This is a genomic window from Posidoniimonas polymericola, from assembly GCF_007859935.1.
GTDB classification, from domain to species: Bacteria; Planctomycetota; Planctomycetia; order Pirellulales; family Lacipirellulaceae; genus Posidoniimonas; species Posidoniimonas polymericola.
This window is the reverse complement of sequence record NZ_SJPO01000003.1, coordinates 1-57,671: the sequence shown is the minus strand read 5'-3', so window position 1 is coordinate 57,671 and position 57,671 is coordinate 1. Positions and strand designations below refer to the sequence as shown.

Genomic DNA, 57,671 nt, shown 5'->3' with positions numbered 1-57,671 from the left:
CTACGGCATCCTGGGACTGGGCGTGTTCGTCCGCGCGGTGTCCCTGCAAGCGCCGGGCGGCGAGTTCCTGGTCGGGTTGTCGCTGGGGCGTGTGATATTGTCCGGCGCGCTGACGCTCAGCCTGGTGGTGCTGCCGATCGTGATCCTCGCCTCGCAGGAGGCGCTGCGGGCCGTGCCCAAATCGATCCGCCAGGCGAGCTACGCCCTGGGCGCCACGAAGTGGCAAACCACTTGGCGGCAGGTATTGCCGGCCGCCCTGCCCGGCATGATGACCGGCGTGATCCTGGCGATCTCTCGGGCCCTCGGCGAGGCCGCCCCCCTGGTGGCGGTCGGAGCGGTCGGATTCATTAGCTACACGCCCAAGTCGGCGTACTCAGAATTCACGGCGCTGCCGCTGCAGATCTACAACTGGGCCTCGCGGCCGCAGGCCGAGTTCCACGCCCTCGCCTCGGCGGCAATCCTGGTGCTGCTGGCGGTGCTAATCATGATGAACGCGGTAGCGGTCTGGGTCCGCTACTACTACGGTCAGAGGATCCGATGGTGACCCCCGCCACTCCCCCTCTCTATCCCCGCGCAACGTCAACGCCAAACCGCAACATGAGCGTCAACGCCTTGCCTGCCGAACCGAACCGCACCGGACTCAAGCCGCCCCGGATGGCCCACGCCCGCACGTCCCGCTCCGCGGACGAGCTGGCCGCGTCGGCGCCGAAGATCTCTGTCAGCTCGCTGAACTTCTTCTACGGCGCCAGTCAGGCGCTGTTCGACATCAACCTGAAGATCCCGGAGCACTGCGTCACCGCGTTCATCGGCCCGTCGGGCTGCGGCAAGAGCACCTTCCTGCGGTGCATGAACCGCATGAACGACATGATCGAGGGGACCCGCCTGGAGGGCGACATCCTGCTCGACGACCACGACATCAACGCGCCGCGGGTGGACGTGGTCTCGCTCCGCAAGCGGGTCGGCATGGTGTTTCAGAAGTCCAACCCGTTCCCGAAGTCGATCCTGGAGAACGTGATCTACGGCCCCAAGGTCGCCGGCCTGCGGAACAAGGGGCGGCTGATGGAGATTGCCGAGCAGTGCCTGGAACGCGCCGCCTTGTGGAACGAGGTCAAGGACCGCCTGAACGACTCCGCCCTGGCGCTATCCGGCGGCCAGCAGCAGCGGCTCTGCATCGCCCGGGCGCTGGCGACCAACCCCGAGGTGCTGCTGATGGACGAGCCCGCTTCGGCGCTCGACCCGGCTTCGACCGCGCGGATCGAGGACCTGATCTTCGAGCTTAAGGACCGCTACACCATCGTCATCGTGACGCACAACATGCAGCAGGCGGCCCGGGTCTCGGACCAGACGGCGTTCTTCTTCCAGGGCGAACTGGTCGAGGCCGGCCGCACCAACGAGCTCTTCACCAACCCAACCAGGAAGCAGACCGAGGACTACATCACCGGCCGCTTTGGCTAGCGACGCCGCGTCCGCCCCGTCGCCGAAGCCCAACTGTCCCCCTACCTGCCCGCTGCATGTCCAAACACCTCGAACGCGACCTCGAACTCCTCGAACGCGACGTCCTTGCGCAGTCGTCGATTGTCGAGGACATGATCCGCACCGCGACCCGCTGCCTGCGTGACCAGTCGACCGAGGCGCTCAGCGACCTCGCCGCGCTGGAGCCGAAGGTCAACGCCCGCGAGGTGCGGATTGAAGAAGAGTGCCTGAAGATCCTGGCGCTGCATCAGCCGGTCGCGACCGACCTGCGGCGGGTGGCGACCATCCTGAAGATCAACGCCGACCTCGAGCGCATCGGCGACCTGGCGGTCAATATCGGCGAGCGGGTCCGCTCCATGGCCGAGCTGCCGGTGGTGCCGGCCCCCGCCGGCCTGGACGAAATGACCAGCGTCACGATCGAGATGGTCCGCGACGCCCTGGACGCCTTCGTGGAGCTCGACGCCGACGCCGCCCGCGCGGTCGGCAAACGCGACGACATCGTCGACGACCTCAACCATGACGTGATCAACGAGCTGCACGCGGTGATGCAGGCCCAGCCGAGCCTGGTCGAGCCCGCCGTGCACCTGTTCTCCGCCACGCGGCACCTCGAGCGGATCGCCGACCACGCCACGAACATCGCCGAGGACGTCATGTACCTTGTGGAGGGCGAGATCGCCCGACACCGTCACCGCCAGGCAGGCGCCGAGTTCTAGTTACCCACCGCGTCCATGAGCAAGAACCGCATCCTGATTGTCGAAGACGACCGCTCGCTGGCGGACGTGCTCGACTACAACCTCCGCCAGGATGGCTACGAGACCGTGGTCGCCCTTAACGGGCAGGACGGCCTCAACCAGGCCAAGCTCAAGACCCCCGACCTGGTCGTGCTCGACCTGATGCTGCCAGTCGTCGACGGGCTGGAGATCTGCCGCCGGCTCCGCGCCGACCCGGTCACCCGGCAGATGCTGGTGCTGATGCTGACCGCCAAGGCCGAAGAGACCGACCAGGTGGCCGGCTTCTCGGTCGGCGCCGACGACTACGTCACCAAGCCGTTCAGCGTGAAGGTGCTGCTCGAGCGGATCCGCGCCCTCCTCCGCCGCCGCCAGGGAGAATCCCAGCACGACGAGGTGATCGTCAGCCAGGGCATCCTCATCGACCGCGAGCGGCACCGCTGTACGGCCGGCGACCAGCCGCTCGACCTGACCCCCAGCGAGTTCGGACTGCTCGAGACCCTGCTCCGCCAGCCGGGCCGCGTGTTCTCCCGCTCGGAGTTGATCGACTCGGCGCTCGGCGGCGACTCGCTGGTCCTCGAGCGGACCATCGACGTGCACATCCGTGCCCTCCGCAAAAAGATGGGCGGGTACGCCGAGCTTGTCGAAACGGTCCGCGGCATTGGTTACCGCCTCCGCGACCCGGCCAGCAGCGAGTAGCGGCTGCGGGCCGCGGCTCCCCCCAGCGGCTTGCTGCCCAGCCGCTCGCCAGCAGCACGCGTCAAACTGCTTGACTCGATGGCCCTCATTTGCAGAATCAACGGCGGCAGAACCAACATGCCAGCTTCCTTTCCAAGACTACCGCCGCCGGCAGGAAGCCAGCGGCGGTGGTTCTTTAGTTGACGCCGCGGCTCCGCGCCCCCAATAGCAGCCTACAGAAGCGCGCAGTTGCAGACGTCGCAAAGCGCAAGCATTCCTCCAACGACTTCCGCCGGTACCTGCTGCGGCGCCCGCAGTCGGGTGTGAGTCCAGAATCTAGCGATTTTGGCGCTCGTTCCGGAAATCGCGAGTTGACTCCGGCAAACCGCCGCGGGTGACCTACGCTTGTCGGTCGAAAACCACCCGCCTTCTAGGCCCCTCCCGATACCGGAGACCGCCGTGCGTTCGCCTGCCCTCGCGTTGCTGATTGTCTGCTGCCTGGCCCCTGCCGTCGCCCCTGGCGGGCACCCGGTCGAAGACAGCTTGCGGAACCCGCGGATCGACCAGCTGGAGCGGGAGAAGCTCGAACGGGTGTGGCGGGAGATCGCCGAGCTGCCGCCAGCCGCCGCGGCCCGTGAGCTCCGCAAGGAGTACAAGGAACTCGGCAGCGTGCCGGGCCAAGAGACTCACTTCCGCGGCGTCATGCACAAGGACCCGCACGGGGTGACCATTATCAAGACCGTCAACAGCGATATCTACGACGCCAAGATCACCACCACTTGCCGCGAGGCGGGCATCGGCCGCTTGCTGCACACCACCCGCGAGGTCGAGTTCGAGCTCAAGCACCCCGAGGGGAGCGCGAAGGTGAAGCTCGCCGCCCAGATCGAGCAGGAGCTCAAATCCGACAAGTACCGCGACCTCTTCATGACCGCCCGCCAGAAGTACGCCGACCTGCTGGCGTCCTCGGGCGAGGAGGCGACCCATGCGGCGTTCGAGAAGGACTTCCATCCCAGCGGCCCGCACGGCCTGGAGATCCTGCCACGGCTGGTTTTCTCGCAGGGCGACTGCTTCATCTCGGCGACCCTCTCGGGCAAGGGGATCATGGGCGCGATTTCGGCCCACGACCGCAGCTCGGTCACGACTCAGATGATCAAGGACATCATGCCGCCGTACGAGGTGCACGTCTGGGCGGAGGAGATGCGATAGCCGCTCTCGGGCCTGGGGCCGTTTGACAGGGCGCCCCGGCTAGCGGGAGAATCGGGGCTGCTGCGGCTAATGGCGGAAATTTCCGCCGGGCCGCAGGGAACTTTCCCCGCGGACGGTCCGTCCTAATCCGCGGGAGAACCCTTTACCACTAACCCGTGACGCCGCCCGCGTGGAGACGAGCAACCCAGGCTCGCCGACCCGATCGCCCGACGCGCCCCCCGCGCGTCGGACCGGCGCGGCCCGTGCGCCCGCAGCGGAGGTCGGCGGGGCCGCGGCGGAGGACGACCAGACGATCGACCAGGCGCTGGCGGGCGACTCGGCGGCCTTCGGGCGGCTGGTCGAGAAGTACCAGGACCGGCTGTACAACTCGCTGCTCCGCTACACCGGGTCGTCCGAAGACGCCCAGGACATCGCCCAGGACGCGTTCGTTCAGGCGTTCGTAAAACTCAGCAGCTTTAAGCGCAACAGCGCGTTCTTCACCTGGCTGTACCGCATCGGGTTCAACCGGGCGGCGAGCAACGCGCGGAAGCGACGCGAGCGGACCTCGTTCGACCAACTAAGCGAGGCCGGAGCCCCCGACCCAACCGACCACCAGGCCCCCCCCGAAGCGGCCATGCTCGCCCAGGAACGCGTTGAACTCGTCCGCCAGGCGGTCGCCGAATTGGCCGACGACCACCGCCAGGTGGTCGTGCTGCGGGAGTTCGACGGGTTCGACTACCAACAGATATCCGAGGTCCTCGAGATCCCGATCGGCACGGTCCGCAGCCGCCTGTTCCGCGCCCGGATGCAGATGAAGGAACGTCTGGCGGCGATCGTCGACGAGGCCCAAGAAGCCCTGCAGAAGCCCGACCTGGGCGCCCAGCACTGATACCCGTTCAGCACCAACCATGATGCCCCCCGGCGACAACCCGACCGCTGCCCCCTCGAGCCAGGAAGACTGGGACGAGCTGCTCAGCGCGTACCTCGACGACGAGCTGCCGCCGGAGGAGCGCGCGGCGGTCGACGAGCACCTGGCCGGCAACGCGGATGCCCGGCGGCTGCTGGCCGAGCTGCGGGCCCTCACCGAGACCCTCCACCAGGTCCCCCACGAGGCCGTTCCCCGCAGCATGACCGACGCCGTGCTGCAGGCCGCCGAGCAGCGGATGCTGTCAATCGACCCGGCGCGTGACCAACAACACGGCGACGCTCGCGGCGGCCCAAGCGGCCGATCTTCGCTGCCGATTGGTCGGTCGCGGCGGGGCTGGTTCTGGGCCGTGGCGGCGATCGCCGCGGCGATCGTACTGATGGTTTCGCAGCGGGAAGATCCGGCGCCCACCCTCGCAAAGTCCGATGCCGAGGCCGCGCCCGAGCGGCGCGAGCCGGCCGAGATGCACGCCACCGATGAGGTTGCTGACGGGCCCGCCGAAGCAGACCGCGGCCACTACGCGTCGTCCGCCGAACCGGTCCCCGCCGACGCGTTCCCTGACGCGCAGCCGGCGCCCACGAGCGAGTCGGCCGTCGGCGACCTTGCTTTGAACAGCAATTTCGATGGGGCACGAACCGACGACGCGCAGCCCGCCACGGGGCCGCCGGGCACGCCGATGCCGAGCTCGGCTGCCACCCGCAGCACCCCCACACCGGGCCCACCGGCGCGGGGCGCCGAAACGAGTGGACTCGCGGGTGAGTTCGGGGGCGGCCGAGGTGGGTACGGCGGCGTGATCGGCGAGGCCGCCGCCGGCGTGGCGGACAACCCGCTAGTCGTGCGGTTCGACCTGCGTCCCGAGGCGTTCGCCAACCGCTTCATGGACACCGTGCTCACCAACAACGGCATCGCGGTAGAGCCGACGCCCGTGTCGCTTGGTCGACGCGCCGCCGAGACCGAAACTGAAGGGGCGACGATCGATCGCCCGCCGCGCGGACGGCTGCAGGCCCGCGACATCATGCTGGTCGACGCGCCCTCGCCGCAGATTATTGAGGTGGTGTCGCAGCTCAACCGCGACTACGTGAACGTGTTCGGCATCCAGATCGAGCAGGCGCCGGCAAAGCAACAGGCCAAGACTTATAACTTCCTGCAAGAAGAAGTTGCGCGTCAGCAGCAGGTGGCCGACCGGCTCGGCCCGCTGTCACGGGCGAACGTCGGTCCGCAGCAGGCGGCCAATACGCCGGCGATGCAGCAGCAGATCGCCCGCCGCGACTTCGAGCCGGCGACCGCCAAGCCGCTCGCTAAGAAGAGCCGCGTCCAAGAGCGTGAGCCGCGGGGCGTGGCGATCCGGATCGAGCCCGAAGAGAAGCTGGCGGTCGACACGACCGACCTGTTCGCCCAGATCAACCGCTACGCGGTCGAGAAGCTGTCGGGCGTCAACCGCGAGGCGGGTCGCGGGTCGGCGATCCCCGACACCGTGCCGGTCGTGTTCTTCATGCAGCCCTCGGCCAACCCTGTTGGGGCAGAGCCCGCGGCGCCCCGTCAGTAGCCGCGGCCCGCGGCCAGGTTGTCAAACCGGCCGGATCGGCTAGTCTGCAGCAGAAGCATCGGGCGTGCCCGCACGCCCGATGCCCTCACCCTTCAGGCTCATTCTTCGAGGAAACCCGCGATGGCAGACGTCCGCATCCGCATGCGCCCCAATGGCCCCTTCGTTGTGGAGGGCCCCTTCGAACTGGTCGACTCCGAGGGAAACAAGTTTGAGATCAGCCCCGACAAGCCGGCCGTGGCGCTGTGCCGCTGCGGCGAGTCGAAGAACCGCCCGTTCTGCGACGGCGCGCACAAGGGCTGCTTCGATTCGGACGAGCGGGCGCAGTAACCGCCCTCGGCGGTCGGCGGGGCGGGCGAACCGCCGACAGCTTATCCACGGTTTTCGCGCGCCGGCTGGGCGCCCGCAGAGGGCGCCCAGCCGGCGCGCCCGGCACGATCGGCGTGGGAAGCCCTGGGTTTTTGAGGGTTGCGCGATTCGCTCCGTCGGGCGGCTCATCCGTTTTGCCGGCGGGCTCGGCTTACGGCTGTCAGCGCGCGGCGGGGCCCGGTTAGAATCTGGCCCTCGCCCGCGACGGCCTTACAGCGCCGCCCGCGCCGCACGACCCGCTGACCGACAGGAGCCCGCCCCGCATGGCCGCACAAGAAACCATCACCGCCCCGCCCTCCAACGACGAGAAGAGCACCCCCCAAGAAAACGTCAGCCAGGAGACCATCGACGCGTCGAGTGGCTTCGTTGGCCAGTGGCAGACCCTGGTCAGCACCACCAACTGGGACAAGGGGCAGATCATCTGCTCCTGGCGCGACGAGCTGAAGCAGTCGGGCGCGCCGGTCTCGCAGTACTCGGACGAGGCCTGGTCGCAGATCGTCGGCGAGGTGACCGGCCAGCACGTCGGACGGCTGCGGCGGACCTACGAGCGGTTCGGCCAGACGGCCAAGGACTACGACGGCCTGTACTGGAGCCACTTCCAAACGGCCCTCGATTGGGAAGACGCCGAGATGTGGCTCGAGGGCGCGCTGCAGAACGGCTGGTCGGTGTCGCAGATGCGGGCCCAGCGTTGGGAGACCGTCGGCGACGGCTCCGCGCCGGAAGAACGCCCCGCGGGGACCGCTGAAGCCCTCCCCTCGGCCCCGGCCGCGCAGGGCGACGAAGCCGAGGCGGTCGACGCCGAGATCCGCGACGCGTCCGACGACGACTCTTCGGAAGAGCGTAGCGAGAGCCGCGACGGCAGCGAGCCGCACAGCCTCGACGCCCCCGCCGCGGAACGCCGCGAGCCGGTCCGCCCGATGAAGGACCTGGCGGACCTGCCCGACGACCTGGCCGAGGCGTTCGAGCAGTTCAAGCTGGCGATCCTGACGCACAAGATGACCGGGTGGAGCGAAATCTCCCGCGAGGACGTGCTGGCGTCGCTCGCGGCTCTCGAGAAGCTGGCGCTCGCGCCTTCGGAATAGTGCACGCCGTGCGTAAATGAGACGGCGTTTTGCATCAGAATTCTGGTTAAAACCAAGGGGCGTTGGGTTGGTCAATTCGGGACCGGCTCAACGCCCCTTCTTTTCGGACAATTAGCGTGTCAGCCCGGTCGGCGGCCCTTTATGCTGCGTAATACAGGCCTGGCAGCCCGCGTGCTTTTACTGCGTGCAGGTTTCCGTCGACCTGCCAGCAATAGGGCGGCCTCCAACAGACTGGGCCGCGTCGACCGACACGCGTTTCCAAATCAGGCCTGATGATGATTGAGAACAAGATCCGTAAGTCCACCGTGACCAGCAGCGTCCCCGCTCCGAGCGAGCTTGGCCTGGCCCCGTCGTTTGGCTTTGGCGACCGCATCGGTCTCGCCACGCCCGGGCACATCGCCGCGGTGCGGAACTCGGGCACGCAGATCGCTCCAATCTTCGCCCAGCAGTCGATCCGCGAGATGACCCGCACCAGCCGCGACCCGCGGGGGGTGATGGGCGACGCGATGAATGCCCTGGGCGGCGCCAAGTGGGAGAGCAGCCACGGCGCCGACGCCGACCACCTGAAGACCCCGGACGACGTCAACCGCACGGCCGAGGCGGGCTTCACGTTCTTCACGATCGACCCGTCGGACCACGTCGACCAAAAGGCGGACGACTACTCCGAGGCCCAGCTCCGCGAGCTGTTCGAGCAGGTCCGCGACTCCGCCGAGTGGTTCGACGACTACCGCGGCAAATCGGTGAAGCTGTCGACCGGTGCGGAGATCAACTTCGACGAGGTCACGCTGCTCCGCGCCGCGGTGAAGTACGGCGTCGCGATCCGCGAGGCGATCACCCTCGCCAACCACATCCGCCACGTCCAGACCGAGGCCGGCCGCGACTTTGAGATCGAGCTGAGCGTCGACGAGACCGACCAGCCGACCACCCTCGCCGAGCACTACATTATCGCCGAGCAGTGCCTAAAGGCGGGCATGAAGCTGGTCTCGCTGGCGCCGCGGTTCATCGGCGAACTGGAGAAGGGCGTCGACTACATCGGGGACGTCGCCGCGCTCGAGGCCAGCCTGCACGACCACGCCGCCATCGCCGAAGAGCTCGGGCCGTACAAGCTGAGCCTGCACTCCGGGTCGGACAAGATCTCGATGTACCCGGCGCTCGCCCGCGCGACCAGGGGACGGTTCCACGTCAAGACGGCCGGCACGTCGTACCTCGAGGCGCTCCGCGTCGCGGCGGTGTGCGAGCCGGAACTGTTCCGCGAGATCTGCGACTACTCGCGTCAGCGTTACAACACCGACCGCGCCACCTACCACGTCCACGCCGAGCTGGAGACCGTCCCCGCCCCGGCCGACCTGTCGAGCGACCAGCAGCTGCAGGACGTCTACCTCGAGCGGTGGGAGACCGTCCGCGATGGCCTCGGCTTCACCGAGGCCGGGCGGCAGATCCTGCACTGCGCCTTCGGCTCGGTGCTGACGCACGACCGGCTCGGCCCGGCGCTGCGGAGCTGCCTGACCTCGCACCCCGACGCCTACTCCGACATCCTTGCCGAGCACTTCGGCCGCCACTTGTCGGCTCTGCAGCAGGGGCTCTGATCATGCCGTCGGCGGGGCAACGCGACCAGACCCGCCCGCTCGGCAAGACCGGCCTGCGTGTCCCACGGATCGTGTACGGCGTCAGCTGTCTGGGCAACCTCTACGAGGCGCTGCCACTCGCAACCAAACGCGGCATCGCCGCGGCTTGGTTCCAGGCGTCCGACGCGCGGCCCGTGGCGGTCGACGCCGCCGGCAAGTACGGCGCGGGGCTGGCGCTGGAGGTCGTGGGCGACTCGCTCCGCGAGATGGAAATCGCCCCGGAGGACGTACTGCTGAGCAACAAGCTCGGCTGGCTCCGCACCCCGCTCACGACCGACGAGCCGACCTTCGAGCCCGGCGTCTGGGCCGACCTGCGGCACGACGCCGTGCAGCGGATCAGCCCCGACGGCATCCTCGAGTGCTGGCGGCAGGGGCTCGCGCTGCTCGGCGCGCCGTACCGCCCGCAGCTCGTGTCCGTGCACGACCCAGACGAGTACCTAGCCGCGGCCATCAACGACGACGACCGCCGCGCCCGCCGCGACGACGTCCTCCAGGCGTACGCCGCGCTGCACGAGCTCAAGCAGCAAGGCGAAGTCGCCGCGGTCGGCGTCGGCGCGAAGGACTGGCGGGTAATCAAAGAGCTCTCCGCCGATGTCGACTTCGACTGGGTCATGCTCGCCAACAGCCTAACGGTGTTCCGACACCCCCCCGAGCTGCTGGAGTTCGTCCGCGGTCTCGCCTCGCGCGGCGTCGGGATCATCAACTCGGCGGTGTTCAACGCCGGGTTCCTGGTGGGGGGCAAGTTCCTCGACTACCGCGTTGCCACCCCGGAGGACGACCCCGAGGCGTTCGCCTGGCGTGACCGCTTCTCCACGCTCTGCAGCCGTCATGACGTCGCGCCGGCGGTGGCCTGCGTGCAGTTCGGGCTGTCGGCGCCCGGCGTCGCGGCGATCGCCCTCAACACGAGCAGCCCGTCGCGGGTGCTCGACAACGCCCGCGCGGTAGACGAGCCGGTCCCCGCCGCGTTCTGGCAAGAAGCCAAGTCGTCGGGGCTGATCGACCCGGCCTGCGACTTCGTCGGCTGAGCCGGCCCGCCCCACCTGCCACCTGCCCTACCCCCAGCCGCCCGCCATGATCATCGACGCCCACCACCACTTCTGGGACTACTCGCCGGCGGAGTACGGCTGGATCGACGACTCGATGTCGGCCATCGCGCGGGACTTCGGCCCGGCCGATCTGGCCGCCGCGGCCGGCGAGGTCGGCGTCCAGGGCGTGGTGAGCGTGCAGGCGCGGCAGTCCCTCGCCGAGACCGACTGGCTGCTCGACCTCGCCGACCAGAGCAAGTTGATCCTCGGCGTGGTCGGCTGGGCGCCACTCGCCGACCGTGGCATCGCGGACGTGCTGGGCGGGCTCGCCAGCCGCGCCAAGCTCAAAGCGGTGCGGCACGTTGTGCAGGACGAGCCCGACCCTCACTTCCTCGAGGCGCGCGCCTTCAACCAGGGCGTCGACCTGCTCGAGCAGCACAACCTGGCGTACGACCTGCTGGTGTTCGAGCGGCAGCTGCCGCAGACCATCGACTTTGTCGACCGTCACCCGAACGTCCGCTTCGTGCTCGACCACATCGCCAAGCCGCGGATTAAGGAGGCCGAGCTGTCCCCCTGGCGGGAGAACCTGGCCCAGCTCGCCGAGCGGCCGAACGTCTGCTGCAAACTGTCGGGCATCGTGACCGAGGCCGACCACGCCGACTGGACGCCCGGTGGGCTGCGGCCGTATTTTGACATCGTGCTCGAGTGCTTCGGGCCCGACCGGATGATGTTCGGTTCCGACTGGCCGGTCTGCCTGCTGGCGAGCGGCTACGCCCGGTGGTTCGCAACGGTCGAATCCTGGGCGTCGGCGCTGAGTGAGGACGAGCGTCGCGAGCTCTTCGGGGCCACCGCGGCTCGGGCGTACCAACTGTAGGAGAATCGACTTGAAGGCGTTCCAGATCACCGAGCCCGGTGTTTCGCAACTCATTGAACTCCCCGCCCCCGAGCCGGCCCCCGGCGAGGTGCTGCTGCGGGTGCGATGTGTAGGCTTCTGTGGGAGCGACCTCAACACCTACCGCGGCGCCAACCCGATGGTCAGCTACCCGCGTGTGCCGGGCCACGAGATCGCCGGCGTGATTGAGCAACTCGGCGAGCAAGTCGGCGACGGCGCAACCGAGTGGAGCGTCGGTCAGCACGTGCTGGTGTTCCCCTACACCGAGTGCGGCGAGTGCTCCGCCTGCCGCCGCGGCCGCCCCAACTGCTGCCGCTACAACCAGACGCTCGGCGTGCAGCGTGACGGCATGATGGCCGAGCTGGCCTGCGTGCCGGCGTCCAAGCTGCTGGCGGCCGACGGGCTGTCGCCGAGCGAGCTGGCGCTGGTCGAGCCGCTGACGGTCGGCGCTCACGCCGTAGCTCGGGGCGAGGCCGCCGCCGGCGAGCACGTGGTGGTGTTCGGCGCCGGCGCGATTGGCCTAGGGGCGATCGCCAGCGCCGCCTATCGCGGCGCGGTCATCACGGCCGTCGACATCGACGCCGACAAGCTGGCGCTCGCCCAAAAATGTGGCGCTACCCACACGATCAACTCCGCCAGCGAGGACCTCGCCGCGCGGCTGGCCGAGCTGACCGACGGCCACGGCCCCGACCTGGCGGTCGAGGCGGTCGGCCTGCCGGCGACCTTCCGCGCGGCGGTGGAAATCGTCTGTTTTGCGGGCCGGGTCGTGTACATCGGCTATGCTAAGGAAGCGGTGTCGTACGAGACCAAGCTGTTTGTGATGAAGGAGCTCGACATCCGCGGCTCACGCAACGCCCTGCCGGTCGACTTCGAGCAGGTGATCGCGATGCTCCGCGGAGGCGACTTCCCGACACCCGAGGTGGTTTCCCACCACGGCACGCTCAACCAGGCCGGCGACCTGCTCGCCAGCTGGGCCGAGGCGCCGCAGCGGTTCACGAAGATCCAAATTGACTTCGCGTAAGAGAATCCCCTCCCCCCGGTGGGGAGGGTTAGGGAGGGGGGCTGCCCCGCCTCTACGTTCGGCCACTGTTGCAGCCGAGAACAAACCAACCAGCGGGGCGTCACCCCTCCCCTAGCCCCTCCCCATCGAGGGGAGGGGGACAAAGCTCATGCATCGTCCAGCCTTCATCACGCTCGCATTGACGCTGCACCTAGCATGCAGCGCTGCGTGCTGCGCCGAGGTCACCTTCAACCGCGACGTGCGGCCGATCCTGTCGGACAAGTGCTACTTCTGCCACGGCCCCGACGAGCGTAGCCGCCAGGCTGACCTGAGGCTCGATATCGCCGAACAGGCCCGGGACGCAATCGAGTCGGGCGCGCTTGTCGAGCGGATCTGCACGACCGACGATTCGCTGGTCATGCCGCCAGTCGACTCGAAGCTGTCGCTTACCGCGGCCGAGAAGCAGACGCTCCGCAACTGGCTCGATGCCGGCGCCCGCTACGAACGTCACTGGGCGTTCACCCCGCTGCCCGACCGCGTGCCGCCGCCCAGGACGAGCGACCCCTCTTGGCCCCGCTCGCCGCTCGACCGGTTTGTGCTCGCGCGGCTCGATGAAGAGGGCCTCAAACCGTCGCCCGCCGCCGAGCCGCTCCGCTGGCTGCGCCGCGTGACGCTGGACCTGACCGGGCTGCCTCCGACGCCCGACGAGATCAATGCGTTCAAGCAGGCCGCCAAGTCCGACCCCGAGGCGGCCATGCGCGACGCGGTCGACCGGCTGCTGGCGTCCGACGCGTTCGGCGAACGCCTGGCGGTCGGCTGGCTCGACTCCGCCCGCTACGCCGACTCGTACGGCTACCAGGCGGACCAGCTCAACACCCTGTGGCCGTACCGCGACTGGGTCATCCGCGCGTTCAACGACAACCTGCCGTACGACCAGTTCCTCACCTGGCAGATGGCGGGCGACCTGCTCCCCGGGCCCGACAACCAGGGCCCGACCCGCGACCAGCGGCTCGCGACCGCGTTCAACCGGCTCCACCGCCTGAACGGCGAGGGGGGCGCGGTGTTCGAGGAGTGGCGGATCGAGAACGTCGCCGACCGCGTGCACACGGTCGGCACGGCGGTGATGGGCCTGACGCTCGAGTGCTCGCGGTGCCACGACCACAAGTACGACCCGATCACCATGCGGGACTACTACGCGCTCGGCGCCTTCTTCAACTCGATCGATGAGAATGGCCTGTACGACCGCACCGCCAAGGTCCCCGCGCCGAGCATGCTGCTGCCGAACGAGGAGCAAGAGCACGAGTTGCACGCCGCCCGTCAGCAGGTCGCCGGAGCCGAAGAGAGGTACGCCGAAGCACGCACCACAGCCGACGACCGCTACCGCCAGTGGCTCGCCGCGCTCGAGTCGGGCGAACAGGCGGCCCGCTCGGTCGACCTGGTCGCCGACGTCCGCTTCGACCGGCCGTTCGACGAGACCCAGAAAGACGTCTGGCGCCCGTCGACCGACGACCGGGCCGAGACCGCCGACCTGCCACGCGTCGACGTAACCGACTCGCCGCTGCAGGCCCCGGCCGACCTCGCCGCGCCGCGGCGCGCCTTGCGGCTCGACGGCGACCACGGCGCCACGATCCTAGGCATTCCGCCGGTCGACCGCTGGACGCCGTTCAGCTTGATGCTGACTTTCCGCGAAACCAAGCGGACGCCCGAGCGGGCGATCCTCGCCCACTACTGCCGCGGCACCGACGCCGGCTTCAACGGCTGGGACCTGACCATCGAGGACGGCTTTGTCGCCTCGCGGATGTACCGCGACTGGCCCGGCAACGCGATTGGCGTCCGCACCGTCGAGCCAATCCCCGCCGACCAGTGGCATTCGCTCGCCGCCGTGTACGACGGCTCTTCCGCCGCCACCGGGCTGCGCCTGTACCTGGGTGGCAAGCCTCTCGAGACCCAAATCGTCCGCGACCGCATCTACAAGCAGGCGGGCCTGCCACAGGGCCCCGGCGGCGACTTGGTCATCGGTCAGCGGTTCCGCTCCCGCGGCCTCGCCGGCGGCCTGATCGAGCAGGTCCGCTTCTACAGCCGCGCCATCGCGCCTGGCGAAGCCCGCAGCTTCGCTGACAGCGAGCCGCTGCCGCGTTCGCTTGCGTACTACGCCTCCGCGGTCGACGCCGAATGCCGCGAGGCGGCCCGCGAGCTGGCCGCCGCCCGCGAGCGGCTCGTGATGGCCGAGGAAACGGTGCACGAGGTCCCGATCATGGCCGAGCTGCCCACGCCACGCGCGGCGCACGTCCTCGCCCGCGGGCAGTACGACTCCCCGACCGACGCGTCGACGCTAGTCGGCCGCAGCACGTTCGCGGCCGAGTTCCCGCCGTTCCCCGCCGCCGCGCCGCGCAACCGGTTGGGGCTGGCCCAGTGGCTCACCGCGCCCGACCACCCGCTCACCTCGCGCGTGTTCGTGAATCGGCTGTGGGCCAACTTCTTCGGCCGCGGCCTGGTCGCCACACCCGACAACTTCGGCCTGCAGGGCGCCCAGCCGACGCACCCGGAGCTGCTCGACTGGCTCGCGCGCGACTTCGTCGCCCACGGCTGGGACGTGAAGCGGCTGTGCCGCGAGATCATGCTGTCGAGCACCTACCGCCAGGCGTCGGCCGTGACGCCGGCGCTGCTGGAGGCGGACCCCGACAACCTGCTGCTCGCCCGCGGCCCCGCCCACCGGCTCGACGCCGAGCAGATCCGCGACCTGGCGCTCGCCGCCTCGGGCCTCTTGAACGACGAGGTCGGAGGCCCGCCGGTCTCGCCGTACCAGCCGGGCGAGGACCTGTGGCGTGAGGCGAACATCATGTCGCCCCACTACCAGCAGTCGGTCGGCGAGTCGCTCTACCGCCGCTCGGTCTACTCGGTCTGGAAGCGGACCGCCCCCTTGCCCAACATGCTCGCCTTCGACACGCCGACCCGCGAGGTCTGCACGGTCGGCCGCTCGCGGACCAACACGCCGTTGCAGGCGCTCGTGCTCTTGAACGACGTGCAGTTCGTCGAAGCCGCCCGGGCGTTGGCCGCTGATGTGCTGGACGAGGGGCTCGACAACTCAGAAGCAATCCGGCGGGCGTTTGTCCGCTTCGCCGGCCGCGAGGCGACCGACCCAGAGCAGCGCATCCTCGAGCAGCTACTCGCCGACGAGCAAACCTACTACCGCGAGCACCCCGAGGCTGCCCGCGAGCTGATCGGCGCCGGCTCTTCGGAGGTCGACGCGTCGCTCGACGAGTCCCGGCTCGCGGCCCTAACGACCGTCTGCCAGGCGATCTTGAACCTCGACGCCACGGTCTGGAAACGCTAATCATGCCGCACCCCGACGCCAACCCGTTCGCCGCTAACCGCCGCTGCTTCCTGCGCGGCGGCGCGACCGCGCTCGGCGCGGCGGCTCTCGCGGGATTGTCACCCGTAAGAAGCGCCGTCGCCTCCGGCGCGCGCAGCGCGTCGTCCGACGCGGCGCTTCATACGAATGCCGCGGCTAAGGCCAAACGGGTCATCTACCTGTTCCAGTCCGGCGGGCCCTCGCAGCAGGACCTGTTCGATTACAAGCCGCTGCTGAATAAGCTGAACGGCCAGGAGCTTCCCGACTCGGTCCGCGGCGGCCAGCGGCTGACCGGCATGTCGACCAACCAGTCGTCGCTGCCGCTGGCGGGGTCGCGGTTCAAGTTTGCCCAGCACGGCGAGTCGGGCGCGTGGCTCAGCGAGCTGCTGCCGCACCACGCCAAGATCGTCGACGACGTCTGCTTCGTGCGGTCGCTCTACACCGAGGCCATCAACCACGACCCGGCCATCACGATGATGCAGACCGGCTCGCAGATCGCCGGCCGCCCGTCGTTCGGGGCGTGGCTGTCGTACGGCATCGGCTCGGAGAACGCCGACCTGCCGGCGTTCATCGTGCTGGTCTCGTCCGGCCAGGGTGGCCAGCCGCTGTACGCCCGGCTGTGGGGCTCGGGCTTCCTCGACTCCCGCCACCAGGGGGTGCGGTTTCGCTCCGGCCAGGAGCCGGTCCTCTACCTCACCAACCCGGACGGCGTCTGCCGCTCGAGGCGCCGCGGGCAGCTCGACGCCATCAACCAGCTCAACCAGCTGCAGCACGCCGCCGAGGGCGACCCCGAGATCACCTCGCGGATCGCGCAGTACGAGATGGCGTTCCAGATGCAGATGTCGGTCCCCGAGGCGACCGACCTGTCGGACGAGCCGGAGAGCACCTTCGAGCTGTACGGCGAGGACGCCCGGCGGCCCGGCACGTTCGCCGCCAACTGCCTGCTCGCCCGGCGGCTGGCGGAGCGCGACGTCCGCTTCATCCAGCTCTACCACCAGGGGTGGGACCAGCACTCGAACCTGCCGAAGGACATCGTCGGCCAGGCGAAAGAGACCGACCAGGCGTCGGCCGCGTTGGTGCTCGACCTCAAGCAGCGGGGCCTGCTGGAGGACACGCTGGTCGTGTGGGCCGGCGAGTTCGGCCGCACCTCCTACAGCCAGGGCATCCTCACCGCCGACAACTACGGCCGCGACCACCACCCGCGGTGCTTCACCGGCTGGATCGCGGGCGGCGGCTTCCAGCCCGGCCTGACCTACGGCGCGTCGGACGATTTTGGCTACAACCTCGCATCGGGCGGCGTGCACGTGCACGACCTCAACGCCACGCTGCTAAACCAGCTAGGCATCGACCACGAACGGCTCACGTTCAAGCACCAGGGCCGCCGCTTCCGGCTGACCGATGTGCACGGGAATGTGGTGCGTGAGTTGTTGTCGTAAACCTTGCTTGGCCAACGGCCATGATCACCGTAGCCTGGGGCATCGCCCTAGGTTGGTGTTGGCCTCTATCATGCACCTAGGGAGATGCCCTAGGCTACGGTCAGGTTGGCCGTTGGCCAACCCGCTGGTTAAGTCTCGGGCCAACTACTCCTCAATCGCCCCGTAAACAATCGGCTTCACCAGGTCCTCGGTCTCCGAAGAGTACGGCATCCGCTGTTCCATCGTCACGACGATCAGGCCGTCGCGGGGCGAGACCCAGTAGTGCGTGCTCGCGGCGCCGCCCCAGCCGTACTCGTCTTGGCGTCCGGCGTCGGCGGTGGTGGTGACAGAGAAACCAAGGCCGTAGCCGACGCCCGTGCGGACCGCGGGGCCGAACGTGACCCACCCCGCCTCCTCAGGCACTTGGTTGGTCGTCATCTTCTCGATCGACTCGAGCGACAGTAGGCGCTGCCCTTGCCACTCGCCGCCGGCCTGCACCATCAGCAGGAACCGCATGTAGTCCGGCACGGTCCCCACCAGCCCGCCGCCGCCCGAGAACAGGCCCGGCTTGGTCAGGTAGGGGCTCTTGTGAGCCGCGTCGATCACGTTCAGGCCGCCCTCTTCCTTCGGCGCGTAGTTGGTTGCGAACCGCGGCTGCTTGTCGGCCGGCACGTAGAACGCCGTGTCGCCCATGCCGAGCGGCTGGAAGATCCGCTCGGCGAGGAACTCGTCTAGCGGCATGCCGGCGGCGACCTCCACCACGCGGCCCAGCACGTCGATCCCCGCGCCGTACTTCCAGTCGGTCCCCGGCTCGAACTCGAGCGGGATCTCAGCGAGCTTCGTCGTCATCTCGGCCAAGCTGGTGTCGCGGTCCAACACACCGCTGGCCTCCATCATCCGTTCGGTCCGGGAGCCGTTTTTTGAGCCGTAGGGGATGCCCGAGGTGTGCAGGAACAGATCGGCCACGGTCAGCGTACGCTCGGCCGGTCGGACCTGATCGCCGTCGGCGACCTTGACGTCGGCCAGCTCCGGCAGGTACTTGCCGACCGGCGCATCGAGCTCCAGCTTGCCCTCGTCGACCAGCATCATCGCGGCCGCCGACGTGATCGCCTTGCTCATCGAGTAGATCCGGAAGATCGTGTCGTGCTCGACCGGCAGGCCGGCGTCGAGGTCCCGCTGGCCGTAGACCTCGTCGAACACCACCTTGCCGTGCCGCGCGATCATCACCTGCCCGCCGGCGATGTGCCGCTCGTCGACCAGCCGGTTCATCACCTTACCGACCTCCGCGAGCTTCTCGGCCGAAAGCCCCTCGGCGGCCGGGGTGGACCGCGGCAGGTCATCGGCAATAGCGGACAGGGTGGTCGTTGTGGTCATGAGGGCGGCAACTCCAAGCACCCGCAGGCAGTACAGCATTTGATTCGTACCTTGATTCGTGTGACTTCGCTGAGTGGCATGCCCTGTAAGGGCGTGGTGGCCCCGCTGGTGATTCACCACGCCCTTTGAGGGCGTGCCACCCGGTAGGCGGCCGCCAGAAGAACGGCATCGCCCCTATTGGAACGCGCCGCGATCCCCGCCGCCACCGTAAACCGGGCAAGCCAGGCGGGCTGCGGCGTCAGGCAAGATTTCTGGGGAACCGGCGAATGATCTCTGTAAACGTGACGACTAGTAGGAAGTACCGCCTCACTCACGGGAGCCGTAGCCATGCCGAAGACCATCGCCCTGCCCAGCCACCGCACCGCCGAACAAGGCCAGCAGCGGGTCCGCCCGTCGGCCGTGCCGCCGCAGCCGTTCACGCTCGACCAGGAATTGGAGGTGTTCGGCAATTGGGTCTCCGACCCGATCTGGGTGCCGCCCAAGAACGCCAGCCGGGCGATGGCCGACACGATCCTCCGCGAGACCCGCCCCTTCACGCCGCATGACAAGCAGTGGGACGCCGTATTCCGCTCGCACCGCGACCAGTTCACGCAGGTCCGCGAGATCGACCTGCCGCGGGCGTCAATCCGGCTGCCCAAGGGCCGCTTCTTCGTGGAAATCACTGAGCAGAAGAGCTTCGACCAGATCACCGACGAGATCCCCGCCTGCGTGCAGACGCGGCTCGACGAGTTCCTCGCCGGCCCGGGACGCAAACGCGGCGTGAAGGTGTCGTACCTCAAGCCGCTGTGCGTCGAGTCGTGCGACCACCTGATCCTCACCACCCGCGACGACCTGCAGCGGGCGATCGACAAGATCCAGGACGAGGTGTTCGCCGAGTACCGCGGCATCGTGGCGATCGGCCGCACGATGCAGGCCGCCGCCGCGGTCGGCGACGCCCTGCTCGCCGCCCCCAAGGCGGTCATCAACTACGCCCGCAAGCGGAAGCAGCGGGTGCTCGACGCCTACCACGCGCGGCTCGAGTTCCAACGCCGCAAGACGGCGCTCCGCGCGGCGCGGACCTACGAGAAGTGCCGGACCGACGGCTGCACGTTCGACGAGATGCTGTCGCTCACCTGCCCGCTGGAGCGCGAGGCGGTGATCCGCCAGTACTGCATCGACCAGGAGGTGTCGCACACCACCCGCGACCAACTCTTGTCGATGGCGGGCGGTGTTCCGCCATGGTTCGTTGCGTTCTCGTTTGGCGGGATGATGGGCGGCGGGTTCGCGGCGGGGCTGATCCCCTGGGTGCCCCCGATGCTTGTCTGCGACCCGGCGTTCGTCGCCGAGATGCCCGACCGCCCCGGCGAGCTGCTCAAGATCGGCCACTTCGACGAGGTCGACGGCGTCACGCACGTGGAGATCTAGGTCGGCCGGCGTGCGCGGAAGCATAGGGGGCGCCGCCAGTTCTTTGCGGAAATCGCGGCGCGGTTTGCAGCCTCAATCCAGCGGCTGCGTTACGGCGGTTGAGATGGGCGGCTAGAATGAGGGGACTCCTTCGCCCTCCGGCGTTCTGCCGATGGCATTCTGTTGCTCCTCGCCCGACCCCGCCCCGCATGCACGTTCCGACCCATCGCCAATCCCGCCAGCGGCTTTCCTTCGAAGCGTTGGAAGCTAGGCAGCTGCTCGCGGTCACCTCCCTGGGCGCGGAGGCCGATGCCTACACGCAGGCCGGGGTCGGGGCGGGAAGCGCGGCGGTGCTCGACACGCTCGACGCCAATGGGCCGGGCGACCGGACCTCGTACGTGCGTTTCGATGTCTCCGGCATCGACTTCAGCGCCTACGAATCGGCCTCGCTCAAGCTGTTCAAGACCGCCGCCGCCCGCAACGACAACATTGTCGCCAGCCGCTTCGACGTGTACGGGCTGCTGTCGCTGCCAGGCAACACGCCGCAGGACTGGGACGAGGCGACCCTCGCCGAAGGGAACGCCGGCCTGGAGTACACCGGCGTCAACGGCGACGGCCTCGACACGTCTCGGCTGTACAGCCTCAACGAGGAATCGGGCGCCGACGTCACCGAGGCGGTCCTCGACGTCGACGGCGCCGCCCAGTCGCTCACGGGGCCGGACCTGCTCGCGTTCCTGAAACGCCGGCAGGCAGACGGCGGGCTGGCGACCTTCGTCACCTACATCGACGCCGGCGCGTACCGCGGCTGGGGCTACGGCTCGCGTGAGAACCCCGACCCGGCCCTGCGTCCGGTGCTCGAACTGGACGACGGCGGTCCGGACGTCGACCCAGACGACGCCTACCCCACGAACCCGGTAGCGCTCCCGCGCCAGGTCGAGAACCTCAACCGCGGCGTAGTCGCGGTGCGCCCGTCGGCGTCGTCGGTGTATGTGGGCTGGCGGCTGCTCGGGACCGACGACCCCAACGTCGGCTTCAATGTCTACCGGTCGACCGACGGCGGCCCGCCGGTCCTGCTCCACCGGGGGACCATCACCCAAACGACCGACTACGTCGACGCCACGGCCAACCCCGCTCTGGAGAACACCTACTACGTGACCGCCGTGGTGGACGGGGTCGAGGGGCCGCTCAGCGAGGGCTACACGCTGGCCGCCTCCGCGGCGATCGAGCAGCACCTGACCATCCCGCTCTCGATCCCCGCCGGCGGCGTCACGCCGACCGGCGAGAGCTACTCCTACTCTGCCAACGACGCCAGCGTCGGCGACCTCGACGGCGATGGGCAGTACGAGGTGATCCTCAAGTGGGACCCGTCCAACTCGAAGGACAACTCGCAGTCCGGCTACACGGGCAATGTCTACGTCGACGCGTACACGCTGGAGGGCGACTTCCTGTGGCGGATCGACCTCGGCCGCAACATCCGCGCGGGCGCGCACTACACGCAGATGGTGGTCTACGACCTCGACGGCGACGGCCGCTCGGAGGTCGTCCTGAAGACCGCGCCCGGGACCGTCGACGGCCTCGGCAACGATGTGCTGCTCGACGGCGACAACCCCAACGCCGACTACCGCAACTCTAGCGGGTACGTCCTGTCCGGCCCCGAGTACCTGACCGTGTTCGACGGGCTCACCGGCGCAGAACTGAAGACGATTGATTTCCCGCTCGAACGGATCAGCGCGTCGACCTGGGGCGACTCCTACGGCAACCGCGTCGACCGCTTCCTGTCGGGCGTCGCCTACCTGGACGGCGTGCGTCCGAGCATCGTCTGGGCCCGCGGCTACTACGGGCCGCAGGGGGGCTTCCAGGCCCGCAACGAGGTCGTCGCGCTCGACTGGCGCTCGGGAGAACTAACGCAGCGGTGGCGGTTCAACGCCGCGACCAACGGCGCCAACCCCGAGTACATCGCACAGGGCACCAACGCGCTGGTGATCGCCGACGTCGACGGCGACGGCTTTGACGAGGTCATCCACGGCGCCGCGGCCCTCGACCACGACGGCTCCGGCCTGTACTCCACCGGCCTGGGCCACGGAGACGCGATCCACGTGTCCGACCTCGACCCCTCGAACCCGGGCCTCGAGGTGTTCATGGTTCACGAGAGCCCAAGCCAGTACGAGAGCAACGGGAGGGACGCCGGCGGCGAGCTCCGCGACGCCCAGACCGGCGAGCTGCTGTTCCAGATCCCCTCCAACAACGACGTCGGCCGCGGCGTCGCGGCCGACATCGACCCCAACCACCCCGGGTACGAGTTCTGGGCCTCGACCAACGAGGGGACCCGCTACGTCTACAACGTCTCCGGCGAGGCGTTGTACCCCACGCCCGGCGGCATGATGTACAACTTTGCCGTCTGGTGGGACGGCGACCTGTCGCGTGAGCTGCTCGACGGGACCACCATCTCCGAGTGGAACAACCCCGGCCGGTCGAACCTGGTCTCGTCGGGCAACAGCGGCATCAACAACACGTCGGGGCTGTCGTCGAACAACGGCACGAAGAGCACCCCGAGCCTGGCCGCCGACATCCTGGGCGACTGGCGGGAGGAGGTCATCTGGCGCCGCAGCGACAGCACCGCGCTCGAGATCTGGACCACCACGATCGCTGCCGGCTCGCGGCTGCCGACCCTGATGCACGACACGCACTACCGGTCGTCGGTCGCGGGTCAGAACGTGGCGTACAACCAGCCCTCGCACCCCAGCTACTGGATCGGCGAGGGGATGGACCCTGCCCCGCAGCGTCCCCTCTTCTTCGGCGGCGAGCTGGGCGGCGACTACAACGGCGACGGCCTGGTCAACACGGCCGACTACGCCGTCTGGCGGGACACGCAGGGCAGCACCGACAACCTAGCAGCCGATGGCAACCACAACGGCGTGGTCGATCAGGCGGACCGCGACGTGTGGCGTGACAACTACGGCGCGGTCGCGGCTCTGCCGGCCGTGTTCCCGGCCCCCATCGCATCGGCGGCTTTAACAATCGCCCTGGCGCCGCTCGCGACTGTCGAAGCAGCGGACGCGTACTCGTTGCAGGACGCCGCCTTTGCCCTGCTAGCCGGGCAGCCCGCGGATGCGAAGCCGCCGCAAGAGCTAGCCGCTGGGGAAACTACCACCCCAGTCCCATCCGCCGCGACCTCGAACGCGTCGTTGCTTGACGCCGAACTCCGCCGCATCGGACGCCCCTTAACGCGGCCCAGCTTTGTAGCCGTGAGCGACGACTCCCATCAGTCGTCTACCGACGACGCCTTCGGCGGGTCGACGGAGACAGGCCTCCTCGACGAAGCCATGGGCCCGAAGGGTAGGAAGCTCTAGCGCGCGGCGCCGCGACTCGGTTGCAGAGCACTCTGCGGCTGTGATTGAGACTTCACGCTCCGCCTCTGGAGGATGTTCCCCGGCGGCTACTGGTGGCAGGCGGTGAAAGAAGACCGCGTGCTGCAACTGGATACTCCCGACAGGACCTGGGACGCGTTCTCTTTTGAGCCGAAACGGCTCTGCAGTTCCAGGAGCGGCAGGATCCAACTGCTCCCCTCCGTTCCCAAGACGACGACCGTCGCCTTCCGGAAGTTCCTCGCCCGAGGTGGCTCCGAGGTCTCCGCAGAAATAGTCGCGGGCCAAATCACCCGCATCGAGATAACACCCCGCCGCGACAATTCCTGCACGCTCGTGCTGCCCCCGATGAGATCGTCGGTCGTGGTCACTGACGCCGATGGAACAACGGTCGATTCCACCATCGACAACAGCGGCGACAGCCTGCGCCTACGCTTCGACGCTCAGCAAGGGACTACCTACCTCGTAGTCCAAGCTCCCTGACTGGCCACGGGCAAACGGGGACAGGTCTAATCTGCGACATCAGCCGCCGCAAGAACTTGGCTGGCATGAACTTGACCTCGTGCTCTTGAAACGCAACCGTGCCCGGCAAGGCAGGCGTGTACTTCCTGGCGTCTTTGCCATTCGCTTTCTCTGTTCTGAGACGGGTTCACGATGGCCGACTACCGCGCCACAGAAGGAAAGCATTCCTCTGCATCCCTGCAGCAATGAGCCTAGCAATTCTTTATCGAAAAGAGCCACCCAGCGCGGTCCAATAGAAGGGCTGCTGGGGCTCGCAATCGGCGTGGACCAAGCCTCCTGGGGGCGGTGACACCAATCGGCTTCCGCCGTTGATTGTTGGGGTGGCTGGTTGGTTGGACTTTTGTCCGCTCCAGCGCGCAGCGACGGACAAAAGTCGGGGGGATGGCAGGCGAGCCGCCGTCCTAAGCTCTTTCAATATAGGAGCTTACGAAAAACCACGCCCGAAATGGGGCCCCACTTTTGTCCCTAGGAATCGATGTTGGAATTGGGGACAAAACTCGGCCTGGACAAAAGTCTCGCGGCGTGTGGCCGGTAGCGAGGCGACCGGCGAGGCGCAGGTCGCCGGCTGGGTTTTTCTCTGCCGACTGACCACTTACCGATTGTTCACTTCGTTGCGCCGTACGCCGCGCGGACGCCCTTGAGCTCGTCGGCCGAGAGCGGCGTCACCGAGCCGTGGCGGAAGCGGAACGGGAACTCGAATCCCTCGGCCGGCTCGAACTCGCCCGCGGCGAGGTCGGTGGTTGTGTAGGGCTGGTAGCCGCGGCCGCGGGCGTAGTTGTCGAGGATCAGCCCCCAGACGGCCGGCTTGTCGCCGGACGCGGGCTCGATCTGGTAGCACTCGGGGCCCTCGTAGCCGCGGAGCTTGGCGAGCGAGAAGGTGGGGACATCGGTCCAGGGGCCGTCGATGGAGGGGGAGGTCTCCATGGTGATGGCCTTGAACTTCTCGTCCTTGGTAAAGCGGTAGTAGGCGTCGGGGCCGTGGACAATGGTGGTGTCGATCACGGTGGTCGGCTTCTCGATGTAGATGAACGGCTCGCCGAAGTCGCGGAAGTCCTTGGTGCGGGCGGCCCAGATGCGGTGCTTGGCGAAGTCGTCCCGCGCGGTGGTCGACGCCCAGAACACGAGGTAGTCGCCCTGCTGCTGGTCGTAGACCGCCTCGGGCGCCCAGGTGCAGCCGGCGTCGTCGGGGGCGACCTCGACACGGCGGGGCTCGGACCAGTCGACCAGGTCCTCGGACTCCCAGATGATGATGGCGTGGCTGCCGGCGCGGACCGCGCGGCCCCAGTCGCCGTTGTGGTGGGTCGAGAGGTCGGTGGCGATGAGGTAGAAGCCCTCGCCGTCGGCACGGCGGATGAGGTACGGGTCGCGGACGCCGCGCTCGCCGAGCTCGCTGACGAGCACCGGCTGCGAGTCGTTCAGCGCGGACCAGCGGCGGCCGTCCTCGCTGAGGCCGAAGTAGACCTGCTCGGCGAGCTCGCCCCCCTCGCTGCGGAAGGTGACAAACAAGAACCCGGCCGGCGCGGCCTGCTCGGCGGCTTGGGCGGCAACGCCGTTGGCCAGCAGGACAAACGCTAAGAGTGGGCGAGATGATTGCATGGCGAATCCCTGACAGAGGTCCCAACAGAAGAGCAGGCAAGCAGTGCGGCGCGGCGATCGTCGCGGCAGTCGTTCAGTCTAAAGCACACCCGGGCCTAACGCAAGAAAACTCCATTGCGTTTATGTTTTCAACATGTGACAGAAACCGAGGCGGCATCGATAGCCGTAGATCATTTGACCGGCTCGAATTGCAGCCGCAGCTCGTAGGTCTTGCCCGGCGGCACACTGTGCTCCTGCAGCACGCCGGGCCCGCAGCTGCTGTTGCCGAGGCCGCACTGGGCGGCGTCGATCGAGAGGATGACGTCTGGGCGGGGTGCGAGGTCGTCGGTGTGCGTCGCGGCCGCCAGCTGCTGAGCGGTGTACGGCAGCGCCGAGAACGCGAACGGCTCGCCGAGCGAGGTGACCCGCACGCCGCGACCGGCGTCGTCGGTGAGCTCGACCCACCGCGTGTCCTGGTGGGCGCCGGTCTCCTGCGGGCGGGGCCAAGGAAAGTACTGCTCGGCGACCGTGCTGCGGAACCGACCCAGAAAGGCGCTCGCCTTGCAGTCCGGATAGTTGGCGTGCGGGCCGCGGCCGTAGTAGGCGAGGTTGTCGTAGGCATCACTGACACGCATCACGAGCCCGACGCGTGGCAGCGGCGGCAGAGAAGCGTCCGGCGTGATGCGGCTGGTGAGCTCCAACTGGCCATCGCGCCGCAGCAGCCAGTCGTCGACTACCCGCACGCTGCCCTCGGTCGCTTTGTATTGACGCACGGTCGCGAGGCGGGCGCCCGCGGCCCCAATGTTCATCGACTGCACCGTCGTCTTTTGAAGTTCCAGCTCCGCAAGGCCAGCGTCACGCCACTCCTGCGCGAGCCAGCCGCCAAAGCCCCGGTCGTTGTCGACTGGCGCGCGGAATACCTGTGGCCTCGGACCAAAAGACGGCTTCCCACCGTTTCTCGACTGCGAAAGATCGACCCCGACGCTGCGCCAGTCGATCCGGAACAAAGCATCGGGAGATCGAGAGAGCTCACTGATCAGGCGGTGAAAGTCGTCATTCAAGGCGTCGTCGGTTTGGGTAGCGAGGCGGTTCGCGACTTCGGACGCCAGCGGAAGGTCGTCGGCGAGATCGCCAACGAGGGTGAGCTGCTCAGAAGCGACTACGAATCCCGCGGGCGTCCAGCTGGTCGCCTCGCGCAGCGAGAACTCGAGGTTCAACAATCGCTCACCCGGCTGCGATGGGTCCCAGCCACCAATCGCAATCGGCAACTCGCACTCCCCGCGGGCGGCGCATTCGGGCAGGTCGGCCTCGCCCTGCTTGTTGGCCACTCCGTCCCGCAGCAAGGTCCACTTGAACTGGTAGCCGCTCAGATCGACGAAGTCTTGCCGGTTGCGGAGCCGCACCGTCACGCCGCCATCATCGACCGAGACGAGCTCCGCCTCAACCGGCTGGTACACGTGCTTCAACTCCCAGTACTTGGGCGTCAGCGTGCGGTCGGCCAGCACGACGCCGTTCAGGCAGAACGCGCCGTGGTTGGGCTGGTCGCCGAAGTCTCCGCCGTGGGCCGTGTACTGCTGGCCTTTATCGGCGGTGCGATTCAGGCCCTGGTCGCACCAGTCCCACACAAACCCGCCGAGGAGCTTGGGGTGCGAGTAGATCTCCTGCCAGTAGCGGTCGAGGTTGCCCATCGCGTTGCCCATCGCGTGGGCGTACTCGCTGGTGAGCACCGGCCGCGGGTCGGCCTCGTTCTCCGCCAGGTCGAGCAGCCGCTCCCAACGGGCGTTCTCGGCCCGCTCGGGCGCGGCGTCCGACAGCGCCGACGGGTTCAGGTAATCGGCGCGGAGCCGCGGGTAAAAGCGGCTGCGGACGTCGACCCATGGCGGGTCGCGGGGGTCGCCCTGGGCGCCCTCGTGGTGCACCGGCCGCGTTGGGTCGAAGGCGTGCAGCCAGCCCGCGCAGGCGGCGAAGTTGGCGCCCTGCCCCGACTCGTTGCCGAGCGACCACATCACGACCGACGCGTGGTTCTTGTCCCGCTCGGCGAGCCGGACCACGCGGTCGAGGAACGCGGCGGCCCAGCGTGGGTCGCCCGACAGCTTGCCGCGGAGGCCGTGCGTCTCGAGGTCGGCCTCGTCCATCAAGTACAGCCCGTGGCGGTCGCACAGCTCGTACCAGTACGGGTCGTTCGGGTAGTGGGCCGTGCGGACCGCGTTGACGTTCGCCCGCTTCAGCAGCCGGAGGTCCTGCTCCATCCGCTCGCGGCTGATCGCGTGCCCGGTAGCGGGGTCATGCTCGTGACGGTTCACGCCGCGGAGCCGCACCGGATGGCCGTTGACCAAGAGCTGGCCGCCGGTGATCTCGATCTCGCGGATGCCAACTCCGCAGCCGACCGTTTCGACTACCTCGCCTTTCAAGCTCCGGAGCGACAACTCCAGCCGGTACAGGTGCGGCGTCTCCGCGGTCCAAAGCTTCGCCGCGGGAACCTTCAGTGTGAGCCAATCGAACCGCCCGGCGCCGCGTTGCGGCGTGCGCTCGTTGAGCACGCTCGACCGATTGGCGCGGTTGAGGATCGGCTCGGCGTCGTGCTCAGCGCCGGCCACCTGCTGGTCGCCGTCGAACAGCGTGGCGGCTACTGTCCAACCCGCGAGGTCCTCGGCGGCGGGCGCGTCGAGCTCGACGTCGACCGTGACGGTCGCGTCGCGGTACGCTTCGTCCAGCTCGGTGCGGACCGTGAAGTCGCAGATCCGCTGCGGCGGCGTGGAGTACAGCGTCACGTCGCGGTGGATTCCCGCCATCCGCCACATGTCCTGGTCCTCGAGGTAGGAGCCATCGCTCCAGCGGTAGACCTCGACCGCCAGCTGGTTCTCACCGGCCTGCACCGCGTTCGTGATCTCGAACTCGGCGGGCGAGCGGCTCCCCTGGCTGTAGCCGACCCGCCGGCCGTTCACCCACACGTAGAACGCCCCCTCGACGCCGGCGAAGTGGAGGAACGCGCGGCGGCCGTTCCACACTTCGGGGACCGCGAACCCGCGTCGATAACTCCCAACCGGATTGCGGGCGTCGTAAGCGGTGTAAGTCTCCTTGGGCTCAGAAGTCACACGCGGCGGGTCGACCCTGAACGGATAGCCCGCGCTGACATAGATCGGCGTGCCGTAGCCGTGCATCTGCCAGCTCGACGGGACCGGAAGCGTCTTCCAATCCGAGGCGTCGTAGCCTGGCTGGAAGAACGCCGCGGGCCGCTGCTCGGGGTCGGGCGACCAGTTGAACCGCCAGTCGCCATTGAGCGAACGGACCCAGGGCGAGTCATTGGAGTCGACGCCCTGCGCGTCGGCCAGCGGCCAGAAGGTCGCCCGAGTCGGCTCGCGGCTGATGGCGAGCACCTGCTGGTTCTCCCAATCGGGCGCGGCGGCTGCGCAGGCGGAGCCCAGCAGGCAGGCCAGCAGGACGATCCTACTCATTGCGAACCACTCGGGTTCAGCCTCGCGTCGACGGTGACCGCCTCGCCAGCGGCCAGCGTGATGGCACGCGTCGCGTCGCCGAGCTTGAGCGTGGCGGGCAGCCCGTGCTTCGATGTGATCTTGGCCTTGGAGAGCCGGCCGTTGGCCCACACGAGGTCGATCGTGAACCCGCCCCGCGTTTGCAAGCCAGTGACCGCGCCGTCGGGCCACGCCGCAGGGAGCGCCGGCAGCAGCGAGATCACCGCCGCGCGGTCGCCCGCCACGTCGTCGAGTCGGCTCTGCAAGAGCATCTCGGCGATCGCGGCGGTCGCGCCGAAGTTGCCGTCGATCTGGAACGGCGGGTGCGCGTCGAACAGGTTGGGGTAGGTTCCGCCCTGCCAACGGATCCCGTCGTTCCCTTTTTTTCCGACCGGGCGGAGCTGGTTGCTGATCATCGTCAGGGCCCGATCGCCGTCGCCTAGCCTCGCCCACAGGCACGCCTTATTGGCCAGGCTCCAGCCGGTGCCGCCGTCGCCTCGGGCGTTGAGCGTCTGCCGCGCGGCGTCGGCCAGCTCGGGCGTGTCGGCGTTGATCTCCTGCCCGGGGTAGACCGCCCACAAGTGCGAGATGTGTCGGTGGTGCGGGTCGGCCTCGGGCCGCTCGGTGAGCCACTCCAGCAGGCGTCCGTCCGAGCCGATCTGGTTGGGCGCGAGCCGGTCGCGTGTTTCAATCAGCCGCGTGCGGAGCTCCTGGTCGCGGTCGAGCACCAGCGAGGCGTCGATCACTGCGCCCAGCAGGTACCGCAGCAGCTGCTGGTCCATGGTCGGGCCCATGCAGGTGTGCAGCGATTTTCCATCTTCATCGAGGAAAGCATTCTCGGGTGAGTTGGACGGCGCGGTGACCAGCCAGCCGTGCGTTGGCTCCTCGATCAGGATGCTGGCGTAGAACTCAGCCGCGCCGCGTAGCGTCGGGTAGACCTCCGCGAGGAACTCCTCATCGAGCGTGTACAGGTAGTGGTCCCACAGGTGCTGACACATCCACGCCGAGCACGACACGGTCGAGCCCCAAGCGGCCGACTCGCCGGGCGAGGTGAAGCCCCAGGGGTTGAGCAGCAGGTGGGCCACCCAGCCGGGCGCGTCGTAGTACGCGCGGGCGGTCCGGCCGCCCGGCTCGACCAGCGAGTCGATCAGGTCGAAAACCGGCTCGGCGAGCGGTGAGAGGTTCGTGATCTCGGCCGGCCAGTAGTTCATCTGGATGTTGACGTTGGCGTGCCAGTCGGCGTTCCAAGGCGTCTGCAGCTCCTCGGCCCAGATGCCCTGCAGGTTGGCCGGGAGCCCGCCGGCGCGGGACGAGCAGATCAGCAGGTAGCGGCCGAAGTCGTACAGGGTCGCCAGCAGGTCGGCGTCGGTCGGGTCGTCGGCGTACTTCGCAAGCCGCTCGGGCGTGGGCAGCTTGGCGCTGGGGTGATCGGAGGGCAGCTTCTCGCCGAGCCGCAGCGAGGAGCGCAGAAACCACTTCTGGTAGTCGGCGATGTGCTCCGCCCGGAGCATCGCGAAGTTCTTGCCGCGGAGGTTGTCGAGGTCCCGCTCGGTCTGCTCGACCGGGTCCTCGACCGCGCGGCCGGCGAAGCTCTCAATAACAGTCGCCGCCGACACCGCGATGAGAACGCTGCTCGCGCGGTCGACCACAATGCGGTCGCCCTCGACTGAAACCGTGTTGTCCTCGGCGACGACACGCAGCTTGCTGGCGAAGCCGACGCCGGCGAAGCCGCCGTATCCGTCGGGCAGTTGGCCGGTCATCAGCAGGGTCTCGTCGTCGAACGGCTCGACCGTGGCGTTCTCTGCTCGGGAGAAGTTGATCTCAAGGCTCAGCCCGCCGCTCACCTCGCTCTGCATCCACAGCACAAAGCACTCGGCCGGCTTGCTAACAAACGCCTGGCGGTAGTACTTCCAGCCCCCCTGCGTGTACTGGCAGCGGGCCAGCGCCCGGTCGAGCAGCAGCGTGCGGCGGTAGTCCTCCGCCGGCGACCCTGCCGAGTCGTGCGTGAAGCGGATGTTCAGCTCGCCGAGCTGCTGGTAGCACCCGTATGGCGCGTCCTTACCCTTGCCGTGGTTCGATCCCAGGCCGGTGCAGGTGAAGTTGCGGTTCACCAGTCGCTCGGCCGCGGCGTTGTCGCCGGCCAGCAGCAGACGGCGGATCTCCGGGAGCGACTCGTGGGCCTCGGCCCGGTCGGCGTCCTGGCGGCTGCCGGACCACATGCCGGCCTCGTTCAGCACGACCCGCATCTCGTCGGTCCCGCCGAACAGCATCGCCCCCAGCCGGCCGTTGCCCAGCGGGATCGATTCGGTGAAACGCTCGGCCGGTTTGTCGAACCAGATCTCTCGAGCGACGGCCGTGGAGGCCGACGCCGCGATTAGCAGTGTGGCGATTAGTCGCGTCACGGTTGTTCCTTGCGTAGGTCTTGGGAGGTCGCCAGGGCGAGCGTCCGCTTCTTGCCGCCCACCGCACAATAGAAGTGGTAGACGACGCCCTCGTGCTTCAGCATCCACGGCTTGTGGGCGAAGGTCTTGTCGTAGTCCTCGGAAGGCTCGAGCAGGTTGGGCCCTTCCCACTTGGTCCAGTGCACCAGGTCGCGCGAGCAGGCAAAGGTGTCGAACGCGCCGATCCCCTTCTTCCAACCGGCGCCAAAGTAGACCATCACCCACAGGTCGCCCATGCGTATGAGCTGAGGGTCGCCTGTGATCCCCTTGTGGTTGTCGACCACCGGCCCGGCGCCGTGCCGACGCCAGTTTATCATGTCGTCGGACAGCGCGATGCCGATCCGCTCGACCCAGGCGTCCCGCTGCTTGGCGTTGTAGTACATGACGAACGGGGCGCCGAGCGTCTGGGCCTCGTCGTGGAAGATGTGGCTCTTGTAGAGCGTCTTCTGTTCGAAGGGCCGCGCGTCGGCGTCGTCGGGAGAGAGCACCGGGTTCTCGGCCAGCCGCTTCCACGGCTCGCCAGAGCCGAGGTGCTTGGTGTAGGCCAGACCGATGGCGAGCGGGTCGGTCTCGTAGCCCTGCTTGTGACCGCCGAAGTACGACAGCCAGTAGCGGCCGTCGTGGGCGCCGACCTTCGAACCGCCGCCCCAGACCGGGTCGACCAGCGCGATGCTGCCGTCGGCCTGCCAGCGGTCCCAGCCCTCTTTCTGGAACGGCAGGATCGTGCCGAGCGGCTCCCAGTCGAGCAGGTTGTCGCTGCGGGCGATGCAGGTCTCGTAGCCCACGAGGTCGCGGATCTTGACGTACATCATGTACCACACGCCGTCGTGCCGGAACACGTTGGGGCAGTCGAAGTACTCCCCCTCGTCGGGGGTCAGCAGCGTGCCGTACTTGTAGGGGGTTTGCAGTTCGTCGAAGGTCTGCTGCATGACCGCGTCGTCCACGGCGGTGACCACGGCGGTGACCACGGTGGCGTCCACGATGGCGTCAACTGCGGCGGGGCTGGGGCTGTCGGCATCCGCCTGGGGGGCGGCCATGCCAATCACTAGCGCCAGCAGCAGGTTCGCGTTGCGTGCGTTCATCGGGTGAATTGCCCTTATTGGGGTTTTGTTGTTTCTAGCCGCACCGGCCCCAGCAGCCCAAACGGAACCGGACCGGCCGACTCGGGCAGCGGTCGGGCGTTGGTCCAGGTCAGGCGTTGGTCTGCGGGCAGTTGCTGGTCGGCAACCATCCGGTTGCGCCACACGCCGGCAACCTCAACCTCGAGCTGGTTCCGACCGGGCCGCAGCGCGTCGGTCACCTCGACGCGGTAGGGCGGCGTCCAGGCGACGCCGCACGCTTGCCCGTTGACGATCACCCGCGCCATGCCGGCGACCTCGCCCAGATCGATCCACGCCCGGCCGGCGGCCTGCTGCGGCTGGGCGACCATGCTGGTTGTGTAGCGGGCGGAGCCGACAAACTGCTGGGCCGCCGGGTTCGGCAGGCGGGTCAGGTCCTGCAGCCTGGTGAGCGTCATGGTCGCCGGCGGAGACCCCACGATGCTGTCGAAGCCAACCCGCCAGATTGCGTCGAGCTCGTTGATCTCGGGGCGGCCGAAAATAGGCGGGGGGGTTTCGTCCTCGTCGGTCAGCACCACCAGCAAAGACTGCCAGGGCGACAAGCGGAGCGGCGCGCCCGCGCCGCTGGCCGGCAGCGGCTCTCGTCGACCGGTGACCGGGTCCCACGCCTCGGCGTGCTCGATCGGCACACGGGGCTTGAACACCAACTCGCGCGGCGCGTCCTGTTGGTTGGCGATCAGGTAGGCGTCCCAGCCAGGGCCACGGCGGTGGGTCCACGCGAGCTCGGTGACCGGTTCGCCAGACGGCTGAGAAACCTGAAAGTCGGGCGCGACGCCGATCGACGCGAGGTGCGGCTCCCGCCAAGCGCCGACCGTTACGTTGGGGCTGCGAACCAGCCGCGCCACCAGCCGTCCGACCTGGACGTCGTACTCGCTGTCCTCGTGCCGGCCGAGCGTGCGGCTGGGGAACTCCGCCAGCAGCACCCGCCCGCCCGCCTCGGCGATCTCGAGCAGCTTCTCGGCGACCTCGACCGTCATCCCACCCGGCGCCGACGGCCGCGGCGCGGGGATCACCAGCAGCGCGTAGCTAGCGCCCCCCTGCAGAACGATCCGCCCGTCCTGCACGGCCGCCAACCGCAGCAGCGCGTCGCGATTGAGCGAGTCGTACTGGTAGCCCTGCAGCGGGTTGGACCAGGCGGCCGGGTCGGAAATATTGGCGGAGTGCCTGACCCCCTCGGGAACTTCCCGGGTCGGCGTTCCCTCGTTGGCCAGTCGCTGCTGCTCACGGGCGAGCTGCTCGGCGCCGAACAATCCAGCCAGCGTCGACGCGAGCTGCTCGGGCAGCACGCTGCGGCTCGGCAGCTCCTCGCCGGTGAACACAGCGATGTCCACCACCGGGTCGCCCTGCCGCAGGACCGACTGCAGCCGCCGGCAGTAGCCGATCCAGGCGGGCGCCATCGGCTGCCAGGCCTGGTCGCGCTGCAGATAGGCGCCGATGCCATTGAGCGTGACGCCGGGCTGGCGGTCGAGCCACGGGTTGTGCATCCAGACGTGGTACACCAGCTGGTTCACGCCGAGGCAGAAGTGGCGGTCGGCCTGCGGCTTGAGCAGGGCGGGCGTCTCGTCCCAGCGGATGCGGAGCTGGGTAAAGGCCTCGGCCCCGATGACCCGCTTCCCGTAGATGTGCCCCGCGGAGATGGCGTCGCGGATGTCGGTTGGCTTGTCGTGGGTTGGGCTGTCACGCCAGAACTCGCCCATCGGAATGTCGACGTGCTGGAAGTGCCGCAGCCCGTCGCCGAGCATGGTCGGCGCGGTGCACTCGGCCGTGAACTCGACGCCGGCCTCACTGGCGAGCTGCTCGAGCGTTCCAAAGAACGCGTCGTCGAGTTGGTCGGTCAGGGTCCGGCGGAAGTCATAGAGGAAACGCTCGGAAGCATCGGGAGAGTCAATAATGTAGCCGGCGAGCGTTGGCAGCCACCGGCGCGCGGCGTAGCCGCCGCGCTTGATGAACTCTTCGGGGAGCGACTCGGTCCAGTTCTGGCTGCCGCACTCCCAGCTGTCGACGTGCAGCCGGGTCAGCACGCGATCGGCGAGCGGGCCGCCGAGCTTTTCTCGTGCGGCGCCAAACCAGCTCTGGTACTGCAGCCGGACGGCCGCCGGGTTGAGCTTGTCGCACTCTAGGCCGCGGCCACCGCCGCCGGTGGCGTTCTGCTTGCCGGTCGACGTGTGGCCGAAGCGGAGCACGGTCCACTCGCCCGGCGGCGCGTCCCAGCGGAGCATGTTGTCGGGGCCGAGCTGGTCGCTGAGATCAAGAATCGAGGCGCTTGCCACGCGGGCGGACGCGGGGTAGCGTTCGCGCGTCGGCGGCGAGATCCGCCACACCGCGCCCGACTTGCCGCGGTACTGGTGGACGCGAGCAGCGCCCGACAGCTCGATCCCCTGCACCTTCAGCACCGGGCTCCACTTGGCGGAGTCGAGTTCCTCGGCGCCCGGCTCCGAGCCGGCCGGGTCGAAGGCGAGCCGGAAGTAGCGGGAGGTGACCTCCGGCACGGCGTGCGTCACCGGCCGGCCCTCGTCCTGCCAGCCGTGACGCGGCGGGGCAAGCCGGCTGACCACACGGTACGCATGGCCATCGTCGCTGACCTCGAGCCGCAGCCGCTGGCACTGGTAGTTGCCGCCGTCCGGGCGGATTGTGACCGACCGGCAGGTGAACGGCGCCTCGAACGCGAAGTCGATCACGCACGGCTCGGCGGAGCGGAGCCGCTCGCTGTTGCCCGCCACGACCAGCTGCTGCGCCTGCTGGCCTTCGGCGTTGGTGGTCACCGTGACCGGCACGTTCGCCGTCGAGACTCCCTCGCCCTGTGGAGTGGGGAAGGCCAGCACGGCGATCTCTTGGTAGTAGCCCTCGCGCGCCAGCGGCCGCGGCAGCTCGAGCTCAACTGCTTGGCCGCCTACAGCCGACGCCCGAGACCAGACTACCTGCTGCATCGACTGCTCGGGGGTGATCCACGGCCCGCCGGCCAGGGCGAAGCCGTCGCTCAGGTGCATCGCCAGGCGTAGCTCGAGCCGGTCGGCCTCGCTCGCCGCGTGCCGGACCAGCTCCCACCACTCGGGGGAGAGCTGTGTTGCGGGCGGCGTGATCAGCGGCGGCTCCTGCGGCCCGTAGATCGGCATCAGGTACGCGCCGCCGATGCCGGCCGCCTGCATCGCTTCGAGGTCCGCGGTGATGCCCTCGGCCGACACGGCCGCATCGAGCCAGTACCAGAAGACCCACGGCTTGGCGTCGGCGGCGGGAGTGTCGAACGCCCGGCGCAAATCGGCGATCTCTGCCTGGGCCGGCGGGCAGATCAGCGCAACGAGCAGCCCAGCCAGGGTGAGCACGGTTCGGGTGACGCGCGAGAATGGGTACAAGTCGGGCCTGGCTGCGGGGTGACTTGGCTGGACGGAAGTAGTTGAGGGGCCTCTACTTATGCTAGCGGCAGAGGTCCCCGGTTTTCCACGACGGGGCCGCTCGATTCGGGCCTTGTTTTCCGTCAGGCTTGATTGTCCGGCGTTCGCTCGGCGGTTTCAATGAGCTGGATGACGACGATCTCTCGCTTCACAGCAATTCTCCTGGCGGCCTGCTGCGCCGCCGCCAGCGGCGCCGAGCGCGAGCGTCTGTCCGACAACTGGCTCTTCCACCTCGGCGATGCCGAGGGCGCCCAGCGACCCGAGTTCGACAGCAGCGAATGGTCCGGCGTGCGGCTGCCCCACGACTGGAGCATTGGCCTGCCGCGTTCTGCCGACGAGCCGAGCGCCGGCGGGGGCGGCTTCTTCCCGACCGGGGTCGGCTGGTACCGGCGTGAACTCGAGGTCGCGGCCTCGCCCGGCGAGCGGTGCTGGCTGGTGTTCGAGGGCGTGTACCGCAACGCCGAGGTCTGGTTGGATGGTCGTCGCCTCAACAACGGGCGCCCCGATGGGCAACCCGGCAGGCACGCCTACGGCTACACCCCGTTTCAGTTCGAGGTGACCGAGCAGCTGCGGTCGCCGGGCCCCCACGTGCTGGCGGTCCGCGTCGACAACTCGGCCCAGCCAAACAGCCGCTGGTACAGCGGATCGGGCATCTACCGGCATGTCTGGCTCGAGCGCCGGCCGCTCCGCTCGATCACGCCCGACAGCTGCGTGGTGCGGGTCGACAAGCTCGGCGCGACGACCTGCAACCTCTCGGCCGAGGCAGAAGTCGTCAACGCGACGCCCCACGAGTTCGTGGGCCGCCTGCGGCTAGAAATCATCGCCGCGTCGGGCGAGGTGGTCGCGGCCGCGACCCAGCCGGTCCGTGTTCCCGCCGACGGATCGCAAACGGTTGCGCACTCGCTCCGCGTGATGGACGTTCAAGCCTGGGGCCCCGCGGACCCGGCGATGTACACCGCGCTGTGGGCGATTGAGCCCGAACAGGCCGACCCAGAATTCGGTCCTGAGGACGAGCACGCCGTCTCGTTCGGCATGCGGACCGTGACGGTCGACGCCGAGCGTGGGCTGCTGATCAACGGCGAGCCGGTGGTCCTCTACGGCGGCAATGTGCACCACGACAACGGCTGCCTAGGCGCGGCCGCCTACGACGAGGCCGAGGAGCGTCGGGCGCAGGCCCTGGCAGACGCCGGCTTCAACGCGGTGCGGACCTCGCACAACCCGCCCTCGACCGCGTTCCTGACGGCCTGCGACCGCCTGGGCCTGCTGGTCATCGACGAGGCGTTCGACTGCTGGGCCGCCGCCAAGGTCGAGCACGACTTCCACGAGCACTTCAAGCAGGACTGGCGCCGTGAGCTGGCCGCGATGATCCGCCGTGACCAAAACCACCCGGCGGTGATCATGTGGAGCATCGGCAATGAGATGTACGAGCGCGGCGACGACCACGCCCCGGCGATCGCCAAGGAGATGGCAAGCTTGGCGCACAAACTTGACCCCACCCGCCCGGTCACGGCTGGCGTCAACGGGATCGGCGAGGACAACTGGCGCAGGCTCGACGCGTTATTCGCCGAGCTCGACGCCGTGGGGTACAACTACGAGCAGCCCCGCTACGACGACGACCACCGCCGCGTGCCGGACCGGGTGGTCTACACCAGCGAGTCTTACCCCAAGGACCTCGCCTACAGCCACGACGCGGCCGCGGGCCGCCCCTACGCGATCGGCGACTTTGTCTGGTCCGGGATCGACTACCTCGGCGAGGCCGGCATCGGCTTGGCGTTCCCCCCCGGCGCCGTGGCGCTGCCCCACTGGGAGGGCGTGCACTTCCCTTGCCACGGCGCCCTGTGCGGCGACATCGACATCACCGGGTACCGCAAGCCGATCTCCTACTTCCGCAATATCGCCTGGGGCCGCGGCGAGCGACTGGCCGTGGCCGTCGTCGAACCCGCCCCCGATAACGGGCAGTGGCAGCAGACCCTGTGGTCGACCGAACCGCTGCGATTCAGCTGGACCTGGCCTGGTCACGAGGGCGAGCGACTGACGGTGCAGGTTGCCAGCCGCTGGCCGACGGTGCGGATCGAACTGAATGGCCGGAAGGTCGGCGAGGTTGCGACCGGACCCGAGCGCGGGTATGTCGGGTCGCTGAGCGTGCCGTACGCGGCGGGCGAGCTGACCGCGGTTGCACTCGACGAACACGGTCGAGAGCAGGAGCGGAGCACACTCAAGACCGCCGGCCCCGCCCAGCAGATCACGCTCTCCTCCGAAGAAAGCTACCTCGACGCCAACAGCCAAGACCTGTGCTTCATCGAGGTCGAAATCCAGGACGCCGCCGGTCGGCTCCGCCCCAACGCCGAGCACCAGGTCACCTACACGCTGTCAGGCCCGGCCGAGATTATTGGCGTCGGCAGCGGCAACCTGCTCTCCAACGAGACCTACAACACCAGCCAGCGCCGCGCGCACCACGGCCGGGCGCTGGTCGTGCTCCGCGGTGGCGAATCGCCCGGCGAGGTCACGCTCACCGCCCAGGCCGAGGGCCTCGAACCCGCCAGCCTTACTCTCAACGCCGCGCAGTAGGCTTCGGCCAAGCTGCGGCTCAGCCCCCCAAGACATCCATGCACGACCGACTCCAGATAGTTGCCACCCTGCTGCTAACCGCCGCCGTGGCGGACGCCGCCACGTCTCTTCGCGTCGACCTGAGCGCCGCCAGCGGCCGCCGCGACGCCGAGACCCTCGGCTGGCACGAGTGGGAAATCAAGGAGACCAACGAAGCCAGCCAAGCGTTCGACGGCGTCACGATCACGCTGCGGGGAAACGTGCGGGGGTTCTTGCAGAAGGCGAGCCTGGCGACCGGCGCCACTATCGGCGCCGACGGCGTCGAGTCCGACGGCGCGGTCGAGATCGTTCTCGAGGGCCTGCCGGCTGGGCCGCACTCGCTCGCCACCTACCACAACCAACCGGGTAAGCAGCCTGTGGGCCAGGTGAACCTCACCGCAGCTGGCGCCCGCGTGGAGCTGACGCCCAGCACGAACGCGCAGACCAATGAGGAGGTCGCCACCGGCTACGTGACGTTCGACGCCGTCGCGGGCGAGCCGGTCAGCGTCGCCCTTGAAGCGGCCGACGGTCGTGTGGTGCTCAACGCCCTCGAACTCGACGCCGGCGACCCCCGCGTCCAGGCGTCCACGCCGACGCCCGCCAACTTCGTCGAGCACGCCGACGGCGACAGCGGCCAGGTGCGACTGTCTTGGAAGGCGCCTCGCGGCGGATCAGCGGCGCGGTACCTGGTGCGATTGGCTGCCGGCAAAGACCTCGAGGAAGCAAGCGCAGGCCTGGGTAGCGCCGAGCCCGCGGAAACGACTTCCAGCAAACAGGTGATGGAAGTCGACCCGAGCGACAGCCTGCGGCACTACTGCTGGCGGGTCGACGCGGTCGACGCCGACGGAAACACCACCGTGGGCGACGTCTGGTCGTTCCGCGTCCGCCACCTGGCGTTTCCGGGCGCCGAGGGCTACGGACGGTTCGCCCGCGGCGGCCGTGGCGGACGAGTCATCAAGGTCACCACGCTGTCCGACGGCGGGCCGGGGAGCCTGCGGGCGGCGATCGAAGCCGACGGCCCACGCACGATCGTGTTCGACGTCAGCGGGCGGATCGACCTCAAGGACCGCCTCGTGATCCGCGACAACTACCTGACCATCGCCGGCCAGACGGCGCCGGGCAAGGGGATCTGCATCTCGAACTTCAACCTCGGCATGATGGGCGCCCACGACAATATCGTCCGCTACCTCCGCGTCCGGCCCGGCAATACCTCCGGCGAGACCCTCGACGGCATGGGCATGGCCAGCAGTGACCACTCGATCGTCGACCACTGCTCGATCAGCTGGACGCAGGACGAGTCGTTCAGCTCGCGCGGCGCGAAGAACATCACGCTGCAGCGGACCCTGATCAGCGAGGCGCTCAACATCGCCGGCCACCGCAAATACCAGGACGGCAAGCAGCACGGGTTCGCCGCCAGCATCAGCGGCGACATCGGCAGCTTCCACCACAACCTGCTGGCCCATTGCGCGGGCCGCAACTGGAGCCTGGCCGGCGGCCTGGACCAGGCCGATATCCACGCCGGCCGGTTGGATATCCGCAACAACGTGGTCTACAACTGGGGCTACCGCACGACCGACGGCGGCGCCAAGCAGGTGCAGTTTGTGGCCAACTACTACAAGCCGGGCCCCGCGACCACCGTGTTCCACGTGCTCAAGCCCGAGCGGAATCACGCCTTCGGTCCGCAGGACTACTTTGTCGAGGGGAACGTGATGGAGGGCCGCTATGGCCCCGAGCCTCCGCTGGCAGGGGTTGTCGGGCCGCGCGACGAACCGCTCTCGGAATTTGTCTACGACAAGCCGTTCTTCCCGTCGTACGTTCAGACCGAGTCGGCCGAAGACGCGTACCTCGATGTGCTGGCCGATGTCGGCTGCAACGTCCCCTGCCTGGACGAGCACGACAAACGCGTGCTCCGCGAGACCCGTGACGGCACAACCACCTACCAGGGGAGCCGCAGCGGCATGCCCGGCCTGCCCGACGCGCAGGACGATGTCGGCGGTTGGGAAGACTACCCCGAGGAGCACCGCCCCGCCGACTGGGACACCGACGCCGACGGACTGCCCAACGCCTGGGAACTCGAGCACGACCTCGATCCTAACGACCCGGCCGACGCGGCCGCCGATCCCAACGGTGATGGCTACACCAACCTCGAAGACTACCTGAACGGGCTGGCCGGCTGAACCAGCCCTTACCAGCCGCCAGCCCACCCGGCCCGCTCGGCCTACTACCCCCACAGCCCGCCATCACCCTGTCCCCTGAAGGGCCGTAGCATGTGCCTGGGAGTCCGGTCGCGTGGGGGCGAGATTAAGCCGCTCGCCCGCGATGCGAGGAGTAGGGCCTTCCCGATGCGCTCCACCGCATGCCTTAGCGTTGGGTTCCTGTAAGACGACTGCGGGCGATGCCCCTCAAACGGCCCCTGAATGCAACGGAAGTCCTTAATACCGCAGGATTTGGAGACCTCGAACGTCTGAAAAAAAGGCGATCGGTAATCGCAATTTTTCGCAGACGGTTGTTAGTATAAGGGGGTAAGACCGTGGCGCTACGACCGGATCGATTGATCCAGACCTTATCTCGCGACTGCGGTGCGGCATTCGTCTCGTTCGCTTTTCACCCGATGTACGACCTGGAGCCATCTGCAGTGACGGGAGGGTCGCTCATGAGCTAATTGCGGCGGGGATTGTCTGCGCGGCCGGCATTCCACCAACGCTCTACTGACTGCTTCTATTTCTTTGCTTCGCGTCGCGGCAACGCTTCGCTGTCGACAACATTGACGCACTTATCTACCTGAGGAGAACTAATGAAAGTTACAACTTGGTGCTTCGGCCTGCTGGCCGTGGCTCTCATCGCGACGCCCGCCAAGGCGGCGTCACTTCTCGCCTACGAAGGCTTTGATTACGCGGACGGCACCGACATTGGCCTCGGCGCCGGCGCCGACACCGGCACCGGCTGGTCCGCCGACTGGGCCCGCAACAGCTCCAACGGCGTCGAGAACAGCCTGCGTGCTGTCGTCGGCAGCCTCGGCTATCAAGACACCGACGGCCGCGTGCTGGCGACCTCCGGCGGCTACGGCCTGGTCGACTGGAACGGCCTGCTCCCCGACAACGCGGACGCGGCTGGCTCGGGCTCAAACAAGAACGCCCAGTGGTTCCGCAACCTCGACCTGTCCGCCACCGGCGCCACAAACATGGGTGAGCTGGTCGGCCCGGGCAACTCTTACTACCAGTCGTTCATCGCCGAACGGCGTGGCGTGCTCGATCCGGTTGTTGTCGACACGAACGGCGACATGATCGCCGACACGACCGTCAACGCCCCGAACGGCTACTCTCGCAACGCCCACTACACTCTGGTCAACGGCAACCGCTTCGGCGAAGCGGTCCAGATCGGTGGCGTCGGCGTAAAGAAGGACGCCTGGACCCTCCGCGCCAAGAACTCGGCCGCCGAGGACCAGGTCAGCGACGTGCGGTTCTCCTACAACCAGCAGTTTGTGGTTGTGAAGGTCACCCCGGGCGTCCTCGACGTGAATGACCCGAACTTTGTCCCCGACCTGGTCGAGGTCTGGTTCAACCCGCTCCTCTCGTCGGAAGGCGCCGCGGGCGCTCCCGACCTGGTGAAGTACGTCCTCGACAACGACGTCGCCCCGTACGATGTCGCTCAGACGGGCGTCGCCCTGGCCGCCGGTAACTTCAGCGGCAACCGCAGCGGTTCCGTGATGGCCTTCGACGAGATCCGCGTCGGCCTGAACTGGGGTTCGGTTACCCCGTACGTCGGGCAGGTGGTTCCCGAGCCCGCCTCGCTGGCCCTCCTTGGGCTGTGCGGCCTCGGCCTCGCCGGCGCTCGTCGCCGCAGCTAGTTGATAGAAAGCGACTTGGTGGGCTTGCCCGTCAGGTTGGAGTCGTGCAGCGCGGCGCCCGTGGCAATGCCGCGGGCGCCGCACGCCGCACGCAGGCCCTAACGACCGCCTTTTCCAAACCGTCGCCACCACGGCCGTGCAGATCGGTCAACTACAAATCAAGCGACTCAGACCCCACGCGGTGACTATTCTCACCAAAGTCACGCGCTTGGCCGGGGTTTGATTCTTGCGCCAGGAACAGCGCATACACCGCGGGCGGATCGCCCGGGATTCAGGTAACTCGATCGGATAGGAGGCTTCGCCTAGGGGCGAAGCGAGGTGATGAAACGGGCGAAGAAAGCGGCAACCCTGCTGGCTGCAACGGGTCTGATGTTTGGCGCTGCGGCGGCAAACGCCCAGACGACCCTGGAAGAATTCCAGTGGAACAAGCTTGCGCCGGCCGGCGTGCAAGACTGGACCGTCGGCTCGAACTGGATGGCGCCGACAGCCCCCCCGGGCAACGCCACCTACCCCGACGACCCAATGCACACCGACGTCGACACCGAAGCGATCGGACCGGTGGTCGGCGCCAACCTGGCGGTCGGTCTGACCTCGGACCTCAATGTCAGCATCGGCAACTCGGACATCACCATCTCTTCGCTCAAGCTGGGCGTCAACGGACGCACCACCACCATCAGCGGCGGCACGGGCACCCTGCTCTTCAAGCAGGACGAGCCCTCGCTCATCGAGGTGAAGCCCGACCCGGACGACGAAGAAGACCCGCCTGCGATGGTCGACTTCTACACGTGCTCGTTCAACTGCGGAACGTCGCTCGTGACGAGCCTGGGCAGCACCTCGACGAACGTCATCAGCGCCAAGATCGGCTCGGTCGAGTCGATCGACTTCTCCGGCCCCCGCACGCTCACGCTGTCGGGCGGTCTGTACGAGGTCGCCAGCAGCCCGGCCGACGACACGACCTCCAACAACACGATCTTCCGCAGCCACATCGGCACGTACAACCCGGCCGTCGGGATCGACAACCAGCCCCGCCTGCTGGTGACCGGCCCGCTCGTGACCGTGGACGACAAGGTCCTCAACGCCGATATGACCCCGACCGACCAGGCGCTGACGCTCAACGGCGGCGGTCCTGGCACCCCGCAGTTCCTCAACGACGACAATACCGAATTCGGCCAGGGCTTCGCCCACGGCATCATCGACCTCGCGGGCGGGATCAGCGGACCGGGCAAGCTGCGTCTGGGAACCCAGAGCCGCGCCGACGAGGCGGTGCCGCTCGGCACGGTCGTGCTCTACGACAACACCTATACCGGCGGCACCACTATCGACCGCGGCAACGTGATCCTCCGGAGCAACAACGCGTTCGGGCCCACCGGCACGGTGCAGAACGGCAACCCCGCCAACCAAATCGGCTACAACCTGATTGTTGAGCCGGGCGTCGGCGAATCGGCGGTCGGGCTGGAGCGGGTGATCACCAACCCCTGGAACGTCCCGCACGACTTCACCGTGAAGGGGCAGCACTCGCTGAAGCTCACCGGCAACGCGCCGGCTTCCAACAGCGCCGGCTGGGTGAACAACCTAGAACCGGGCGCAACGTTCACCATGACAGGGCGGATCTACACCTCGGAGAACCCCGAGAACATCTACACATTCGACGGCAGCGGCCGCACCGTTATCCAGGGCGTGATCGCCAATGCGGCGAACGCGTTCCTCGACAGCGGCGGCCCTCAGACCACCATGTTCCAGAAGCTGGGAACCGGCACGGTTGTGGTTGAGTCAAGCCTGCACGGCGCCACCAACACCTTCAAAGCCGGCACCTCCAACCCGACCTCCGACACCATCCTGATCAGCGGCGGCAACCTCCACTTCGCCGCCATCGGCGACATGGGCGCCGCCAGCGGCACGGTCCGGTCTACCGGCGGCGCGATCGGCGTCGACACCGGCACGATCGCCGCCGTCAACAACGGCTCGGGCAACTTCGCAAACCGCTTCAGTAACTTCGCGATGCGTCCGACCTACCCCGGACTGTTCCCGAACAGCGAAGTCCCCGGCTTTAGCGAGTACGACAACGGCGGTCTGATGCTGACCACCGCGGCCGACGCCGCTGCAGCGATCAACTTCACAACGGGCAACATGGCCCGCTTCCAGGACATGACCCTGGCGGCCCCCGAGGGCGGGATGACCTTCACCGGCACGATTACGCCGGCGAACAGCACCTACCGCCTGGGTGGCGGCAGCGGCACGCTGACCATCGCGGCCAGCAAGCTGGCGGGCGCCCCAAACCTGGTCGTCACCAATGGTGGCGACTACAAGAACCCCAACGGCGAGGACCGCGAGCGGCTAGGCATGGTGCGTCTCACCGGCACGACCACCAACGCGCTGTCCACCAAGATCCTGGCCCGGTACCACTCGACGCTGCAGGACCAGGCCGCCGCGGACGACGTAGCGCTGGCCGAAGAAGAGCAGCTGCAGGGCACCACGCTGGCGGTCGCCAGCCTGGCGGACGGCGCCAGCAGCATCGGCTCGTCGACCTCGGCCGGCAGCCTGCTGATCCAGGGCTCGACCCTCCGCTACGAGGGCGCCGCCGGCAGCACCAACCGGCAGTTTACCATCGGCACCGCCGGCGCCACGCTTGACGCCTCGGGAACGGGGGCCATCAACTTTACCAGCACCGACGCCCTGACCATGGACACCGCGCAGTCGCGGGGGGGCATCGTCGACTCGTTCGAGAAGCGTGGCGGAACCCTTGGCGGCGACCTCTACGACCTCGGCGACACCAGCGACCTGCTCATCGGCATGGGGGTCAGCGGCAACCTGATCCCGGACGACACCGTGATAACGAGGATCCTCAGCCCGACCCGCGTCGCCCTCAGCAACGCGGTCGAAGAGGGCACCTTCGCCACCAACACGACCGTCAGCTTCACGGAGGTCGATCGCTACCTGACGCTTACCGGCGACAATGCGGGCGACAACCGCCTGGCGGCCCAGATCGTCGACTCCGCCAACAGCGGCGTGGTGGGCGTCGAGAAGTCCGGCGCGGGCAAGTGGGTGCTTAGCAACGCCGCCAACAACTACACCGGCGACACGATTGTCGAAGACGGTGTCCTCAGCCTCGAGGCCGCCTTCCTCGCCGACAGCTCGGACGTCCGCCTGTTTGAGGACGGCACGCTCGACCTGAACTTCGCCGGCAGCGACGACATCAACTCGCTGTACTTCAACGACCTGCCGGTCTCGATCGGCACGTGGGGCAGCCTGGCTTCCGGCGCCGACAACAAGCGGGATTGGTTCACCGGCCTCGGCATCCTGAACGTCGGCATGCTCGGCGCGATCGGCGACCTGGCCGGCGACTTCAACCGCGACGGCGTCGTGAACGCGGCCGACTACACCGTCTGGCGTGACAACGACGGCGCCGCCAACGAGGACGCCCTCAACGGCAACGGCGACGGCCTAGGCGGCATCGACGGCAACGACCTGGCCCTGTGGAAGAGCAACTACGGGGCGACGCTCGCCTCTGCGAGCCTGGACACGGGCGCCGTGCCCGAGCCTTCGGTCCTCGTGCTGATGCTGGCGGCCGCGCCACTCGGCCTGCGGGGCCGGCGCCGCTAAGCAAGCATCCCGCCTGCTGGCCAACGCGGTTCAACCGCAGCCAACCCTCAACGCCGCGGCGAGTCGGCCGACCCGCCGCGGCGTTTTTCATCCCGCCCCCTACCGTCCTCCCCCCAACATGAACGCACCCTTCACCCGTGTGCTCCTGCTAGCCGCCGGCGCGTTGCTGACCGCGGCTGTCGGCGTCGACGCCGCGCAGGACCTGTCGCCGGACGAGGCCGCCTACCGCCAGGTCGTCCGCGGCCGTGCCGAGAAGATCGTCACGCAGCTCCAGCTGAGCGACCCGGCCCAGGCCGAGCGGGTCACGACGCTCATCGCCGACTACTACCGCGGTCTCCGCGACCTGCACGACGCGCGCGACGCTCAACTCGAGGAGCTGGCCGGCGGCGACGAGCAGCCGCGGACCCTCGCTAAGCACGAGTCGCAGCTCGCCCTGCAGAAGCAGCGGCGGACCTTCCTGGCCGGGCTGTCCGCCGACCTGTCGGCCGAGCAGGTCGACCGGGTCAAGGACGGCCTGACCTACGGCGTCGTGGGCGTGACGATGGGCGCCTACCGCGAGCTGCTGCCCGGGCTGACCGACGAGGAGCAGCGTTACATCTACGCCAACCTGGTCGAGGCCCGCGACTACGCGATGGAGGGCGGCTCTTCGCACGAGAAGCACGGCTGGTTCGGCAAGTACAAGGGGCGGATCAACAACTACCTTTCTGCACGCGGCTACGACCTGAAGCAGGCCGAGCGGGAGCTCGCCGAGCACGAGCAGCAGGCCGCCAACCAATCCAAACCGCAAGAGTAGTCATGCCTAGCCACTGTTCGACCCGCGTCGCGGCCACCGCCGCGTTGTGCCTGTCCCTGTGCGGCGGCGTCCTCGCCCAGTACCCCAAGATCACCTCGGAGGTCGCGGCCGAGAGCGCGCGGCGGACCGAGGCGATGCGTCTCCGCTCGGACGAGGCCTGGGAGCGGGCGCTGCCGGCGATCGAGGCCGCCGCCGAGCAGGGCAAGCCCTACATCCCCGACGCCGCGCGGCCGGAAGACCTGCCGCAGGCCGAGATCCCGGCGTTCCCGGGCGCCGAGGGGGGCGGCATGTACAGCTTCGGCGGCCGCGGCGGGCGGGTGATCGTGGTAACTAACCTTAACGACGACGGCCCCGGCAGCTTCCGCGCCGCCCTCGAGGCGGGCGGACCCCGCACCGTGGTGTTCAACGTGGCGGGCGTCATCAAGTTGAAGAGCCGCCTGGTGGTCCGGGCGCCGTACCTGACGATCCACGGCGGCTCCGCGCCGGGCGACGGCGTCTGCATCGCCGGCGACACGGTCGAACTCGAGACCCACGACGTCGTGATCCGGCACATGCGGTTCCGCCGCGGCGCCACCTGGGTCGGCGACCGCAACGACGCGCTCGGCGGCAACCCGATCGGCAACATCATGCTGGACCACGTCTCGGCCAGCTGGGGGCTCGACGAGAACCTGTCGATGTACCGCCACATGTACCGCCCCGAGGACGGCGGCCCCGACGTCAAGATGCCGACCGTCAACATCACGATCCAGAACTCGATCTTCAGCGAGGGCCTGGACACCTACAACCACGCGTTCGGCAGCACGCTGGGCGGTTACAACAGCACGTTCCACCACAACCTGTGGGCGTGCAACACCGGCCGCAACCCGAGCGTCGGGATGATCTACGACTTCAACTTCATCAACAACGTGCTGTACAACTGGCGGCACCGCACGGTGGACGGCGGCGACCATCGCAGCTTCTACACGCTGATCAACAACTACTACAAGCCGGGCCCGGTCACGCCGATGGATCAGCCCATCGCCCACCGCATCCTCAAGCCCGAGGCCCGCCGCAGCCCCTACTACCTGCTGGACTACGGCAAGGCCTACGTCGACGGCAACGTGGTTGAGGGGAACGAACGGGTCACGGCCGACAACTGGGACGGCGGCGTGCAGGTCGACATCGGCCAGCCCCGCGAGCCGCTCAAGAAGGGCGTCCGCGTTCCGACCAACCAGCAGCTGCTCGACGAGATCCGCTCCGACCGCCCGTACCCGCACTCGTACGTTGACATCCAAACGGCCGAGGAGGCCTACGAGCTGGTGCTGGCGGGCGCCGGCGCCACGCTGCCCCGCCGCGACCCGGTCGACGAGCGGATCATCGGTATGGTCCGCTCCGGCACGGTGACCTATGAGGAGGGCAAGGGCATCCTGACCGACATCTCGCAGGTCGGCGGCTACCCCGAGTACAACGGTGAACCCTACGCCGACGCCGACGCCGACGGCATGCCCGACGAGTGGGAGCAGGAGCACGGCCTCAACCCGCACGACGCCGCTGACGCCATCGCCGACGCCAACTCCGACGGCTACACCAACATCGAGGCCTTCCTCAACGGCGAGGACCCCGCCGCGCCGCGTGACCAGCCTATCCAATCCCCGCGGACGTATGTTGACCTGTTCTGGCAGTCGTTCTAGCCCCTCGTTGCTGATGGCGGCGTTGCTCGTCGCGGCGGCCCTGCTGCTGGCGGTTGCCGCCCCCACCCGCGGCGAGTCGATCCTCAGCGGCGACCAGGCGCGGGAGCTCGTTGAACAATTCGTCGAGCGTTTCAACGCGTGCGACCAGGAGGATGTCCAGAACGCGGTCTCCAACGCCGAGGCGGCCGACTGGATCCTCGACAACGCGCCCCGCTTCGACTGCCCCTCGGCGCGGCTGGTCGAGACCTACTACTTCCGCTGGTGGACCTACCGCAAGCACATTGTCGCCACGCCCGAGGGGCGGGTGCTGACCGAGTTCCTCACGCCGGTCAGCCACGCCGGGCCGTACAACACGGTGTCGTGCGCGGTGGGGCACCACATCGCCGAGGGCCGCTGGCTGCGTGACCAGGCCCTGCTCGACGAGTACCTTGGCTTCTGGTTGACGAGCGGCCCCAACGGCGGCCTCGCGACGCACTACCACAAGTTCAGCAACTGGAACGCCGCGGCGTTGGTTGAGCGGGCCAAGGTGACCGACGACTGGCGGTGGCTGGTCGGGCAGCTCGACGCCCTGCTCGCCGACTACCAGGCGTGGGAAGCCGAACGCCAACTCCCTAGCGGCCTCTTCTGGCAGCACGACGTCCGCGACGGCATGGAAGAGTCAATCAGCGGCGGCCGCCGGGTGAAGAACGTCCGGCCGACGATCAACAGCTACATGGTCGCCAACGCCCGGGCGATTGCCGCCATCGCCGAACGGGCCGGCCGCGGCGACCTGGCCGCGGCTTACGCCGACAAGGCTGACCGTCTGCACAAGCAGATGATCGACGCGATGTGGGACGCCGACGCGGGATTCTTCAAGGTGCGGCTCGAGTCGGGCGGGCTGTCCGACGCCCGCGAGGCGATTGGCTTCATCCCATGGGTGTTCGACCTAGCGGGCCCCGAGCACACCGCGGCTTGGGCGCAGCTCAAGGACCGTCAAGGCTTCTGGGCGCCGGCCGGGCTGACCACCGCCGAGCGCCGCCACCCGGCGTTCCGCACGCACGGCACGGGCACTTGCGAGTGGGACGGCGCCGTGTGGCCGTTCGCCACCAGCCAGACGCTGACCGGAATGGCCAACCTGCTGCGGGGGCCGCAGCAAGACGTTGTCGGCCGGGCCGACTACTTTGAGCAGCTGCTCCGCTACATGGAAAGCCACAAGCAGCACGGCGCCGCCTACATCGGCGAGTACCACGACGAGGTCACCGGCGAGTGGCTGATCACCGGCCCCAAGGCGCAGCGGAGCCGCTACTACAACCACTCGACCTTCAACGATCTGGTCATCAACGGCCTGATTGGCATTGTGCCCCGCGAGGATGGTATCCTGGTGGTCGACCCGCTCCTCCCGGCCGACGCTTGGGACTGGTTCTGCTTGGAAGACGTCGCGTACCACGGGCACAACGTGACTGTCTTGTGGGACCGCGACGGCCAACGCTACGGCCGCGGCGCCGGACTCACCCTGATCGTCGATGGGGAGCCGGTCGCCAACTCGCCTCGCCTCGAACGCGTATCGAGCGAGCTACCGTCCGCCACTCAGGAACGAGACCCATGACTCTGCGAATCCAATCGGCGTTGGCCCTCGCGTTGCTTGCGATCGCGGCCACGCTGACAACGAGCAGTGCGTACGCCGCGGATCCCAACGCCGACGGCGGCGTCATCTGGCTCGACCACCCGGCCGGGCAGTGGACCGAGGGCCTGCCGGTCGGCAACGGCCGCCTGGGCGCGATGGTGATGGGCGGCGTCGCCGAGGCGCGGTGGCAGTTCAACGAGGACAGCGTCTGGAATGGCGGCCCCCACAGCTACGCCCACGCTGGCGCCGCGAAGGTCTTGCCGAAACTGCGGGAGCTGCTGCTCGCCGGCAAGCAGGCCGAGGCCGAGAAGCTAGCCATGAGCGAGTTCATGTCCGAACCGGTCCGCCAGCGAGACTACCAGCCGTGCGGCGACCTCCTCATCGCGTTCAACCACCAAGGCGAGCCCGAGAGCTACCACCGGGCCCTCGACCTCGACACGGCGCGCGTCACCACCAGCTACCGCGTGGGCGAACGCACCTACACCCGCACGACGCTCGCCAGCTACCCGGACAACGCGATCGTCATCCGCCTGAGCTGCGACCAGGCCGGCGGCCTGTCGTTCCAGGCGAGGCTCACAGCACCGCACGAACAGTCGCAGACCAAGTCGTCCGACGACCGCACGCTGCTGCTCACCGGCCGGGTCGGCAATAGCGACGAGGACCAGGTCCGCTTCGCCGCCCACGCCCGCATCACAGAGACCGACGGCCAGCTAGGCCGCGATGGCGACGCCCTGTCGGTCAGCGGCGCCTCGCACGCGACGCTGCTCCTGACCGCCCGCAGCAATCACCTCGGCTACCGGGACCTCTCGGGCGACCCGACCGCCCGCAGCGAGGCCGACCTCCAGCCGGCGTCCGAACGCGAGTACCAGCAGCTCGTCGACCGTCACACCGAAGACCACCAGTCGCTGTACCGGCGGGTGTCGCTCGAGCTCGCCGGCGAGGTGAGCGACAAGCCGACCGACCAGTGGGTGCTCGCCAGCCAGGGCCAAGCCGATCCGAAACTCGCCGAGCTGCTGTTCGACTACGGCCGCTACCTGATGATCGCCAGCAGCCGCCCCGGCGGGCAGCCCGCCAACCTGCAGGGCCTGTGGAACGAGGACCTCCAGCCGGCCTGGGGCAGCAAGTACACGATCAACATCAACACCGAGATGAACTACTGGCTGACCGACCCGTGCAACCTGCCGGAGTGCGCCGAGCCGTTGTACGACGCAATCGGCGAGCTGTCGGAGTCCGGCGCCGAGGTGGCCCGCGAGCACTACAACGCGCCGGGCTGGGTCGTCCACCACAACTTCGACCTGTGGCGCGGCGCGGCGCCAATCAACGCCTCGAACCACGGCATCTGGCCGACCGGCGGCGCGTGGCTCTGCCAGCACCTCTGGAACCGCTACGCCTTTAGCGGTGACGAGGAGTTCCTCCGCCACACCGCGTACCCGCTACTGAAGGGCGCCTCGACGTTCTTCGTCGACTACCTGGTCGAAGACCCCCGCAACGACCAGGGCCTGCTCATCAGCGGACCGAGCAACTCGCCCGAGCAGGGCGGACTGGTGATGGGCCCGACCATGGACCACCAGATCATCCGCGCGTTGTTCGAGTACACCATCGCCGCCAGCGAGCAACTCGACGTCGACGCCGACCTGCGTGGCGAGCTGCGGTCGCTCAGCGCCCGGATCGCCCCCAACCAGATCGGCCAGCACGGCCAGCTCCAGGAGTGGATCGAAGACGTCGACAACCCGTCGAACCGACACCGGCACGTGTCACACCTGTGGGGCGTGTTCCCGGGCGACGAGATCACCCCCGACACGCCCGATCTGTTCGACGCGGCCCGCACGTCGCTCGAACAACGGGGCGACGAGGGCACCGGCTGGTCCCGCGCGTGGAAGATCAACCTGTGGGCCCGGCTCCGCGACGGCGACCGGGCCGAGAAGGTGCTGCGTGGCCTGCTAACGCTGACCGAGTCGCCGCTGACCGACTACCGCGGCGGCGGCGTGTACGCCAACCTGTTCGACGCCCACCCCCCCTTCCAGATCGACGGCAACTTCGGCGCGACCTCGGGCATCTGCGAGATGCTCGTGCAGTCGCACCGCACCACCGACGACGGCCGCCGGCTGATCGAGCTGCTCCCCGCCCTCCCCTCCGCCTGGCCCGACGGCGAAGTGAAGGGACTCTGCACGCGCGACGGGCTGGTGATCGACATCAAGTGGAAGGACGGTCGGTTCGAGGAGTGTGTCGTGCAATCCAATCTTGATGGACGCTTCCGTTTTGTGTTCGGGGCACACTACTCCGACTCCGACCTCGCGGCCGGCGAGAGCACGACGATCCACCCCGGTGCGGCAATGCTGCGTTAGCACGATCGCGACTTACTCACCATGAAACCGAGTCGACAAATGGGGACTGGCTCTGTGCTTTGGGGGGTCTTGGCGCCAATGGCCAGCCGTTGTCGCTCAGTGCCTGCCCCCATTTGTCGACGGGCCAATCCTCCGTGGTCGCTCACAATTCTTGTAGTGACCCTCTTGTCAGGCGTTGCTCAAACGATCGCGGCGGCCAATTGCGACCAGTGGGGCCGCTGCGAGCTCAAGCTTACAGGCCCGGCCACGGGCAACCCGTTCGTCGACGTGAAGCTCACCGCCGAGTTCACCCAGGCCGATCAGCGGATCACGGCCGCCGGCTTCTACGACGGCGACGGCGTGTACCGCGTGCGGTTCTCGCCGCCGACCGTCGGCGAGTGGAGCTACGTCACCTCGAGCAACGCCAAGCAGCTCGACGGCCAGCGCGGTTCGATCACCGCCGCGCCGCCGACCGGCGACAACCACGGCCCGGTCCGCGTTGCGCGCCAGTTCCACTTCGCCTACGCCGACGGGACGCCGTTCAAGCCGCTCGGCACCACCTGCTACGCGTGGACCTCGCAGCCCGACGAGCTGCAGGAGCGGACGCTCGAAACCCTCGCCGCCGCGCCGTTCAACAAGGTGCGGATGTGCGTGTTCCCCAAGCGGTACACCTGGAACGAGAACGAGCCGCCGAGCTACGCCCTTGAAGGCACGCCGCCCGACCAGTGGGAATTCGATCGCTTTAATCCCGAGTTCTTCCGGCAACTCGAGCGGCGGATCGACCAGCTCGCCGGGCTCGGCATCCAGGCCGACTTGATCCTGCTGCACCCGTACGACAAGGGGCACTGGGGCTTCGACCGCATGCCCGCCGAGGCCGACGACCGCTACCTGCGGTACGTGGTGAGCCGGCTGGCCGCGTTCCGCAACGTCTGGTGGTCGCTGGCCAACGAGTACGACTTCATGAAAGAGAAAGAGGAGTCGGACTGGGACCGGATGATCCGGGTCGTGACCGACGCCGACCCGTACGGCCGGCTGACCAGCATCCACAACGGCTTTCAGATCTACAACCACACCAACCCGCGGCTGACGCACGCCAGCATCCAGAACGGCTCGGCCGCCGAGGACCCGGGCCGCGCCGTCCTGTACCGCGACGCCTACCGCAAGCCGATCCTGCTCGACGAGATCAAGTACGAGGGCGACATCCCCAAGCGGTGGGGCAACCTGTCGGCCGAGGAGATGACGCACCGCTGCTGGAACACGATCATCGCCGGCTGCTACCCGACGCACGGCGAGTGCTACCTGGCCGACGACGACATCCTGTGGTGGGCCAAGGGCGGCGTGCTCAAGGGCCAGAGCCCCGCGCGGCTCGCGTTCCTCAAGCAGGTGCTCGACAACGCCCCAGCTGCTGGCATCGACCCGATCGACAAGTGGCAGCACCCCCGCATCGCCGGCCAGCCGGGCGCGTACTACCTGGTCTACCTCGGCAAACAGTCGCCCGAAGAGTGGTACTTCGTCCTGCCGAAGCACGGCCTCGAGGACGGGATGCGATTCCGCGTCGACGTGCTCGACGCGTGGAACATGACCGTCACGCCGATCGACGGCGAGTTTGTCGTCAAGCAGCAGACGCCGTACTTGTTTGCAGATGAGAATGAACGCACAGTCCCGCTGCCGAGTCGGCCCTACCAGTGTGTGCGGATTGAGCGGGTGGAGAAGAGTGAATAATGGCCAGCAAATACACCGCGGCGAAGCCGCGCGCTTACTCCCTCCCCCTCGTGGGGAGGGCCGGGGAGGGGGGCGGCCCCGCGGACGGATTTGGCCCACGGGTGAACCGCGGGCAGTCAGCTGCTCCAGGGCCTCCCCCCTCCCCTAGCCCCTCCCCACGAGGGGGAGGGGGACACATGCTGGCAAGCCTTTCCAGCGCGCTCGGACTTACTCTTCTATTCAGCGCCTGTGTTGGCGCCGCCGAACCGGTCCTCCCCATCGCCGACACCACCACCAGCCCCCACGCGGTGCTGCGGCCGATCGGCGTCGAGCAGGCCCAGTGGACCGACGGCTTCTGGGCCGAGCGGTACCGGGTGTGCCGCGAGCGGTCGATCCCGACCATGGGGGACATCATGGAGAGCGGACGCTACAAGCCGTTCCTCGGCCACTTCCTGATTGCCGCCGGCCAGGCCGAGGGGGACTACCACGGCGCCGCCTGGAACGACGGCGACTTCTACAAGTGGATCGAGGCCGCCTGCGCGATGCTCGCGGTCGAGCCTAATGGAGAGCTCCGCGCGGCGGTCGACCGGTCGGTCCGCGCGATCGTCGCCGCCCAGCGCGACGATGGCTACCTCCACACGCCGGTGCTGATCCGCGCCAAGAACGGCGACCCCACCGCCCAGCCGCTCTCCGACCGGCACGACTTCGAGGTCTACAACATGGGCCACCTGATGACCACAGGGTGCGTCCACTACCGGGTGACCGGCTCGACCGAGCTGCTCGACGCGGCCAAGCGGGCGGCCGGCTTCCTCGAGCGGGCGTTCGCCAACCCCACGCCCGAGATCGCCCGCAACTCGGTCTGCCCGTCGCACTACATGGGCGCGGTCGAGCTGTACCGCACCACCGGCGACCAGCGTTACCTCCGCCTGGCGGAGCACTTCCTGGCGATGCGCGACCTGATCACCGACGGCGGCGACGACAACCAGGACCGCGTGCCCTTCCTCGAGCAGCGCGAGGCGGTCGGCCACGCCGTGCGGGCGAACTACCTGTACGCCGGCGTCGCCGACCTGCTGCTGGAGACCGGCGACCCCCGGCTCCGCGGGCCGCTCGACGCCGTGTGGCGGAACGTCACCGAGAAGAAGCTATACGTCACCGGCGCGTGCGGCGCGCTGTACGACGGCGCCTCGCCCGACGGGTCGGCCGCGCAGGGCGAGATCACCCGCACCCACCAGGCGTACGGGCGCAACTACCAGCTCCCCAACACCACCGCCCACAACGAGACCTGCGCCGCCCTCGGCGCCGTCTTCTGGAACTGGCGGATGCTGCTCGCCACCGGCGAAGCGAAGCACGCCGACTGGATCGAGCTGGCGATGCACAACGCGGTCCTGTCGGGCGTCGGCCTCGCGGGCGACGACTACCTGTACGTGAACCCCCTGCGGCGTCTCGACCCCGAGCCGGCCGACCTGCGGTGGCGCCGCTCGCGCGAGCCGTTCATCGTGTCGTTCTGCTGCCCGCCCAACGTGGTCCGCACGCTCGCCGAGCTGAGCGGCTACGCCTACAGCAAGTCGGACGACGCGCTGTGGGTCCACCTGTACGGCGCCAACAAGCTCTCAACCGAGCTGGCCGGCGGGCGGCTGCGGGTGACTCAGCAGACCGACTACCCGTGGGACGGTGCGGTCACGCTAACGATCGACGAGTGCCCCAACGCCGAGTTCGCCCTCGCGCTGCGAATCCCCGGCTGGTGCGACGGCGCGACGCTCCAAGTCAACGATGAGGAGACCGACGCCACCGCCGACGCGAATGGGTACGCATCGATCCGCCGTCGCTGGAAGCCGGGCGACACCGTGAAGCTCGACCTGCCGATGCCGGTCGTGCTGCTCGAGTCGAACCCCCGCGTCGAGGAGACGCGCAACCAACTGGCCGTCAAACGGGGCCCGGTGGTCTACTGCCTGGAGGCGGCCGACCTGCCGGCCGGCGTCCGCGTCGACCAGCTCGCCCTGCCGGCCGACGCCGAGCTGACCCCGCGATTCGAGCCCGACCTGCTCGGCGGCGTCACCACCATCACCACCGATTTATTGCAGCGCGACCAGCAGGCGTGGTCGTCGCTCTACCGCCCGGCTAGCGCCGACCCCGGCGAACGGGTCAAGGCAAAGCTGGTCCCGTACTACGCCTGGGGCAACCGCGGCCCGGGCGAGATGTCAGTCTGGCTGCCGCGGGACTGACGGCGGCGGAGCGTCCCGCCGCCAACCATCATGGAAGAACCGGCCGATCGTTCGTTGACGAGGCGGCCCGACTGATCAAACGCTTCGTGCTCCCACGAGGTATGCCCACGCGAGCGTGGGCATGGCGCCCGGCGTATCATCGTCGTAGGATTGATTCTTGCCTTACTAGGAGCCCGAGTGGTGGCGAAAGAACCAGACGAGAATGCCGGAGATGACATTAACGAGAGGCTGCTGCAATGGGTCCGCGAGATAGAGGCCCGCTACCCGGACACAGACGACGATCCGCCGCCGGTAAGGGTCAAGGGGGGAGTGGACGCCGAAATCGTCGAGTACCTGCTTGCACTCGAAGAGAAAACGGACTTCAGCCCCATTTTCAAGACCGACGAGGCAGGGAGGGTGATCGACGTTGGGATTGGCGTTCTCTCCGGCGACGGCATGGCCATTAAAGAGATTCTTGAGCGGGTTGAGCCCCTCCGCAGCGTCGCCTCGGCTGAGGTTTATGAGGTGGGCTCGGAACCTTTGGAAAACCCCTTCAAGGATGCCGACCTCCTATACCTGGCCGGGTGGACAAAGCTTACTAGGCTCAAGGTCTCGGTCAGCAAGGTCAGTGGCCATGCTATGGTCAACCTCACCTGTCAAAACAAGCTCGAGGATTTGGTGCGGCTTTCCTATGGCAGACACACGACCGACGCCGACCTAGTGCTCGCGTCGGTCGCCCACTGTCAGAATCTCCGCGAGATCGATCTCCGCTTGACCGACCTGACAGACGACGGCGTGCGGCGCCTCGCGCAGCTCACCAAACTAGAGAAGCTCGACTTCAGCAACACCAGCGTGAGCGGCGAGGGATTTGCCGATGCGCAGTATGCACTCGCATTGCGTGATCTGAACTTGGAGAAATGCCCAATCACAGACCGTGGATTGAAGCAGATTGGGCAGTTTGTAAACCTAGAACAGTTCTACGCCGGAGGAAACTGCAAAAAGGTCACAGATAGCGGCATCAACTACCTTACTCAACTTGAGCGACTGAAAACCGTATCAATATGTGGAGCCAGTATCACCGCAAGAAGCACAGCTTCACTTGAACGACTCAATCATCTCAAAACCCTTTGGATTGAGAACACACCTCTTGGTGACGAAGTTGTTCCCAACCTCAGTCGCTTAGTGAGCCTTGAACGCCTGTGGGCGAAGGGTACAAAGATCTCAAACGATGGCTTCAAGCGGCTGCAGCAAGTATTGCCTAGGTGCGAATTGATACGAGATTGAGGTTAACCCGGATATTTCATCCATTGTTTTCAAAGCCGGGCGGCTGGTGGCACTTTACGCCGTTAACCCTCTGAGTTGGTTAGCGGTTTGTACTTGCAGTTTGGTCGCCTTGAGGATTTTGGGCGGTGTG

Annotated in this window: 35 protein-coding genes (1 of these 35 running past the window's edge); 29 read left to right on the top strand and 6 right to left on the bottom strand. The window is 68.0% G+C overall.

What is annotated here, in order from left to right; genetic code table 11:
• The 15 genes from pstA to Pla123a_RS06935 all read left to right on the top strand — a co-directional run.
• Nucleotides 1–544: the 3' portion of a phosphate ABC transporter permease PstA gene (gene pstA / locus Pla123a_RS07005; RefSeq protein ID WP_146585292.1), read on the top strand. Its footprint begins 482 nt before the window's first position; only the last 544 of its 1,026 coding nucleotides appear in the window; its start codon lies beyond the left edge, outside the window; it ends in the stop codon at nt 542–544.
• 53 nt (nt 545–597) lie between these two features.
• Complete coding sequence (pstB, locus tag Pla123a_RS07000; RefSeq protein ID WP_449301100.1) at nt 598–1,455, top strand: phosphate ABC transporter ATP-binding protein PstB; 858 nt, start codon at nt 598–600, stop codon at nt 1,453–1,455.
• A gap of 56 nt (nt 1,456–1,511) precedes the next feature.
• A complete protein-coding gene (phoU, locus tag Pla123a_RS06995; RefSeq protein ID WP_146585290.1) occupies nt 1,512–2,186 on the top strand; it encodes a phosphate signaling complex protein PhoU in 675 nt (224 codons plus the stop codon).
• Nucleotides 2,187–2,201: 15 nt separating this feature from the next.
• Entirely contained in the window at nt 2,202–2,900 is a 699-nt protein-coding gene (locus tag Pla123a_RS06990) for a response regulator (RefSeq protein WP_146585288.1), read from the top strand.
• Between the two features lie 438 nt (nt 2,901–3,338).
• Complete coding sequence (locus Pla123a_RS06985; RefSeq protein ID WP_146585287.1) at nt 3,339–4,085, top strand: hypothetical protein; 747 nt, start codon at nt 3,339–3,341, stop codon at nt 4,083–4,085.
• A 169-nt stretch (nt 4,086–4,254) separates the two neighbouring features.
• Nucleotides 4,255–4,953: a sigma-70 family RNA polymerase sigma factor gene (locus tag Pla123a_RS06980; RefSeq protein WP_146585284.1), complete on the top strand. Its 699-nt coding sequence runs from the start codon at nt 4,255–4,257 to the stop codon at nt 4,951–4,953.
• 19 nt (nt 4,954–4,972) lie between these two features.
• A complete protein-coding gene (locus Pla123a_RS06975; protein WP_146585282.1) occupies nt 4,973–6,535 on the top strand; it encodes an anti-sigma factor family protein in 1,563 nt (520 codons plus the stop codon).
• Between the two features lie 120 nt (nt 6,536–6,655).
• Nucleotides 6,656–6,862 (top strand): CDGSH iron-sulfur domain-containing protein, encoded by a 207-nt coding sequence (locus tag Pla123a_RS06970; protein ID WP_146585280.1) that lies wholly within the window; start codon nt 6,656–6,658, stop codon nt 6,860–6,862.
• Between the two features lie 302 nt (nt 6,863–7,164).
• Complete coding sequence (locus Pla123a_RS06965; RefSeq protein ID WP_146585278.1) at nt 7,165–7,983, top strand: hypothetical protein; 819 nt, start codon at nt 7,165–7,167, stop codon at nt 7,981–7,983.
• A gap of 275 nt (nt 7,984–8,258) precedes the next feature.
• The gene (locus Pla123a_RS06960) at nt 8,259–9,569 is read left to right on the top strand and encodes a tagaturonate epimerase family protein (RefSeq protein ID WP_146585276.1); all 1,311 of its coding nucleotides are present in this window, start codon (nt 8,259–8,261) and stop codon (nt 9,567–9,569) included.
• Between the two features lie 2 nt (nt 9,570–9,571).
• A complete protein-coding gene (locus Pla123a_RS06955) occupies nt 9,572–10,633 on the top strand; it encodes an aldo/keto reductase (protein ID WP_146585274.1) in 1,062 nt (353 codons plus the stop codon).
• A gap of 46 nt (nt 10,634–10,679) precedes the next feature.
• On the top strand, nt 10,680–11,507 hold the full coding sequence (locus tag Pla123a_RS06950; protein WP_146585272.1) for an amidohydrolase family protein: 828 nt from the start codon (nt 10,680–10,682) through the stop codon (nt 11,505–11,507).
• Between the two features lie 10 nt (nt 11,508–11,517).
• On the top strand, nt 11,518–12,546 hold the full coding sequence (locus Pla123a_RS06945; RefSeq protein WP_146585270.1) for a zinc-binding alcohol dehydrogenase family protein: 1,029 nt from the start codon (nt 11,518–11,520) through the stop codon (nt 12,544–12,546).
• Between the two features lie 148 nt (nt 12,547–12,694).
• Nucleotides 12,695–15,859, top strand: coding sequence for a DUF1553 domain-containing protein (locus tag Pla123a_RS06940; protein WP_146585268.1), 3,165 nt, complete (start codon nt 12,695–12,697; stop codon nt 15,857–15,859).
• 2 nt (nt 15,860–15,861) lie between these two features.
• Nucleotides 15,862–17,313: a DUF1501 domain-containing protein gene (locus Pla123a_RS06935; RefSeq protein ID WP_146585266.1), complete on the top strand. Its 1,452-nt coding sequence runs from the start codon at nt 15,862–15,864 to the stop codon at nt 17,311–17,313.
• 144 nt (nt 17,314–17,457) lie between these two features.
• Here the strand turns inward: Pla123a_RS06935 and Pla123a_RS06930 are convergent, their stop codons facing one another.
• Nucleotides 17,458–18,705 (bottom strand): serine hydrolase domain-containing protein, encoded by a 1,248-nt coding sequence (locus Pla123a_RS06930; protein WP_146585264.1) that lies wholly within the window; start codon nt 18,703–18,705, stop codon nt 17,458–17,460.
• A gap of 288 nt (nt 18,706–18,993) precedes the next feature.
• Between Pla123a_RS06930 and Pla123a_RS06925 the strand changes: the two genes are divergently transcribed.
• The 3 genes from Pla123a_RS06925 (at nt 18,994) to Pla123a_RS06915 (ending at nt 23,897) form a co-directional block, all read left to right on the top strand.
• Nucleotides 18,994–20,070 carry a hypothetical protein gene (locus tag Pla123a_RS06925; protein ID WP_146585262.1) on the top strand — a complete coding sequence of 359 codons (1,077 nt, stop codon included), beginning with the start codon at nt 18,994–18,996 and terminating at the stop codon, nt 20,068–20,070.
• A gap of 188 nt (nt 20,071–20,258) precedes the next feature.
• Entirely contained in the window at nt 20,259–23,399 is a 3,141-nt protein-coding gene (locus tag Pla123a_RS06920) for a rhamnogalacturonan lyase family protein (protein WP_146585260.1), read from the top strand.
• A gap of 72 nt (nt 23,400–23,471) precedes the next feature.
• The gene (locus tag Pla123a_RS06915; protein ID WP_146585258.1) at nt 23,472–23,897 is read left to right on the top strand and encodes a glycoside hydrolase family 95-like protein; all 426 of its coding nucleotides are present in this window, start codon (nt 23,472–23,474) and stop codon (nt 23,895–23,897) included.
• A gap of 642 nt (nt 23,898–24,539) precedes the next feature.
• Here the strand turns inward: Pla123a_RS06915 and Pla123a_RS06910 are convergent.
• The 5 genes from Pla123a_RS06910 to Pla123a_RS06890 form a co-directional block, all read right to left on the bottom strand.
• On the bottom strand, nt 24,540–25,532 hold the full coding sequence (locus Pla123a_RS06910) for a glycoside hydrolase family 43 protein (RefSeq protein WP_231956352.1): 993 nt from the start codon (nt 25,530–25,532) through the stop codon (nt 24,540–24,542).
• A 170-nt stretch (nt 25,533–25,702) separates the two neighbouring features.
• Entirely contained in the window at nt 25,703–28,966 is a 3,264-nt protein-coding gene (locus Pla123a_RS06905) for a glycoside hydrolase family 2 TIM barrel-domain containing protein (protein WP_146585256.1), read from the bottom strand.
• Complete coding sequence (locus tag Pla123a_RS06900) at nt 28,963–31,386, bottom strand: glycoside hydrolase family 95 protein (protein WP_197527764.1); 2,424 nt, start codon at nt 31,384–31,386, stop codon at nt 28,963–28,965. Before Pla123a_RS06900 ends, Pla123a_RS06905 begins: the two co-directional genes overlap by 4 nt.
• Nucleotides 31,383–32,507 (bottom strand): hypothetical protein, encoded by a 1,125-nt coding sequence (locus Pla123a_RS06895; protein ID WP_197527763.1) that lies wholly within the window; start codon nt 32,505–32,507, stop codon nt 31,383–31,385. Before Pla123a_RS06895 ends, Pla123a_RS06900 begins: the two co-directional genes overlap by 4 nt.
• A 14-nt stretch (nt 32,508–32,521) precedes the next feature.
• The gene (locus tag Pla123a_RS06890) at nt 32,522–35,863 is read right to left on the bottom strand and encodes a glycosyl hydrolase (RefSeq protein WP_146585252.1); all 3,342 of its coding nucleotides are present in this window, start codon (nt 35,861–35,863) and stop codon (nt 32,522–32,524) included.
• A gap of 189 nt (nt 35,864–36,052) precedes the next feature.
• On the opposite strand from Pla123a_RS06890, the gene Pla123a_RS06885 reads away from it, so the two are divergent.
• From Pla123a_RS06885 to Pla123a_RS06835, 11 genes are all read left to right on the top strand, one after another.
• The gene (locus Pla123a_RS06885; protein WP_146585250.1) at nt 36,053–38,500 is read left to right on the top strand and encodes a glycoside hydrolase family 2 TIM barrel-domain containing protein; all 2,448 of its coding nucleotides are present in this window, start codon (nt 36,053–36,055) and stop codon (nt 38,498–38,500) included.
• 38 nt (nt 38,501–38,538) lie between these two features.
• On the top strand, nt 38,539–40,695 hold the full coding sequence (locus tag Pla123a_RS06880; protein WP_146585248.1) for a pectate lyase family protein: 2,157 nt from the start codon (nt 38,539–38,541) through the stop codon (nt 40,693–40,695).
• Nucleotides 40,696–41,312: 617 nt separating this feature from the next.
• Nucleotides 41,313–42,365 carry a PEP-CTERM sorting domain-containing protein gene (locus Pla123a_RS06875; RefSeq protein WP_146585247.1) on the top strand — a complete coding sequence of 351 codons (1,053 nt, stop codon included), beginning with the start codon at nt 41,313–41,315 and terminating at the stop codon, nt 42,363–42,365.
• Nucleotides 42,366–42,686: 321 nt separating this feature from the next.
• Complete coding sequence (locus Pla123a_RS06870; RefSeq protein WP_146585245.1) at nt 42,687–45,965, top strand: autotransporter-associated beta strand repeat-containing protein; 3,279 nt, start codon at nt 42,687–42,689, stop codon at nt 45,963–45,965.
• Nucleotides 45,966–46,083: 118 nt separating this feature from the next.
• Complete coding sequence (locus Pla123a_RS06865; protein WP_146585243.1) at nt 46,084–46,758, top strand: DUF3826 domain-containing protein; 675 nt, start codon at nt 46,084–46,086, stop codon at nt 46,756–46,758.
• Nucleotides 46,759–46,760: 2 nt separating this feature from the next.
• A complete protein-coding gene (locus Pla123a_RS06860) occupies nt 46,761–48,428 on the top strand; it encodes a pectate lyase family protein (RefSeq protein WP_197527761.1) in 1,668 nt (555 codons plus the stop codon).
• Nucleotides 48,400–50,013, top strand: coding sequence for an MGH1-like glycoside hydrolase domain-containing protein (locus Pla123a_RS06855; protein WP_197527760.1), 1,614 nt, complete (start codon nt 48,400–48,402; stop codon nt 50,011–50,013). The genes Pla123a_RS06860 and Pla123a_RS06855 overlap by 29 nt, the downstream gene beginning before the upstream one ends.
• Nucleotides 50,010–52,376 (top strand): glycoside hydrolase family 95 protein, encoded by a 2,367-nt coding sequence (locus Pla123a_RS06850; RefSeq protein ID WP_146585241.1) that lies wholly within the window; start codon nt 50,010–50,012, stop codon nt 52,374–52,376. The genes Pla123a_RS06855 and Pla123a_RS06850 overlap by 4 nt, the downstream gene beginning before the upstream one ends.
• Before the next feature lie 156 nt (nt 52,377–52,532).
• A complete protein-coding gene (locus tag Pla123a_RS06845; RefSeq protein ID WP_197527759.1) occupies nt 52,533–54,077 on the top strand; it encodes a DUF5060 domain-containing protein in 1,545 nt (514 codons plus the stop codon).
• Nucleotides 54,078–54,253: 176 nt separating this feature from the next.
• Nucleotides 54,254–56,278: a glycoside hydrolase family 127 protein gene (locus Pla123a_RS06840; RefSeq protein ID WP_197527758.1), complete on the top strand. Its 2,025-nt coding sequence runs from the start codon at nt 54,254–54,256 to the stop codon at nt 56,276–56,278.
• A gap of 180 nt (nt 56,279–56,458) precedes the next feature.
• Nucleotides 56,459–57,541, top strand: coding sequence for a leucine-rich repeat domain-containing protein (locus Pla123a_RS06835; RefSeq protein WP_146585234.1), 1,083 nt, complete (start codon nt 56,459–56,461; stop codon nt 57,539–57,541).
• The last annotated feature ends 130 nt before the right edge of the window (nt 57,542–57,671 follow it).

Coding starts and splice junctions, on each gene's coding strand:
- pstB (WP_449301100.1), top strand. CDS start 598: ATGAGCGTCAACGCCTTGCCTGCCGAACCGAACCGCACCGGACTCAAG.
- phoU (WP_146585290.1), top strand. CDS start 1,512: ATGTCCAAACACCTCGAACGCGACCTCGAACTCCTCGAACGCGACGTC.
- Pla123a_RS06990 (WP_146585288.1), top strand. CDS start 2,202: ATGAGCAAGAACCGCATCCTGATTGTCGAAGACGACCGCTCGCTGGCG.
- Pla123a_RS06975 (WP_146585282.1), top strand. CDS start 4,973: ATGATGCCCCCCGGCGACAACCCGACCGCTGCCCCCTCGAGCCAGGAA.
- Pla123a_RS06970 (WP_146585280.1), top strand. CDS start 6,656: ATGGCAGACGTCCGCATCCGCATGCGCCCCAATGGCCCCTTCGTTGTG.
- Pla123a_RS06965 (WP_146585278.1), top strand. CDS start 7,165: ATGGCCGCACAAGAAACCATCACCGCCCCGCCCTCCAACGACGAGAAG.
- Pla123a_RS06960 (WP_146585276.1), top strand. CDS start 8,259: ATGATTGAGAACAAGATCCGTAAGTCCACCGTGACCAGCAGCGTCCCC.
- Pla123a_RS06955 (WP_146585274.1), top strand. CDS start 9,572: ATGCCGTCGGCGGGGCAACGCGACCAGACCCGCCCGCTCGGCAAGACC.
- Pla123a_RS06950 (WP_146585272.1), top strand. CDS start 10,680: ATGATCATCGACGCCCACCACCACTTCTGGGACTACTCGCCGGCGGAG.
- Pla123a_RS06940 (WP_146585268.1), top strand. CDS start 12,695: ATGCATCGTCCAGCCTTCATCACGCTCGCATTGACGCTGCACCTAGCA.
- Pla123a_RS06935 (WP_146585266.1), top strand. CDS start 15,862: ATGCCGCACCCCGACGCCAACCCGTTCGCCGCTAACCGCCGCTGCTTC.
- Pla123a_RS06930 (WP_146585264.1), bottom strand. CDS start 18,705: ATGCTGTACTGCCTGCGGGTGCTTGGAGTTGCCGCCCTCATGACCACA.
- Pla123a_RS06925 (WP_146585262.1), top strand. CDS start 18,994: ATGCCGAAGACCATCGCCCTGCCCAGCCACCGCACCGCCGAACAAGGC.
- Pla123a_RS06920 (WP_146585260.1), top strand. CDS start 20,259: ATGCACGTTCCGACCCATCGCCAATCCCGCCAGCGGCTTTCCTTCGAA.
- Pla123a_RS06915 (WP_146585258.1), top strand. CDS start 23,472: ATGTTCCCCGGCGGCTACTGGTGGCAGGCGGTGAAAGAAGACCGCGTG.
- Pla123a_RS06910 (WP_231956352.1), bottom strand. CDS start 25,532: ATGCAATCATCTCGCCCACTCTTAGCGTTTGTCCTGCTGGCCAACGGC.
- Pla123a_RS06905 (WP_146585256.1), bottom strand. CDS start 28,966: ATGAGTAGGATCGTCCTGCTGGCCTGCCTGCTGGGCTCCGCCTGCGCA.
- Pla123a_RS06895 (WP_197527763.1), bottom strand. CDS start 32,507: ATGAACGCACGCAACGCGAACCTGCTGCTGGCGCTAGTGATTGGCATG.
- Pla123a_RS06885 (WP_146585250.1), top strand. CDS start 36,053: ATGAGCTGGATGACGACGATCTCTCGCTTCACAGCAATTCTCCTGGCG.
- Pla123a_RS06880 (WP_146585248.1), top strand. CDS start 38,539: ATGCACGACCGACTCCAGATAGTTGCCACCCTGCTGCTAACCGCCGCC.
- Pla123a_RS06875 (WP_146585247.1), top strand. CDS start 41,313: ATGAAAGTTACAACTTGGTGCTTCGGCCTGCTGGCCGTGGCTCTCATC.
- Pla123a_RS06870 (WP_146585245.1), top strand. CDS start 42,687: ATGAAACGGGCGAAGAAAGCGGCAACCCTGCTGGCTGCAACGGGTCTG.
- Pla123a_RS06865 (WP_146585243.1), top strand. CDS start 46,084: ATGAACGCACCCTTCACCCGTGTGCTCCTGCTAGCCGCCGGCGCGTTG.
- Pla123a_RS06860 (WP_197527761.1), top strand. CDS start 46,761: ATGCCTAGCCACTGTTCGACCCGCGTCGCGGCCACCGCCGCGTTGTGC.
- Pla123a_RS06855 (WP_197527760.1), top strand. CDS start 48,400: ATGTTGACCTGTTCTGGCAGTCGTTCTAGCCCCTCGTTGCTGATGGCG.
- Pla123a_RS06850 (WP_146585241.1), top strand. CDS start 50,010: ATGACTCTGCGAATCCAATCGGCGTTGGCCCTCGCGTTGCTTGCGATC.
- Pla123a_RS06840 (WP_197527758.1), top strand. CDS start 54,254: ATGCTGGCAAGCCTTTCCAGCGCGCTCGGACTTACTCTTCTATTCAGC.